The sequence below is a fragment of the Nocardiopsis tropica genome, assembly GCF_042660575.1.
In the GTDB taxonomy this organism is placed as follows: domain Bacteria; phylum Actinomycetota; class Actinomycetes; order Streptosporangiales; family Streptosporangiaceae; genus Nocardiopsis; species Nocardiopsis tropica.
The window spans coordinates 1-56854 of record NZ_JBHSUF010000011.1 but is presented as its reverse complement, the minus strand read 5'-3'; the positions used below and the strand labels follow the sequence as shown (position 1 = coordinate 56854).

Annotated in this window: 50 protein-coding genes (1 of these 50 cut by a window edge); 32 read left to right on the top strand and 18 right to left on the bottom strand. The window is 73.6% G+C overall.

What is annotated here, in order from left to right; all coding sequences use genetic code 11:
* On the bottom strand, positions 1-815 hold the 5' portion of the coding sequence (locus ACFQBR_RS18685) for a hypothetical protein (protein ID WP_344182224.1). Its footprint begins 67 nt before the window's first position; 815 of the gene's 882 nt are visible here — the first part of the coding sequence; its start codon is at positions 813-815; its stop codon lies off the left edge, out of view.
* A 199-nt stretch (positions 816-1014) separates the two neighbouring features.
* Here ACFQBR_RS18685 and ACFQBR_RS18680 point away from each other — a divergent pair, with 199 nt between their 5' ends.
* The 7 genes from ACFQBR_RS18680 (at position 1015) to ACFQBR_RS18650 (ending at position 7985) form a co-directional block, all read left to right on the top strand.
* Positions 1015-1851, top strand: a complete 837-nt coding sequence (locus ACFQBR_RS18680; protein WP_267948185.1) for a 2,3,4,5-tetrahydropyridine-2,6-dicarboxylate N-succinyltransferase — start codon at positions 1015-1017, stop codon at positions 1849-1851.
* A 452-nt stretch (positions 1852-2303) separates the two neighbouring features.
* Positions 2304-3368, top strand: coding sequence for a succinyl-diaminopimelate desuccinylase (gene dapE / locus ACFQBR_RS18675; RefSeq protein ID WP_344182222.1), 1065 nt, complete (start codon positions 2304-2306; stop codon positions 3366-3368).
* Positions 3369-3509: 141 nt separating this feature from the next.
* A complete protein-coding gene (locus ACFQBR_RS18670) occupies positions 3510-4295 on the top strand; it encodes an LOG family protein (protein ID WP_267948187.1) in 786 nt (261 codons plus the stop codon).
* A gap of 145 nt (positions 4296-4440) precedes the next feature.
* Positions 4441-5016 (top strand): hypothetical protein, encoded by a 576-nt coding sequence (locus tag ACFQBR_RS18665; RefSeq protein ID WP_344182220.1) that lies wholly within the window; start codon positions 4441-4443, stop codon positions 5014-5016.
* Between the two features lie 243 nt (positions 5017-5259).
* Positions 5260-5859: a hypothetical protein gene (locus ACFQBR_RS18660; RefSeq protein WP_344182218.1), complete on the top strand. Its 600-nt coding sequence runs from the start codon at positions 5260-5262 to the stop codon at positions 5857-5859.
* Positions 5860-6226: 367 nt separating this feature from the next.
* Positions 6227-6394: a DUF3117 domain-containing protein gene (locus ACFQBR_RS18655; RefSeq protein ID WP_267948190.1), complete on the top strand. Its 168-nt coding sequence runs from the start codon at positions 6227-6229 to the stop codon at positions 6392-6394.
* Positions 6395-6485: 91 nt separating this feature from the next.
* Positions 6486-7985: a leucyl aminopeptidase gene (locus ACFQBR_RS18650; RefSeq protein ID WP_267948191.1), complete on the top strand. Its 1500-nt coding sequence runs from the start codon at positions 6486-6488 to the stop codon at positions 7983-7985.
* Between the two features lie 69 nt (positions 7986-8054).
* Here ACFQBR_RS18650 and ACFQBR_RS18645 read toward each other — a convergent pair whose 3' ends face one another.
* Positions 8055-8642: an O-methyltransferase gene (locus ACFQBR_RS18645; protein WP_267950251.1), complete on the bottom strand. Its 588-nt coding sequence runs from the start codon at positions 8640-8642 to the stop codon at positions 8055-8057.
* A 316-nt stretch (positions 8643-8958) separates the two neighbouring features.
* On the opposite strand from ACFQBR_RS18645, the gene sigE reads away from it, so the two are divergent.
* From sigE to ACFQBR_RS18625, 4 genes are all read left to right on the top strand, one after another.
* On the top strand, positions 8959-9576 hold the full coding sequence (gene sigE / locus ACFQBR_RS18640; protein ID WP_344182216.1) for an RNA polymerase sigma factor SigE: 618 nt from the start codon (positions 8959-8961) through the stop codon (positions 9574-9576).
* Positions 9573-10265: an anti-sigma factor family protein gene (locus ACFQBR_RS18635; protein WP_344182214.1), complete on the top strand. Its 693-nt coding sequence runs from the start codon at positions 9573-9575 to the stop codon at positions 10263-10265. The genes sigE and ACFQBR_RS18635 overlap by 4 nt, the downstream gene beginning before the upstream one ends.
* Entirely contained in the window at positions 10262-11323 is a 1062-nt protein-coding gene (locus ACFQBR_RS18630) for a transcriptional regulator (protein ID WP_344182212.1), read from the top strand. The genes ACFQBR_RS18635 and ACFQBR_RS18630 overlap by 4 nt, the downstream gene beginning before the upstream one ends.
* Positions 11324-11705: 382 nt before the next feature.
* A complete protein-coding gene (locus ACFQBR_RS18625; RefSeq protein WP_344182210.1) occupies positions 11706-13220 on the top strand; it encodes a trypsin-like peptidase domain-containing protein in 1515 nt (504 codons plus the stop codon).
* Between the two features lie 118 nt (positions 13221-13338).
* On the opposite strand, the gene ACFQBR_RS18620 is transcribed toward ACFQBR_RS18625, so the two are convergent.
* Positions 13339-14478: an Mrp/NBP35 family ATP-binding protein gene (locus tag ACFQBR_RS18620; RefSeq protein WP_344182208.1), complete on the bottom strand. Its 1140-nt coding sequence runs from the start codon at positions 14476-14478 to the stop codon at positions 13339-13341.
* A 394-nt stretch (positions 14479-14872) separates the two neighbouring features.
* On the opposite strand from ACFQBR_RS18620, the gene ACFQBR_RS18615 reads away from it, so the two are divergent.
* On the top strand, positions 14873-15886 hold the full coding sequence (locus tag ACFQBR_RS18615; RefSeq protein ID WP_344182234.1) for a CPBP family intramembrane glutamic endopeptidase: 1014 nt from the start codon (positions 14873-14875) through the stop codon (positions 15884-15886).
* A gap of 18 nt (positions 15887-15904) precedes the next feature.
* Here the strand turns inward: ACFQBR_RS18615 and ACFQBR_RS18610 are convergent, their stop codons facing one another.
* Positions 15905-16378 carry a GtrA family protein gene (locus tag ACFQBR_RS18610; RefSeq protein ID WP_344182206.1) on the bottom strand — a complete coding sequence of 158 codons (474 nt, stop codon included), beginning with the start codon at positions 16376-16378 and terminating at the stop codon, positions 15905-15907.
* Positions 16379-16596: 218 nt separating this feature from the next.
* Between ACFQBR_RS18610 and ACFQBR_RS18605 the strand changes: the two genes are divergently transcribed.
* Together ACFQBR_RS18605 and purE are read left to right on the top strand one after the other, a co-directional pair.
* Positions 16597-17763, top strand: coding sequence for a 5-(carboxyamino)imidazole ribonucleotide synthase (locus tag ACFQBR_RS18605; protein WP_344182204.1), 1167 nt, complete (start codon positions 16597-16599; stop codon positions 17761-17763).
* A 29-nt stretch (positions 17764-17792) separates the two neighbouring features.
* A complete protein-coding gene (gene purE, locus ACFQBR_RS18600; RefSeq protein WP_378554036.1) occupies positions 17793-18293 on the top strand; it encodes a 5-(carboxyamino)imidazole ribonucleotide mutase in 501 nt (166 codons plus the stop codon).
* Positions 18294-18377: 84 nt separating this feature from the next.
* Here purE and ACFQBR_RS18595 read toward each other — a convergent pair whose 3' ends face one another.
* Positions 18378-18950: a TetR/AcrR family transcriptional regulator gene (locus ACFQBR_RS18595; protein ID WP_267948200.1), complete on the bottom strand. Its 573-nt coding sequence runs from the start codon at positions 18948-18950 to the stop codon at positions 18378-18380.
* A 71-nt stretch (positions 18951-19021) separates the two neighbouring features.
* Here ACFQBR_RS18595 and ACFQBR_RS18590 point away from each other — a divergent pair, with 71 nt between their 5' ends.
* Positions 19022-20623, top strand: a complete 1602-nt coding sequence (locus tag ACFQBR_RS18590) for an MFS transporter (RefSeq protein WP_378553944.1) — start codon at positions 19022-19024, stop codon at positions 20621-20623.
* Here the strand turns inward: ACFQBR_RS18590 and ACFQBR_RS18585 are convergent.
* The 4 genes from ACFQBR_RS18585 to ACFQBR_RS18570 form a co-directional block, all read right to left on the bottom strand.
* Positions 20605-21327 carry a TNT domain-containing protein gene (locus ACFQBR_RS18585; RefSeq protein WP_344182200.1) on the bottom strand — a complete coding sequence of 241 codons (723 nt, stop codon included), beginning with the start codon at positions 21325-21327 and terminating at the stop codon, positions 20605-20607. The genes ACFQBR_RS18590 and ACFQBR_RS18585 overlap by 19 nt on opposite strands.
* A 231-nt stretch (positions 21328-21558) precedes the next feature.
* Positions 21559-22890, bottom strand: coding sequence for a UDP-glucose dehydrogenase family protein (locus ACFQBR_RS18580; RefSeq protein WP_267948203.1), 1332 nt, complete (start codon positions 22888-22890; stop codon positions 21559-21561).
* A 235-nt stretch (positions 22891-23125) separates the two neighbouring features.
* Positions 23126-23815 carry a YIP1 family protein gene (locus ACFQBR_RS18575; protein WP_344182197.1) on the bottom strand — a complete coding sequence of 230 codons (690 nt, stop codon included), beginning with the start codon at positions 23813-23815 and terminating at the stop codon, positions 23126-23128.
* A gap of 22 nt (positions 23816-23837) precedes the next feature.
* Complete coding sequence (locus ACFQBR_RS18570) at positions 23838-25343, bottom strand: LCP family protein (protein ID WP_344182195.1); 1506 nt, start codon at positions 25341-25343, stop codon at positions 23838-23840.
* 333 nt (positions 25344-25676) lie between these two features.
* Here ACFQBR_RS18570 and ACFQBR_RS18565 point away from each other — a divergent pair, with 333 nt between their 5' ends.
* From ACFQBR_RS18565 to ACFQBR_RS18555, 3 genes are all read left to right on the top strand, one after another.
* Positions 25677-25916 (top strand): TM2 domain-containing protein, encoded by a 240-nt coding sequence (locus ACFQBR_RS18565; RefSeq protein WP_267948206.1) that lies wholly within the window; start codon positions 25677-25679, stop codon positions 25914-25916.
* Positions 25917-26043: 127 nt separating this feature from the next.
* On the top strand, positions 26044-27039 hold the full coding sequence (locus ACFQBR_RS18560; RefSeq protein WP_344182193.1) for a glycosyltransferase family 2 protein: 996 nt from the start codon (positions 26044-26046) through the stop codon (positions 27037-27039).
* A 109-nt stretch (positions 27040-27148) separates the two neighbouring features.
* Complete coding sequence (locus ACFQBR_RS18555) at positions 27149-28231, top strand: DUF4429 domain-containing protein (RefSeq protein WP_378553939.1); 1083 nt, start codon at positions 27149-27151, stop codon at positions 28229-28231.
* Between the two features lie 33 nt (positions 28232-28264).
* Here the strand turns inward: ACFQBR_RS18555 and ACFQBR_RS18550 are convergent, their stop codons facing one another.
* Complete coding sequence (locus ACFQBR_RS18550) at positions 28265-29047, bottom strand: glycerophosphodiester phosphodiesterase (protein WP_344182189.1); 783 nt, start codon at positions 29045-29047, stop codon at positions 28265-28267.
* Entirely contained in the window at positions 29044-29793 is a 750-nt protein-coding gene (locus tag ACFQBR_RS18545) for an IspD/TarI family cytidylyltransferase (RefSeq protein ID WP_267948210.1), read from the bottom strand. Before ACFQBR_RS18545 ends, ACFQBR_RS18550 begins: the two co-directional genes overlap by 4 nt.
* Before the next feature lie 552 nt (positions 29794-30345).
* On the opposite strand from ACFQBR_RS18545, the gene ACFQBR_RS18540 reads away from it, so the two are divergent.
* The 8 genes from ACFQBR_RS18540 (at position 30346) to ACFQBR_RS18505 (ending at position 37717) form a co-directional block, all read left to right on the top strand.
* Positions 30346-31191 (top strand): ABC transporter permease, encoded by an 846-nt coding sequence (locus tag ACFQBR_RS18540; RefSeq protein WP_267948211.1) that lies wholly within the window; start codon positions 30346-30348, stop codon positions 31189-31191.
* Positions 31191-32087: an ABC transporter ATP-binding protein gene (locus ACFQBR_RS18535; protein ID WP_344182187.1), complete on the top strand. Its 897-nt coding sequence runs from the start codon at positions 31191-31193 to the stop codon at positions 32085-32087. Before ACFQBR_RS18540 ends, ACFQBR_RS18535 begins: the two co-directional genes overlap by 1 nt.
* 227 nt (positions 32088-32314) lie before the next feature.
* Positions 32315-33268 carry a hypothetical protein gene (locus tag ACFQBR_RS18530; RefSeq protein WP_378553936.1) on the top strand — a complete coding sequence of 318 codons (954 nt, stop codon included), beginning with the start codon at positions 32315-32317 and terminating at the stop codon, positions 33266-33268.
* Positions 33269-33360: 92 nt separating this feature from the next.
* A complete protein-coding gene (locus ACFQBR_RS18525; RefSeq protein ID WP_378553934.1) occupies positions 33361-34014 on the top strand; it encodes a DUF5941 domain-containing protein in 654 nt (217 codons plus the stop codon).
* A gap of 33 nt (positions 34015-34047) precedes the next feature.
* Complete coding sequence (locus ACFQBR_RS18520; protein WP_267948214.1) at positions 34048-34779, top strand: phosphocholine cytidylyltransferase family protein; 732 nt, start codon at positions 34048-34050, stop codon at positions 34777-34779.
* Between the two features lie 5 nt (positions 34780-34784).
* Positions 34785-35834, top strand: a complete 1050-nt coding sequence (locus ACFQBR_RS18515; RefSeq protein WP_267948215.1) for an iron-containing alcohol dehydrogenase family protein — start codon at positions 34785-34787, stop codon at positions 35832-35834.
* Positions 35812-36582: a CDP-alcohol phosphatidyltransferase family protein gene (locus tag ACFQBR_RS18510; RefSeq protein WP_267948216.1), complete on the top strand. Its 771-nt coding sequence runs from the start codon at positions 35812-35814 to the stop codon at positions 36580-36582. The genes ACFQBR_RS18515 and ACFQBR_RS18510 overlap by 23 nt, the downstream gene beginning before the upstream one ends.
* A gap of 304 nt (positions 36583-36886) precedes the next feature.
* Complete coding sequence (locus ACFQBR_RS18505; protein WP_267950254.1) at positions 36887-37717, top strand: glycosyltransferase family 2 protein; 831 nt, start codon at positions 36887-36889, stop codon at positions 37715-37717.
* Positions 37718-37835: 118 nt separating this feature from the next.
* On the opposite strand, the gene ACFQBR_RS18500 is transcribed toward ACFQBR_RS18505, so the two are convergent.
* The 4 genes from ACFQBR_RS18500 to ACFQBR_RS18485 form a co-directional block, all read right to left on the bottom strand.
* Complete coding sequence (locus ACFQBR_RS18500; RefSeq protein ID WP_267948217.1) at positions 37836-38441, bottom strand: malonic semialdehyde reductase; 606 nt, start codon at positions 38439-38441, stop codon at positions 37836-37838.
* 91 nt (positions 38442-38532) lie between these two features.
* Positions 38533-39705, bottom strand: a complete 1173-nt coding sequence (locus tag ACFQBR_RS18495; protein WP_267948218.1) for a glycosyltransferase family 4 protein — start codon at positions 39703-39705, stop codon at positions 38533-38535.
* Positions 39706-39978: 273 nt separating this feature from the next.
* The gene (locus ACFQBR_RS18490; protein WP_267948219.1) at positions 39979-41346 is read right to left on the bottom strand and encodes a nucleotide sugar dehydrogenase; all 1368 of its coding nucleotides are present in this window, start codon (positions 41344-41346) and stop codon (positions 39979-39981) included.
* Positions 41347-41449: 103 nt separating this feature from the next.
* The gene (locus tag ACFQBR_RS18485) at positions 41450-43201 is read right to left on the bottom strand and encodes a glycosyltransferase family 4 protein (RefSeq protein ID WP_352984319.1); all 1752 of its coding nucleotides are present in this window, start codon (positions 43199-43201) and stop codon (positions 41450-41452) included.
* A gap of 230 nt (positions 43202-43431) precedes the next feature.
* On the opposite strand from ACFQBR_RS18485, the gene wecB reads away from it, so the two are divergent.
* From wecB to ACFQBR_RS18470, 3 genes are all read left to right on the top strand, one after another.
* Positions 43432-44544 carry a non-hydrolyzing UDP-N-acetylglucosamine 2-epimerase gene (wecB, locus tag ACFQBR_RS18480; RefSeq protein ID WP_267948221.1) on the top strand — a complete coding sequence of 371 codons (1113 nt, stop codon included), beginning with the start codon at positions 43432-43434 and terminating at the stop codon, positions 44542-44544.
* Between the two features lie 333 nt (positions 44545-44877).
* Entirely contained in the window at positions 44878-46671 is a 1794-nt protein-coding gene (locus ACFQBR_RS18475; RefSeq protein ID WP_267948222.1) for a hypothetical protein, read from the top strand.
* A 94-nt stretch (positions 46672-46765) separates the two neighbouring features.
* Positions 46766-48952 carry a glycosyltransferase gene (locus ACFQBR_RS18470; protein ID WP_378554033.1) on the top strand — a complete coding sequence of 729 codons (2187 nt, stop codon included), beginning with the start codon at positions 46766-46768 and terminating at the stop codon, positions 48950-48952.
* A 191-nt stretch (positions 48953-49143) separates the two neighbouring features.
* Here the strand turns inward: ACFQBR_RS18470 and ACFQBR_RS18465 are convergent, their stop codons facing one another.
* Positions 49144-50430 (bottom strand): sensor histidine kinase, encoded by a 1287-nt coding sequence (locus ACFQBR_RS18465; RefSeq protein ID WP_267948224.1) that lies wholly within the window; start codon positions 50428-50430, stop codon positions 49144-49146.
* 68 nt (positions 50431-50498) lie between these two features.
* A complete protein-coding gene (locus ACFQBR_RS18460; protein WP_017570862.1) occupies positions 50499-51167 on the bottom strand; it encodes a response regulator transcription factor in 669 nt (222 codons plus the stop codon).
* Positions 51168-51976: 809 nt separating this feature from the next.
* On the opposite strand from ACFQBR_RS18460, the gene ACFQBR_RS18455 reads away from it, so the two are divergent.
* Both ACFQBR_RS18455 and ACFQBR_RS18450 read left to right on the top strand, forming a co-directional pair.
* Positions 51977-52843: a hypothetical protein gene (locus tag ACFQBR_RS18455; protein ID WP_378553929.1), complete on the top strand. Its 867-nt coding sequence runs from the start codon at positions 51977-51979 to the stop codon at positions 52841-52843.
* 372 nt (positions 52844-53215) lie between these two features.
* Positions 53216-53653, top strand: a complete 438-nt coding sequence (locus tag ACFQBR_RS18450; protein ID WP_344178842.1) for a hypothetical protein — start codon at positions 53216-53218, stop codon at positions 53651-53653.
* Positions 53654-53741: 88 nt separating this feature from the next.
* Here ACFQBR_RS18450 and ACFQBR_RS18445 read toward each other — a convergent pair whose 3' ends face one another.
* Complete coding sequence (locus tag ACFQBR_RS18445; protein WP_344178840.1) at positions 53742-55874, bottom strand: bifunctional metallophosphatase/5'-nucleotidase; 2133 nt, start codon at positions 55872-55874, stop codon at positions 53742-53744.
* Between the two features lie 323 nt (positions 55875-56197).
* Here ACFQBR_RS18445 and ACFQBR_RS18440 point away from each other — a divergent pair, with 323 nt between their 5' ends.
* A complete protein-coding gene (locus tag ACFQBR_RS18440) occupies positions 56198-56761 on the top strand; it encodes a hypothetical protein (protein WP_344178837.1) in 564 nt (187 codons plus the stop codon).
* The last annotated feature ends 93 nt before the right edge of the window (positions 56762-56854 follow it).

Here is a 56854-nt window from a genome sequence, read left to right as displayed (position 1 = left end):
CCGTCCGACGCACGCCACAGCCGGTCACCGTAGGCGACGGAGGTCAGCCCGTACTCCTCGGCGTGCGCGACCGCCCACAGGGCCATGGCCCAGCCGAGGTCGCCGGTCCTCATCGCCTCGTCCGCGTTCAGGGGGAGCTCCGCCGGGTCCACGCCGAAGACCCTCGCCATCTCCTCCTGGGCGCCCGCCGTGTCCGCGTCGCCCGCCCGGAGGGCGTCCAGGCCCTCGGCGTCGTACCAGCAGGTCAGGCTCGGACCGAGCTCTCCGGTGGTCACCTCGGCCATCCGTGCCGACAGGGCCTCGTGCTGGTCGTAGGCGTAGCCGTCCGCGCTGCGCTGGACCGCCTGGGCGGCCTCGAACACCGGGATCTCCGACCAGTTGTTCACCTCCACCAGCTCGTCGTAGAACGCGCGGGTGGCGAAGACCGGGTCGAGGATCTCCTCCGGCTCGCCCCACTCCTGGGACGGCCGCTGCTGGAACAGGCCGAGGGAGTCCCTGTCGCCGTACTCCAGGTTGTAGAACGCCGTCTCCTGCCACACGGTCGCGAACGCCACGGTCACGGCCTCGGGCGGCAGGTCGCGGCTGAACGCCACCCCGCCCACCGTGGTCGCGCTCACCGCCTGGGCGATCTCCATCTCGTACTTGCCGTCGGACAGCTGCAGACGGCAGCCCGGATCGGGGGCCTCGACGGTGGTCTCGACCGGCTCGAACGTGTTCAGCACGTAGTACGCGCCCGCGACGAGGAGGCCGCACACGAGGAAGAGGGACAACAGGATCTTGACGAAGGCGGAGAGCCTCCGGCGCTTACTGGGCACAGGCGAACCAAGGGTCGGGAGCAGGTGGGGTGCACCACACGGAGAGGAACGTCACCCGTGCCGCGCGGGGCCCGCAGCGAGCCCAGGCCGCATTGTAGTCCGCACCGGGAGGCGGGACGGGGCGGATCCCCGGAGGCGGCCGGCACACACGGGCGGGGGGTACCCCCGCACCTTTCGCGAACCACTAACGTGTGTGCACATGACCAGCTCGTACTCCAGCCCGCTGCCCGACCAGATCGACGAACTCTGGGAGAAGCGCTCCGAACTCACGCCCTCCCACGCCGAGGCGCGCGAGACCATCACCGGCGCCATCGACCTGATCGACGAGGGCAAGGCCCGTGTGGCCTTCGTCGACCCCGCGACCGACGAGGTCGTGGTCGACGAGCGCGCCAAGCGTTCCATCCTCCTCGGCTTCAAGGTCCTGGACATGAAGGAGTCGCAGGTCGGCGACTTCCGCCACCACGACCGCATGCCCCTGAAGACCCGCTTCGACGGCGTCCGCGTCGTCGCGGGGGCGATCGCCCGCTGGGGCTCCTACCTCGCCCCCGGCGTCGTCCTCATGCCGTCCTTCACCAACATCGGCGCCTACGTCGGCTCCGGCACCATGGTCGACACCTGGGCCACGGTCGGCTCCTGCGCCCAGGTGGGCCGGAACGTCCACCTGTCCGGCGGCGTCGGCGTCGGCGGCGTCCTGGAGCCGCCGCAGGCCTCCCCGGTCGTCATCGAGGACGACGCGTTCCTCGGCTCCCGCAGCATGGTCGTCGAGGGCGCCCGCGTGCGCACCGGCGCCAAGCTCGGCGCGGGCACCATCCTGACCTCCTCCACGCGCGTGTTCGACGCCGAGACCGGTGAGGAGCTCGAGCGCGGCGAGGCCCCGGCCTGGTCGGTGTGCGTGACCGCGAACCGGACCAAGAGCTTCCCGGGCGGCGACTTCGGCATGCCGGTCCTGCTGGTGCTCAAGCGCCTCCAGGAGGGCGAGGAGCACGACAAGCTCGCCCTGAACGACCTCCTGCGGGAGCACGGCGTCAACGCCTGACGCGCGTCCGTCGGACCGGCGGGGCGCACGCCCGGCGGCACGCCGTCCGCGTCCGGCAGGGGCGCCCTCCGAAGGCGGGGGGCGCCCCTCGCGCGTTCGGGGACCGACCCTCGGTCGGCGGCCCGCCCCCTCCGCCGTGGCCTCGTACCCGTGGCGGGGTCGGACGGGGCGGCCGCCGAGCTCCGCGGCCGCCCCCGTCGGGCCCATGGGCGGACCGCCCCGGCCGGGGCACCCGACGAGGGCCTCGTTGCCGCCGCCACGTGGCCCCGGGGCGTCGAGGCCGGCTGCAAGTACGAGATCATCCAGGTCAGAACCCCTCATATCCCACCGGCAACGGTTCCGTCCGGCCCACTAGGGTGGCCGTACGCGCGACCCGCCCGCGCACCCGCCGGGGTGGGCGGGCGGGTCGCGCGGCACGACGGCACAACACAGCTCGGAAACGGGGCGACACCATGCTGGACCTGACCTCTGACGTGGCGGACCTGACCGCCGCACTCGTGGACATCCGTTCCGAGAGCGGCGACGAGGGGAGCCTCGCCGACGCGGTCGAAGGGGCGCTGAAGGCCCTCCCGCACCTCGCGGTCACCCGCGACGGCGACGCCGTGGTCGCCCGCACCGGGCTGGGCCGCCCGCGCCGCGTGGTCGTCGCCGGGCACATCGACACCGTCCCGATCGTGGACAACGTCCCCTCCCGTGTCGAGGGCGGACGCCTCTACGGGTGCGGCACCACCGACATGAAGGCCGGGGTCGCCGTCCAGCTCAAGCTCGCCGCCCTGGTGGCCGAACCCGTGCACGACGTCACCTACGTCTTCTACGACAACGAGGAGGTCGACGCGTCCCGCAACGGCCTCCTCCGGCTCACCCGCAACCACCCGGAGTGGCTGGCCGGGGACTTCGCGATCCTGATGGAGCCCACGGACGGGGTGATCGAGGGCGGCTGCCAGGGGACCATGCGGGTGGAGGTCGTGTCCCGGGGCAGGCGCGCGCACAGCGCCCGCTCGTGGATGGGCGAGAACGCGATCCACGGCGCCGGGGCCGTCCTCGACGTGCTGCGCGCCTACACCCCCCGCGAGCCGGAGGTGGAGGGGCTGCGCTTCCACGAGGGCCTCAACGCCGTGTTCATCGAGGGCGGGGTCGCCGGCAACGTCATCCCCGACGAGTGCGTGGTGAAGGTCAACTACCGGTTCGCCCCGGACCTGTCCGTCGCGGACGCGGAGGCCCACCTGCGCGAGGTGTTCGCCGGCTTCGAGGTGCGCGTGGTGGACGCGGCGGCGCCCGCGCGCCCGGGGCTGGACGACCCCTCGGCGGCGGCGTTCGTCGCCTCGGTGGGGGAGGGGGAGGCCCGCGCCAAGCTCGGGTGGACCGACGTCTCGCGCTTCTCGGAACTGGGGGTGCCCGCCGTCAACTACGGCCCCGGCGACCCCGTGCTCGCGCACACGAGGGACGAGTACGCGGAGATCGCGAGGATCCGCGAGGCCGAGGAGCGCATGGTCGCCTGGCTGACCGGGGCCCGATGACCGCCGCGGGCCCGGCCCGGGCGTCCCGGAACGCCGTGACCGGCCGCGACGGCGGTCCCGGGACAAACCTGCCGCTCGTGGCCACCACCGGGTCACGTGTGGTTCAGGTGTGAGCCGTTCCCACGCGGATAGCTTTACGACATGACCGAAGACGAGAACGTAAGGCGGGCCGGCCCCCTCACCTACCGGGGCAGCTCGATTCCCAGCACCACCACCGACCAGCGACTCCTCGACCGGCGCGGCCCCTCGGACTGGGTGCACACCGACCCGTGGCGGGTCCTGCGCATCCAGTCGGAGTTCGTGGAGGGCTTCGGGCTCCTGTCCGAACTGCCCTCGGCGGTGAGCGTGTTCGGCTCGGCCAGGATCAAGCCCGGGACCCGTTACTACGACCTGGGCGTCGAGGTGGGCGCCAGGCTCGCGGAGGCGGGCTACGCCACGATCACCGGCGGCGGCCCCGGCATGATGGAGGCCGCGAACAAGGGCGCCCAGGAGGCGGGCGGGCTCTCGGTGGGGCTCGGCATCGAGCTGCCCTTCGAGCAGTCCCTCAACTCCCACATCGACATGGGGATGACCTTCCGGTACTTCTTCGTCCGCAAGACGATGTTCGTGAAGTACTCGCAGGCCTTCGTCGTGCTGCCCGGGGGCTTCGGCACCCTCGACGAGCTGTTCGAGGCGGCCACCCTCGTGCAGACCAAGAAGGTCACCCGGTTCCCGGTGATCCTGGTCGGCCGCGACTTCTGGGGCGGGCTGGAGGAGTGGGTCCGCACCAGCCTCCTGGAGAACGAGCTGATCAAGCCGCAGGACATGGAGCTGGTCCAGATCGTCGACGACCCCCTGGAGGTCGTCGACATCATCCGCAAGTCCCACCTGCACATCGCGCGGGAGCAGGAGGAGCTGGCGCGGTCCGAGGCGGGGCCCGAGCAGTAGGAACCGGGCACGCGCGCCCGGCGCCGCCCCGCCGTGGCGGGGACGGGCGGGGCCCCGGGGCGCGGACCGCTCCCACGCGGAGCCGCCCCCGGCCGCCCGTCCACCGGCCTCCCCACGGGGGCCGGTGTGTGGCACGATCGGGTCCGTGCCTGTTCTCATCATGATCCTGGTTGCCGCGGCCGCGCTGGCCGTGCTCGTCGGCGTGGTCTACGTCGTGCTCGGCAAGGGCGGTCAGCTCGCCCGGTTCGAGGCCGACTACCCCCCGCTCCCCCTGCCGGACGACCGCGCCGTCAGGGCGCGCGACCTCGGTCGCGTGATGCTCCCCCTCGCCCTGTGGGGCTACCACGTCCGCGCCGTGGACGAGCTGCTGCTGCGGCTCACCATCACCCTGCGCGAGAGGGAGGAGCGGATCGAGGACCTGGAGTGGCGCCTGTCGCGGCTCGACCCCTCCTACGTCCCGGAGGGGACCGGGCCGCTCCCCGGGGCGCACCTGCCCGGGGACGCCTACGCACCCGGCGCGGTGCCCGGGGACGCCTACGCACCCGGCGCGGTGCGGGGGGCCGGTTCCGACGGGCCGGACGCGCACGACGCGCACGACGCGCACGGCGGGGACACCGAGCGGGACCCCGCGGGGCCCGGGGACGCCGCCCGGGGCGAGGCCGCGGACGACGTGTCGGAGGACGCCTCGGACGACGCCGCGGTCGGCGGGAACCAGCGCTGACCGGACCCGGCGGCGGGGGCCGGGGAGCCCGGTGCGCCCGCTCCGGGGCGTGCGGCCGCCCGCGGAATCGCGGCGCGCGTCCACTCGGCCCGACCTGCCGATCCGTCGCCCGCTATGCCGTGCATCACAGCCTCGGCGCCGTTCTGTGGCGGATCCGGCGGGTTGGCGTGCTCTATTCTCGGTCGCTGTACTCGATACCCCCGTTCCGCCGGAGCGGGTGCAGCGTTGTTGAGGATGGCGAGGATGGACACAGCAGCCGAACTCGAGTCGGGAGCCGGGGACAGGCGCGACGCGCCCGCCTCCTCGGTGACCCCGGCCCACCCCGTGCAACAGCTGTCCCTGTGGCCGCCGCCCAGGTCGACCCGGCACAGCGGGAAGCGCCGCCGCCAGATCACCCTTCTGGCCGCGGCCGCCGCGGCCGTCCTGCTCGTCGGCGGCGGAGCCGCGGCGTGGGCCGTGCTCGCGGAGCCGGGCGAGGAGGAGAGCGGTCCGACCGTTCCCGCCGAGGCGTTCGTCGGTGCGTGGTCCGGTGAGATGAGCCAGGTCGACACCGACGGCGAGCACGTGGCCGACTGGCACGCGGAGGTCCGGATCGAGGAGGGCGCCGAGCGCGGCAGCACGGCCTGGACGACCTTCTCCTGCTCGGGGACCCTGGTCCTGTCGGCCGGCGACAACGACCGCCGCGTCTACGCCTACACCGAGACGGCCGACCCCGAGGACCGGTGCGTCGACGAGGCCGAGCTGACCGTGTGGTCGGCGGCCGACGGCGGCGGGCTGAGGGCGGAGTGGTCCTCCATCACCCGGGAGGGGACCCGGATGATCTCGACGGGCGACCTCGGCTGACCCGCGCGGGACCGGCCCCAGGTCGGGGGCGTCCCGAAGGGGCGCGTCCGCGCGGTGGGCCGGGGCGGCGGAGCTCTCCGCGCCCCGGATACTCCCCGAGTTTCGGTCAGGACCGATATAACCTTACTGACCGAAGATTCCTCGTGGGCGTGTGCTCGCGGCGGCGGCCCCGCTGTCGCCTGGCGCACACGGAGGGGTGAACCTCCGAGATAATGGTCGAAGAGTGATTCACGCCCCTTAAGCCACACGGGCATGAGTCACCCGGAACCGGCATGCGGCTCCGGAGCCGAGACCGGTCACGCGGATCGGCGCCGGTGCTGTGGGTCGGCCCCGGTCACCCGCGAGGAACACTAGAAAGGGGAATGGCATGGCGGCGATGAAGCCGAGGACCAGCGACGGGCCGATGGAGGTCACCAAGGAGGGTCGCGGCATCATCATGCGGGTCCCGCTGGAGGGCGGCGGACGCCTGGTTGTCGAGCTGACTCCAGACGAGGCGTCCGAGCTCCGGGACGCGCTCAAGGGTGTCGTCGGCTAGTTCGGCAGTGAACCGTCCCCCACCCCGGGCCGGAAAGCCCTGACGACCCCCGAGGTTGTACACCTCCCAAGTGAACGATTGTGAGCGGCCTGTGCCTTTCGCCACGGAGATCCACCCCGTACCGGGGAAGCTCGTCGATTCCACCGCGGACCTGCTGGTCCTCCCCCTGATTCCGGGAGACAGCGGACCCGAGGCGGTCGAGGGGGTCGCCGAGAGCGGCCTGACACAGGTCCTACCGGCATCGCTCACCGATCTGTTCGCGCACTACTCGCTCACCGGGAAACCCGGAGAGCTGGCCCACTTCCCGGTGCCCCGGGACCAGGGCCTGGTCCGCCTGGCGCTTCTGGGGGTCGGATCGGGTTCGCCCGACGACCTCCGGAAGGCCGGCGCGGCCCTGGCCCGGGCCGCCCGCGGGAACGAGCGCGTGGCCCTCGCCTGGCCCGGCTCCGGCGCGGAGGCCGCCACCGCCTTCGCCGAGGGCGTGCTCCTGGCCTCCTACACCTTCAGCCTCAAGACCTCGGAGGTCCCGGACGACCGGCGCCCGGCGGCCTCGGTCGAGGTCGCCTCCGGCGACGGTGACGACGGATCCCTGGCCGGCGCACTGGAGCGGGGCACGGCCCTGGCCGCGGCCACCGCCCTGGCCCGCGACCTCATCAACACCCCCTCCCTGACCAAGGACCCCGAGTGGATGGCGGCGCGCGCACGCGACGTGGCCGCGGACAAGGGCCTCCAGGTGCGGGTGTGGGACGAGAAGGACCTGGAGAACGACGGGTTCGGGGCGATCCTCGGCGTGGGACAGGGCTCCTCGCGCCCGCCGCGCCTGGTCCAGCTCTCCTACACGCCCGAGAACCCCGCCGCGCACGTCGTCCTGGTGGGCAAGGGCATCACGTTCGACACCGGCGGGCTCTCCCTCAAGCCCAACGACAACATGTCGCTGATGAAGACCGACATGAGCGGCTCCGCGATCGTCCTCGCCGTGCTGTCGGCCCTGGCGGCCGTGGGCGCCGCCGTCCGCGTGACGGGCCTGCTGGCCCTGGCGGAGAACGCCTTCTCCGGCGACTCCACCCGGATCGGCGACGTGCTCACCACCTACACCGGGACGACGGTCGAGGTGCTCAACTCCGACGCCGAGGGCCGCCTGGTCCTCGCCGACGCCATGGGCTACGCGGTCGGCGAGCTCGCCCCGGACGTCCTGGTGGACGTCGCGACGCTGACCGGCGCGGCCAAGGTGGCGCTCGGCACCGGCACGGGCGCGCTGTACAGCAACGACGAGGAGCTCGCCGCCCAGCTGGAGGAGGCGGGCCGCGACTCCGGCGAACCCCTGTGGCGGATGCCGCTCACGGAGGAGTACGTGCCGACCACGAAGTCGCGGGTGGCGGACCTGGCCAACATCGGCACCCGCGGACGCGACTTCGGTCCCGCGGGCGCCACCGACGCCGCCCTGTTCCTGCGCGAGTTCGCCGGGGACGTCCCGTGGGCGCACCTGGACATCGCGGGGCCCGGCAGGTCCATGAAGGAGAGCGGACTGCTCAGCAAGGGCGGCACGGCGTTCACGACCCGCACCCTGCTGCGCTGGCTCGCCGACCGCTGAGCGGCGCCGGACGGCGGCCGGGCCGCCGTGGGGGAGGGGGAGCCCCCTCCCCCTCCGGTCGCGCCGCGGCTACAGGATGGCGGCCAGGAGTCCCTCGCCCACGGGCATGAACAGCGGGATGGACGCCTCCTCCGCGCGCAGCCGGCCGATCACCTCCCGGACGGCGGTCTCCCGGGGGTCGGGCACGCGCAGCGGCCCGTCCGGCTCGGAGGAACCCGCCATGGCGCCGTTGAACACCACCATCCCGCCCGGACGCAGCAGGCGCCGCGCCTCCTCCAGGTACAGGGGGTAGGACACGGTGTCGGCGTCCACGAGGACCAGGTCGTACCCGCCGTCCGTCAGCCTCGGCAGCACGTCCAGGGCGGCTCCGCGGATCAGCCTCGCCCGTCCCGCGCCGAACCCCGCCCTCGCGAACGCCGACCGCGCGTACTCCTGGTACTCGGCGTTCGTGTCGACCGTGGTGAGGATGCCGTCCGGCGTCATGCCGCGCAGCAGCCAGATCCCCGAGGAGCCGCACCCCGTCCCGATCTCGACCACGGACCGGGCGCTGATGGAGGCGGCCAGGAAGCGCAGCGCGCCCCCCGTGGCGGCGTCCACGGGCGGGGCCGTCGACCGCAGGCCCGCGTCGTACGCGTCGGCGAGCGGCTCGTCCTCCATGGCGTCCCGCTCGAAGCGGGCCTGCTCGGTGCGGACCCAGGTGAGCCGGGCCGCTGTCTCCTCCGGACCGGTGATGACGGCCTCCCGCTGCTGTGGTCGCATACGTGTCGTGGGCCCGACCGGGAAGCCGTCACCCACCGTGGAATGATGGTCCGACCAGGTCCGGCGCCTGGCAGAAGACTAGCCTGATCCGGACCGAACTCCGAGCGTGGCGGCGGGAACTTAATCCACGCCTCCCGGCGTTGAATCGGGATGAACGTACGTTGATCGCCACGAAGCAAACTCCCCCCGACCAGCCAGTCGGCGAATCGACGGGATGAAGGGAGCAGCGGTGCCAGAGACCGGCCCTGCCGTGGAATTCGAGGCATGGGAACCCCCGAGCTGGGACGAGGTCGTCCGGACCCACTCGCCGCGCGTCTACCGGCTCGCCTACCGGCTGACCGGCAACAAGCACGACGCGGAGGACCTCACACAGGAGGTCTTCATCAGGGTGTTCCGCTCCCTGGCCAACTACACCCCCGGCACCTTCGAGGGGTGGCTGCACCGCATCACCACCAACCTCTTCCTGGACATGGCCCGCCGCAAGGCCCGTATCCGCTTCGAGGGCCTGGCCGACAACGCGGACGAGCGGCTGGAGGGGCGTGAGCCCTCCCCCGCCCAGCGCTACGACGACCGGCACTTCGACGCCGACATCCAGTCCGCGCTGGACGCGCTGCCCGCGGAGTTCCGCGCCCCCGTCGTCCTGTGCGACATCGAGGGGCTCTCCTACGAGGAGATCGCGGCGACGCTCGACGTCAAGCTCGGCACCGTCCGCAGCCGTATCCACCGGGGCCGCGCCCAGCTGCGGCGGGCCCTGGAGCACCGGAGGTCCCTGGCCGCGGAGCAGCACGGGGTGAGCAGCGGCGGCAACGTCGGCAACGGGGAGGCGGAGTGAGCAAGGACCACCTCGGAGAGCGGCTCTCCGCGCTCGTGGACGGCGAACTGGGCCCCGTCGAACACGAGAGCGCCCTCATCCACCTGGCCAAGTGCGAGTCGTGCCGGTTCGAGGCCGACATGATGCGCCGCCTGAAGCGCCGCCTCACCGGTCTGCGCGAGCCGGAGCCCGACCTGGACTTCATGGGGCGGCTCACGAGCCTGTCCCGCGACCCCGGACCGGGGGGCCGGGGCCCCTCCGAGCCGCCGCCCGGGGGCGCGGGCTTCGGGTTCCGCCCGCCGCTGGGGTCCTCGCGTCCCCTCGGCGGCTTCCCCGGAGGGGGCGCGGCGGACGTGGAGACCGCGGCGGAGACCGGGCCGGCCCGGACGGGGCCCGCCCGCCCCGAGCGGCCCGCCCGCCCCGTCAGGCGCCGCGGCGGGGACCGCTTCTCCCACCTGCTCCCGGACTTCCCGGGAGGGCGCTACGCGGTCGCCGGCTTCGCGGTCGCCACCGCGCTCCTGGGCACCGCGTTCGTCGCGGGCGGAGACGCGCAGGACACGCCCGTGGTGGAGCCCCGCCTGTCCGACTACGCCGTCGAGCACGCGGTGACCAGCCGTCAGATACCCGTCATGGACTCCCGCCCGACGGAGGTCCGTCCCGTGGGGACCGAGACCCCGCCCGGGTACGGCTCCACCGAAACGACGCGGTGAGCGCGGGGGGACCCTCCTCCGCCACCTCCGGTCCGGCCACGCTCGTCGCCGTGCTGGCGCTGTGCGTGGTCCTGCTGACCGGGGCCGCGTGCCCCGATGCGCACCAGGTCCCCGCCGAGGGGGCCGACGACGGCATGTCCGTGCTGCGCCGGGCCGCGGTGGCGGGGAAGGAGACGGCCTACTCGGCGGTGCGCGAGGTGACCGGGGCGGAGGGGGAGGCGCCGTCCCACGTGCACGTGGTGCACCGGCCGGGCGCCGGTCTCGCGCTCGCTCCCGTGGGGGAGGAGGAGGCCGCGTTCGTGGTGCGGGCGTCCTCGGCCCTGGAGTCGCTGGACGAGCGCCTGCTGCACATGCTGGAGGACACCTACGAGGTGACCGACGCGGGCACCGCCGACCTGGAGGGCCGGGAGGCCCGGGTGGTGGAGGCCGGACGTGCCGACGGTACCGTCGCCGGGCGGTTCTGGGTCGACACCGGGACCGGGCTGCTCGTCGGGAGCACGGTCTACGAGGTGTCGGGGGAGCCCGCGCTCAGCGTCCGCCTGACCGGCCTCGCGCCGGGGGAGGGCGACTGGCCCGAGGGGGCCGTCGGCGGAACCCCCTGGGGCGACGCCCTGACCGGTGAGGAGCGCGACGGTCTGCGGGAGGACGGGTGGACGCTCCCCGAGCACCTCCACTGGAACCTCAGGCTGGTCGACGCGCGCTCCACCGAGCACGCCGGCCGCCGCGTCGTGCACGCGATCTATTCGGACGGGTTGTCGCAGGTGTCGGTTTTCATCCAGCGTGGGAAGCTGGACACGAAACACACCGCTTCACTCCGTGACGGATACGCCGGAACCGATATGGGGGGAAGCGGCGTCACAACACAACACGACACGGTCTTCGGCGGAGACGTGGGCCAGTACCAGAGCATGTGGCAGGCGGGCGGCTTCGTCTACACGGTGCTGGCCGACGCCCCCGCCGGGATCGCCTCGTCCGCTGTGACCGCGCTGCCGGGACCCGAGAGTTCCGGCTTCTGGGCCAGAGTGCATCGGGGCATGTCCCGGTTGGGGTTCCTCTAGGGGTGCCCTCCGACCGAGGCGGACCCGCCGGGCGGCGGGAGGCCCGCCCCGGTCGGGGCCCACGCGGCGGGACCCGCCGGGTCGCGTGTCGACCGCGAGCCAAGCGACAGAGCGACCCACGGAGCAGGTCTTGACTGAGGAGAACGGCCGTTCGGACCACGGGGCAGAGCCCTCCCGGTCGACCCCGCCGGACGGCGCACCGCCCCCCGGGGACGGACCGCGGGATGCGGCGCCCACGCCTGGCCGGACCCCCGCGGCCCACCGGCGGCACCCCCGGTGGGCCGCCCCCGGCCCCCCGGCCCACGGGGGCCCGGCCCCCGTCACCGACCGGGGCGCCGCCCCCGGCCCGTCCTCATCCGCCTCTCCCCGCAGTGGAGACCCCATGAACCACACCCCTCCCGGGCAGGGCGGACAGCCCGGCGCCTCCTCGAACCCCGGAGACCGGACCGGTCACCACCCGGCCCCTGGCGGGCCCACAGGCCCCGCCGACCCCCAGAACCCCGTGGGGAGAGCCGGGCCTCCGAGCGCGTCCGGCCACGGGCCGGGCGCCCCCGGAGGCCCGGGCCGCGCGGCCCACCAGGGGCCGTCCGCGCCCCACGGCCCGGCGGGCCCCGACCACCCCACCGGCTACACGGCCCCCTTCCACCGGGCGGACCCCGCCGACGCCGCCGGGCAGGCGGGCCGACCCGGCCCGTACGTCCCCGCGGACGCGTCCGGCGCGCACATGCCGGGCCCTTCCGGGCCGCACGCGCCGCAGTCCGGGCAGGCGGCCTACGGGATCGCGCCGCCCGCCGCGCCCCGGCCGCGCGGACGCGGCGTCCCGGTGTGGATGGCCCTGTCCGGCATGCTCGTGGTCGCGCTCATCGCCGGCGGCGCGGGCGGTGTGGCGGGAGGGCTCCTCAACGGCTCCGCGGCCTCCGACGCCGCGCCGGAGGACGACGGCCCGGTCATGAACGAGCCCCCGCCCGAGGCGCCCCAGCGCGACCCCGACACCATCGCCGGGGTGGCGCAGCGGGTCAGCCCGAGCGTGGTCTCGCTCATCAGCGCCGACGCGCGCGTCCCGGGCGGCGGCTCCGGGTTCGTCATCGACGGCGACTACGTCGTCACCAACGACCACGTCTCCAGCGGGCTGGAGGCGGACGGCATCGTCATCGAGTACAGCGACGGCACCCTCTCCGAGGCCTCCGTGGTCGGCGCCGACCCCAGCTCGGACCTCGCGGTCCTGTCGATCGCGGACCCGCACGACGTCGAGCCGCTCCAGTTCGGGGACTCCGAGGAGGTCATCGTCGGGGACGAGGTGATCGCGATCGGCGCCCCCCTCGGCCTGAACGGCACCGTCACCCAGGGCATCATCAGCGCCGTCAACCGGCCGGTCAGCTCGGGCCAGGGCGAGAGCGGCGGGCGCTTCTACGCGCTCCAGACCGACGCCGCCATCAACCCGGGCAACTCCGGGGGGCCGCTGGTGGACACGCGGGGCCGCGTCATCGGGGTCAACTCGATGATCGCGACCATGGGCGCCATGGGGGAGACCAGCGGCAACATCGGCCTCGGGTTCGCGATCCCCTCGGTGGAGGCGGAGCGCGTGGTGAACCGCCTCATGGAGGACGGCGAGACCGCGTACGCGGACATCGGCGCCGACATCGACGAGGACAGCCCCCTCGCGGGCGCGGTCATCGCCGAGGGGGCGGACGCGGTCGAGCCGGGCGGTCCGGCCGACGAGGCGGGGCTGGAGCCCGGTGACGTGATCGTCTCCCTCGACTCCCGTCAGGTCGGCTCGGGCGAGGACCTGCTCGCGATGCTGCGCAGCCGCGCCCCCGGTGACGAGGCCGCCGTCGACTACGAGCGCGACGGCGAGCGCGAGAGCACCACGATCGTCCTCGGCTCGACCGACGACTGAGGCCCCCGGGAGCGCCCCCGTCGCGCCCACCCTCACCGGACACGCGAAGGCCCCCGGTCGCCCGGGGGCCTTCGCCGTTCTCTCCTCCCGGGGCCGCGTGCGGCCCGGGAGAGGGGTGTCAGCGTCCGGCCGGGGAGATGCCCAGCTGCATCCCCGCCAGGCCGCGCGGCTTGCCGACCAGGGACTCGGCGATGCCGGAGATGACCTTGCTCGCGTCGGTGTCCGGGTCGCTCAGGACGAGGGGGGTGCCCTCGTCGCCGCCCTCGCGCAGACGGGTGTCCAGCGGGACCTGGCCCAGCAGCGGGATGGTGGTCCCCAGCGTCTTGGTCAGCGCGTCGGCGACCGTCTGGCCGCCGCCCTCGCCGAACAGGTGCAGGGGCTCCCCGCCGCCCGGCGGCACGAAGTACGACATGTTCTCGATGACGCCCGCGATGCGCTGGTGCGTCTGCGCGGTGATCGCGCCCGCGCGCTCCGCCACCTCGGCGGCGGCCATCTGCGGCGTGGTCACGATGAGCAGTTCGGCGGTCGGCAGCAGCTGCGCGGTCGAGATGGCGATGTCGCCCGTGCCCGGGGGCAGGTCCATCAGCAGGACGTCCAGGTCGCCCCAGAACACGTCCGCCAGGAACTGCTGGAGGGCGCGGTGCAGCATCGGGCCGCGCCACACCACGGGCTGGTTGCCCTGGGTGAACATGCCCACGGAGATGACCTTGATGCCGTGCGCGGTGGGCGGCAGGATCATGTCCTCGACCTTGGTCGGGAAGTCCGACGCGCCGAGCATGCGCGGCACCGAGTGGCCGTAGATGTCGGCGTCGACGACGCCGACCTTGTGGCCCTGGGCGGCGAGCGCCGCGGCGAGGTTGACGGTGACGGACGACTTGCCGACCCCGCCCTTGCCGGAGGCGACGGCGAAGACCTTGGTCAGGGAGTTGGGCTTGGCGAAGGGGATCTCCTTCTCCGCCTGGCCGCCGCGGAGCTTGGTCTGGAGTTCCTTGCGCTGCTCGTCGCTCATCACGTCGAGCTCGACGCGGACGGAGGTGACGCCGGCGACCTCGGTCACCGCCGCGGTCACGTCCTTCTCGATGCGGCCCTTCATGGGGCAGCCGGCCACCGTGAGGTAGATTCCGACGCTCACGGCACCGTCGTCGGCGATGTCGATGCTCTTGACCATGCCGAGGTCGGTGATGGGACGGTGGATCTCCGGGTCTTGCACCGTGGCGAGGGCTTTGTGCACCTGCTCGGTGGTTGCTGTGGAGGACATGTGCTCAATCGTAGGTCAGCGGGGCGGGATGGTTGGTCTGCGGTGTCACCCGCACGTACCACCGTTTCCAACGAGGAGGGGGCGTCCCCCATTCCTCGCGGCGGCGGCGTTCGCCATCCCCTGTTCATACTGTGACCAGGCGATAACGGCGTGGCCTTAACACTGGCAATACATGGCCGGATAGTAGTCTCGGCGCACGATGGGAAATGTGCCGCCACCGCCTGGTTCGTCCTGGCCCGCCGCGCCCGAAGGGCCGGAGGGGCGGGCTTCTGGGGCCTACGCGCAGGAGCAGACCTGGGCCGGACCCCCCGGCGGGGGGCGGCTGACACCGCCCGGCGGGCACCCGGCGGTCAACGCCGACCCGGGGGTGTGGGCCTGGCCGCCGCCCAGACCGGTGCGCACGAACGAGTTCGCCTGCGCGGAACTGCCCCCGGGTGAGTCCTATCACAGGCTGGGCCGGACCTCCCGCTTCCGCTGGTGGACGACGCCCCTGGCCCTGGCGGGGTTCGCCGTCCTGCTGTTCTTCCTGTGGATGGCCATCCTGCTCGCGGTCACGATCGTCGCGATCGTCGAGGGCAGCGGGCTCGCCCCCGATTCGGTGCGCATCAGCGAGATCGCCCAGCTGGCCTTCGGCCTGCTGTCGTCGGCGCTGCTGATCCCCATCGTCCTCTTCGTCGTGCGGGTGGTCCAGTGGCGCCGCGTCGGCTCCCTGATGTCGGTCGCGGGCCGCGTGCGCTGGGGCTGGCTGGCGGTCTGCACCGCCGCGGCGGTCCTGCCGGTGGCCCTGGGCGTGGCGGCCTTCCTGCCGCTGGCCCGCGTCGTCCAGCCCGGCCTGGTGCCCCACCAGGGCGCCGGGGGGACCGAGGTGTTCGCGGCGGCGATGGCCGTCGTCCTGGTCCTGGTCCCGTTCCAGTCCGCGGCCGAGGAGATCACCCTGCGCGGCCTGGTCATGCAGATGGTCGGCGCGCTCGGGGCGCGTCCCGGCGAGCGGGGCGGCGACTCCGCGGTGGCCCGGGTGCTGCGCTCCCCGGGGCCCTCGGTCCTGGCGGGCGGGACGCTGTTCGCCGCGCTCTACCTGGCCACGCACCCCGGCGACCTCTGGACCACGGCGGCCCTCGTCGTCATGGGCCTGGGAGCGGCCTGGCTGACCTGGCGGACCGGCGGCCTGGAGGCCGCGATCGCGCTGCACACGGTCAACAGCCTGGTGCAGTTCACGCTGTGCGTCTTCGAGGACCGCCTGTCGGAGATCGGCACGGGAGCCGTCGTCGGCGCGGGGCTCCCCCTGGGCGCCGGCTCGCCGCTCGTCCTGCTCCTCACGACGGCCCAGGTCGGCCTGTACACGCTGGGCGTGGTCTGGCTGGCCCGCCGCCGCGGGGTGCGCCGCACCAGCGCCGACACACCGCGCTGAGCCCGCCCGGCCCGCGGGTCAGGCGATCGGCTCCCGGGCGGCCCCCTCCGCGACCGCCTCCGAGCGCTCGGGGAACACCCACGTCCGGTACGCGAAGAACCGGAACAGCGTGCCGATCCCCACCCCCACCACGTTGCCCGCGACGTTCTGCGCGAGCACCCCGTCCAGGCCGAGCACGTGGACGGAGAACCCCTGGCAGGCCAGCTGGATGGCCAGGCCGACCCCGTTCATCACCAGGAACAGCAGCGTCTCGCGCCCGTAGCCCGTGCGGGCCCGGTCGCCGAACGTCCAGAACCGGTTGCCGACGAACGCGACCGCGATCGAGCACAGCGTCCCGACCACCTGTCCGGACAGCGGGCCCATGCCCGCCCCCCACAGCAGGTTGGTGGCGCCCAGCTGGACCACGTAGGCGACCGCGCCGACGGAACCGAACCTGCCCACCTCCGCGGCGAGCTTCGCGAGCTTGGGATGGCGGGCGGAGAAGTCGCGCACGGCCGTCGCCTCCAGTCGTGTGGTCGGGGGTGCGCCTTCGGACGGGCCGCCGACCTGGGGGCGAGAGGGGCTTCCGGCCGCCGTGCGCGCACGCTCTAGACTCTAGCCCGGGGACTTGAGCAGGGCCCCGGCCGCGGGTTCCGAGCCGAACCGGCCAGGCATCCCCGCAGGGGAGCCGTCCCGTCACCGCGGTTGACGAGCATGTGAGTTGAGGAACTGTGAGCGAGCGTAACCGCACCGTCCCCCGCGTGGGAATGGTCGGAGGTGGCCAACTCTCCCGGATGACCCACCAGGCGGTCATCGGGCTGGGCGTCCACTTCTCCGTCCTGGCCGCCTCCCCCACCGACAGCGCAGCCCTGGTCTGCGGCGACGTCACGCTGGGGGACGACCGCGGCCTGGACGACGTCATGGCCTTCGCCAAGGCCAACGACGTGGTGACCTTCGACCACGAACACGTCCCCGAGCCCGTCCTGCGCGCCGTCGAGGAGGCGGGCGGGCTGCTGCGCCCCGGCCGGGACGCCCTGCGCTTCGCCCAGGACAAGCTGCGCATGCGCACCCGCATGGCCGAGCTCGGCGCCCCGTCCCCGCGGTGGAGGGCCGTCACCGCGCTGGAGCACGTGACCGGGTTCGCCGACGGCGAGGCGGGCGCCGGCTGGCCGGTCGTCCTCAAGGCCGCGCGCGGCGGCTACGACGGCAAGGGCGTGTGGATCGCAGCCGACGCCGAGGAGGCCCGGGCGGTCGTGGACCGGGCCGCCGCCGAGGACGTCCCCCTCCTGGTGGAGGAGAAGGTCGCCTTCTCCCGCGAGCTCGCGGTGCAGGTGGCCCGCTCCCCGCACGGCCAGGTCGCGGTCTACCCGGTCGTGGAGACCGTGCAGCGCGGGGGCATCTGCCACGAGGTCGTCGCCCCCGCCCCCGGCCTCTCCGACGAGAAGGCCACGAGGGCCCAGGAACTCGCCATCGAGATCGCCCAGGCGCTCGACGTCACCGGCGTCCTGGCAGTGGAGCTGTTCGAGACCGCCGAGGGCGTCGTCGTGAACGAACTCGCCATGCGGCCCCACAACTCCGGCCACTGGAGCATCGAGGGCGCCCGCACGTCCCAGTTCGAGCAGCACCTGCGCGCGGTCCTCAACCTGCCCCTGGGGTCGCCGCGCACCAACGCCCCCTTCACCGTCATGGCCAACCTGCTGGGCGGCACGGACCCCGACGTCTACAGTCGCTACCTGCACGTGATGGCCAAGGACCCCGAGGTGAAGGTGCACTTCTACGGCAAGGACGTGCGTCCGGGCCGCAAGATCGGGCACGTCACAGTGATGGGCGACGACCACCAGGACCTCCTGGAGCGCGCCCGCGACGCTGCCGCCTACCTGCGAGGAGACGACCAGTGAGCAACCAGGCCCCCGTCGTGGGCATCGTGATGGGCTCGGACTCGGACTGGCCGGTGATGCGCGAGGCCGCCGAGGCGCTGCGCGAGTTCGACGTGCCGTTCGAGGCCGACGTGGTGTCCGCGCACCGCATGCCGCACGAGATGATCTCCTACGGGGAGGAGGCCGCCGGACGCGGCCTGAAGGCGGTCATCGCCGGGGCGGGCGGCGCCGCCCACCTGCCCGGCATGCTGGCCTCCGTGACCACCCTGCCCGTGATCGGCGTCCCGGTGCCGCTCAAGTACCTCGACGGCATGGACTCCCTGCTGTCCATCGTCCAGATGCCCGGGGGAGTCCCCGTGGCGACGGTGGCCGTGGGCGCGGCGCGCAACGCGGGCCTGCTGGCGGTGCGGATGCTCGCGGCGCACGACCCGGAGCTGTCCGGGCGGATGGAGAGGTTCCAGGAGGAGCTCAGGTCCCAGGCCCACGCCAAGGGCGAGCGCCTGCGGCGCGAGGTCGCCGAGGGCGGCAGGCCCACCGGCTTCGGCCTCTAGGCCGTCTTCCGCGCGGCCCCGGCGTCCCGAGCGGCGCCGGGGCCGCGCCGTGCCCGGGGGTGGGCGTGGTCGGGCGGGCGCGTGTCAGCCGGAGGCGGGCACGAGCGCGCGCAGACCGTCCATCGCCTGGTCGACGGTGGGCAGCGCCTCCGGGTCCACGACGAACTGGACGACGTAGCCGGCGATGAGGTTGTAGACCAGCGACCCCAGGCCCGCGACGGTGCCGGGGTCGACCTCGTCGGGCTCCACGCCCAGGATCATCGCGGCCAGCTCCCGGCGGCCCTCGGCGATGCCCCTGGCGAGGGCCTCGCGGACGCCCTCGTCGAACTCGGCCTGGGTGAAGGCCTGGATGCTGGCCACCAGCAGGTCGCGCTCCTCCGGCAGGGACGCGAAGACGGAGCCCAGCAGGGCGCGCATCCGCTGCTCGGGCTCCTGCGAGCGCGAGGCGTCGACGGCAGCCTGGAAGGAGTCGCCCCACTCGCTGGACGCCTCCAGCACCGCGGCGTTCATGAGGTTGTCCTTGGACCCGAAGTGGTAGCCGATGGACGCCAGGTGCGCCCCGGACGCGGCGGCGATGTCGCGGGCCGTGGTCTTGCCGTACCCCTTTTCGACCAGGCACTTCCTGGCGCCTGCCAGCAGGTCGTCTCGTTGGCTCATGCGGGGATCCTAGCATTTTTGTACGTACGTACATATTGACGGCTGATTTTGACGTACGTACGATCAAAACCATGCACACCCCACAGAACACGGCGAACCGCCGGGCCGCGCCCCGCACCTGGGCCGGTCTCGTCCTCCTCCTGATCCCGGCACTGCTGGTGTCCATGGACATCTCGATCCTCTTCGTCGCCGCACCCGCCATCGCCGAGGCGCTCGAACCGGGCGCCACCCAGTGGCTGTGGATGATGGACGTCTACGGCTTCGTCCTCGCCGGACTCCTCGTCACGATGGGCAGCCTCGGGGACCGCCTCGGCCGCCGCAGGCTGCTCCTCACCGGCGCCGTCCTCTTCGGCGCGGCCTCGGCGCTCCTGGCCTTCGCCCCCAGCGCCGAGCTCTTCATCGCGGGCCGGGCCCTCCTCGGCCTCGCCGGGGCGACCCTCGCCCCGTCCACGCTGTCCCTCATCCGCAGCATGTTCACCGACCCCCGGCAGCGCGGGGCGGCCGTCGGCGCCTGGACCATCGCCTTCACCGGCGGCGCCGTCGCCGGGCCGATCCTCGGCGGACTGCTCCTGGAGTTCTTCTGGTGGGGCTCGGCCTTCCTGGTCAACCTGCCGTTCATGGTCCTGCTGCTCGCCCTCGCGCCGTTCCTCGTCCCGGAGTCGCGCGACCCGGGCGCGGCGGGCTTCGACCTCCCCGGCGCGGGCGCCTCGCTCGTCGCCGTCCTCGGACTGGTCTACGCGGCCAAGCGCTTCGCCGAGCACGGCATCGAGCTCCAGGGCGTCCTCGCCCTGCTCGTCGGCACGGCGTTCCTGGTGCTGTTCGCGGTCCGCCAGCGCCGCGCCGAGCACCCGCTCGTCGACGTGGCGCTCTTCACCCGCCCCGCCTTCACCGCCGCGGTCGGCAGCAACACCGCCGTCGCCTTCGCCGCCGCGGGGCTCGGACTCCTGGTCTTCACGTTCCTCCAGACCGTGCACGGCCTCAGCCCGCTCCAGTCCGCGCTGTGGTCCCTGCCCGTCTTCGCCGGCACCGTCCTCGGAGCCGTCCTGGCGGGCGCCGCGTCGCCGAGGGTCCGCCCCGGCCCCCTGATGGCCGCGGGCCTGCTGGCGGGCTCCGCCGGGTTCGCCGTGGTGGGGACCGTGGAGACGGACTCCCCGCTGGCCGTCCTCATCGTCGGGTACACGGTGACGACCTTCGGCGTCGGCATCGTCGGCACCCTCGCGAACGGCCTCGTGCTGGCCACGGCGCCGCCCGAGCGCGCCGGAGCCGCAGCCGGGGTCTCCGAGACCAGCACCGAATTCGGCTCGGCCCTGGGCATCGCGGTCCTCGGCACCGCCGCCACGAGGATCTACAGCACGGCCATGGAGGAGGGCCCGTCCGGTGCGGAGGGGCCCGCTGGCGAGACCGTCGCCGGAGCCGTCGCCGCCGCGCCGCGGTCGGAGGACCCCGGGGCCCTGCTCGACGCGGCCTTCACCGCCTACACCGCCGGGGTCTCCACCGCCGCCCTCACCGGCGCGGCCGTGCTCGCGGTCGCGGCCCTCCTCGTCGCCGCGGCCCTGCGGGGACTGCCCCCGGGAGCCGGAGGGGAACCCGGCGGGGACGGCGCCGCGGGCCCGGACGCCCCGGCCGTGGGCGCCCGGGCGGCAGCGGACCGGGATCAGGCCCCGAGGGCGTAGCGCCAGGGGGCCGCGCACTCCTCGGCGGGCCTCTGCTCCAGGTAGCCCCACTCCAGGAGGTCGCTCACCGGCACGTACCCGTCGCCCTGCGCCTCGGGGAGCTCCCCGGCCGGTGCGAGGACCTGCTCACCGCCGCCCGGCTGCTCGAAGTGCGGCGCGATCGGGCCCACCAGGGCGGTGAACCCCGTCGCCACCTCGTAGCAGTTGTAGTTGTGCTCGGGCCCGCCGGGCCAGGTGTTGAGGGAGTCCGGCGGCAGCGCCCGGCGCTCGTACGGCGCGCCCGCCGGGGCCAGGAAGGTGCCCCGCGGCGATCCGAACCGGTCCAGCATCCGTCCCTCGCGGAGGCGTCGGAGCCCGTTCACCGGCTCGCCGTCCACCACCACGAACCCCATGTGATCGGGGTAGTCCCAGCCCTGGGGGGTGGCCCACCTGTCCAGGAACTCCGTCGGGGTGAGGTCGCCGAACCTGTCGTAGGAGCGGACGAGCGACCCCACGGGGCCCTCCGAGGGGAGCTCGGCGGGCCCGAGGCGGCGGTCGCCGCACAGGTACGCCGCCAGGTCCTCCTCGGTGGGCGGGGGATCGAGCACCGGACAGTCGGCCTGCGGCGCGGACGGAGTCCCGGGAGGGGACAGCACGTCGGCGTGGGCGGGCGGTGCCACCAGGAGCAGGGCCAGTGCGGCGCCTGCCACCGCGGAGAGCTTCACGAATCGGACTCCGTTCGTTTCCTCGGACGCCGACCCGGTGCCGGCCGCCCGCGTTCGACCACGGAGTGAAGTGAAGCACGGACGGACGGTCACCGTCCGGGGTTCGCCGGAACTGCCGACCGGAGGAGGGGAGGGATGCCCCGCCCCACGCGGCCGCCAGGGGGCGGCGCCCGCGCCGGGAACGCCGACGGCCGGCCCCCTCGGGGGCCGGCCGTCGGAACGGGTCGGGGCCTACTGGCGGCCGAGGGCCCGGTAGGTCCACCCCGAGGCGCGCCAGAACGTGGGGTCGAGGGCGTTGCGCCCGTCCACGATCCTCTTCTGGGCCACCACGGTGGCCAGCTCCTCCGGGTTGGCCTCGCGGAACTCGGTCCACTCGGTGAGCAGGAGCACCACGTCCGCCCCCCGCGCCGCCTCCAGCATGGAGTCGGCGTAGTTCAGCTGCGGGTGCTCCGCGCGGGCGCGCTCCAGCGCTACCGGGTCGTACACCGTCACCTGGGCGCCGAGCGACGCGATGGTCGAGGCGACGTCCAGCGCGGGCGAGTCGCGGATGTCGTCGGAGTTCGGCTTGAACGCCGCTCCCAGGACGGTGACCGTGCGCCCGGCGAAGCTGCCGCCGATCAGCTGGCGGGCGAGGTCGATGGTGCGGGCGCGGCGGCGCTGGTTGATCGCGTCCACCTCGCGCAGGAACGACAGGGCGGGCTCCACGCCCAGCTCGTCGGCGCGCGCCATGAACGCGCGGATGTCCTTGGGCAGGCAGCCGCCGCCGAAGCCCAGGCCGGGGCCCAGGAACTTGCCGCCGATCCGGTCGTCGTACGACAGGGCCTCGGCCAGCTGGATCACGTCGGCGCCCGCGACCTCGGACACCTCCGCCATCGCGTTGATGAAGGAGATCTTCGTGGCCAGGAACGCGTTGGCCGACACCTTGACCAGCTCGGCGGTCTGGAGGTCGGTCACCAGGAAGGGGACGCCCTCGTCGACCTGCCGCTGCCACAGGGCGCGCACGGCCTTCTCGACCCGGGGGGAGTCGGTGCCGATCACGATCCGGTTGGGGCGCAGGGTGTCCTCGACGCCGAAGCCCTCGCGCAGGAACTCGGGGCTCCACCCCAGTTCGGCCTCCCCGCCCACGGGGGCGAGCGCGGCCAGCCGCGCGGCCAGGGTCGCGGCGGTGCCCACCGGGACGGTGGAGCGGCCGACGACCACGGTGGGGCGGTGCAGGTGCGGGGCGAGCTGGTCGACCGCGGCGTTGACGTAGCGCAGGTCGGCCGCGCCGGACTCGTCGCGCTGCGGGGTGCCCACGCAGATCAGGTGCAGGTCCGCGAACTCGGCGACCTCCCTGAAGGAGGTGGTGAAGCCGAGGCGCCCGGACTCCAGGCTCTTGCCGAGCAGCTCGGCGAGGCCCGGCTCGAAGAAGGGCACCCTGCCGGAGCGGAGCATCTCGATCTTGGCCTCGTCGACGTCGAGCCCCAGTACCTCGAACCCCATCTCGGCCAGGCAGGCCGCGGTGGTGGCGCCCAGGTAACCGGTACCGATGACGGAGACGCGCATACGGTCCGCTTCGACCACTGGTTGAGTCCTTCCTCGCTTTCGCCCGTTGCCTGTGCCGGTGGTTGTTCCCGCAGAAGGCGGTCAACACCCCGGTTGAGGGCAGGAAACGGACATGGTTCGGCCGACGGGGGTGCCCCGGGGGCGCGATGCATCACCTTACGCGCCGAGGTGTGGCGCATGACCGAACACCGCGTGAACAGTCAGGCGCTCAGGTTACCGGTGGGTGCGGCCCCCCGGCCACGGGGGGCGCGGCTCAGCGGGGACCGCCCCGGAGGGGGCCCGCCCCGCCGCTCTCGTCGTCCAGGGGCGTCCAGGTCGCGCCGGACCCGTTCCGCCGGAAGGGGGTCGTGGTCCGGTCCGGGTCGCCGGCGAAGGGGTCGTCCGGGTCGAGGACGGGGGGCGGTGCGGGCACGGCGTCCGGAACGGTGTCGCCCACGGGACCGCGGTCGCCCCGGGGACCGCCGTCCGCCCCGCCGGGAACGGCGCCGCGGTACCGGACCCGGCCGGGACCGCCCTCGATCAGAGGGGCGGGGAGCCCGGCGCCGGCGGCCGTCCGCCAGCGGACCGGCATGGCCGCCGAGACCAGCAGCAGCGTTCCGAGGGGCAGCCCCACCGCGAGGCCCGCGCCGGCCGGGTAGAGGAAGCTCTCGTCGTTCAGCCACGCCAGGGCGGGGCCCATCGACGCGGGATGCACGGCCGGCCACAGGCACAGTGCCGTGAGCAGGGCCCCCGACGCCCCTGCCGTCAGCGGGGACACCCGGGACGCGACCAGGTAGGCGCACACGCCCCCGGTGAGGCACGACACGACCGCCGACAGCACCGTCGCGACGCCCACGTCACCGGCGGCGAGCCGCGGAAGGGCCTCGGCCGACCAGGCGACGGCGACCCACAGCACGGGGGCGAGGGCGATACCGGCGAGCAGGCCGACCAGGTGTCGGAGCACAGGAGTCCTTCCTTCGCGGGGGTCACCCGCAGACGTTGTCCCGGGCGGTCGAGGTGGAGAGGCCCTCGGCGGCGGAGGGCTCCGCCTCCGGCCCGGGGGACTCCGCGCCGTCCGGGGCGTGGAACCCGGTGTAGTCGGATCCGATCACGATCTGGAGCTCGCCGTCCAGGGCGGTGTCCTCGACGGCCTCCGCGCCGGGGATCATCCCGGCCACGTAGGCGGCGTCGGCCCCGTCGCCCGGCCCGTGCCTCACCTCGGTCGTCGGCACGTCGCTGCTGCTCCAGTTCTCGGCGGGCGCGGACAGCGCGAAGCCCGCCCCGGTCAGACCCTCGTCCACCTGCGCGCCGAGGCCGGGGGTCCCGATCCCGTTGAACACCCTCACCCGGATGTCACCGGGGTCCGGGTCGCCGCTCCCCCCGTCACGGGGCTCCTCCCCGGGTTCGGCGACCGGCCGGTCGGCGCGGACCGCGGCGAACAGCTCCCGGGAGGCCGGCTCGTCCCACAGCAGGGCGACGTCGCCGCGCGGCGTCCAGTGGTTCATGTCGGCGATGGGGACCTGGGTGAAGGTGACGGCCCCCATGTCCAGGTCGCGCATCTGGTAGGCGAGCTCGTTGATCGTGCTGGTGTCCAGGCCGGAGTCCACCGTCACCGAGGAGAGGGCGCTGTCCAGGAACGCGGTCAGCTTGGCGGGGTCGGACAGGGTCTCGCTGCTCAGCGCCCGGTCGAGCATCGCGGACAGCACCTGCTGCTGGCGGTCGATCCGGTCCAGGTCGCCGCGCGACGTGGCGCGGGTGCGGGCGAACGCCAGGGCCTCGGTCCCGTCCACCTCGTGCGTGCCCGCGGCCATGTCCAGCTGCGCCTTGGGGTCGTCGACGGGCTCGGGCAGGCACACCTGGATGCCGCCCAGGGCGTCGACCACGTCGACGAAGCCGTGGAAGTCCACCTCGACGTAGTGGTCGATCCGCACGTCGGTCACCGACTCGACGGTCCGGACGGCCAGCTGCGGCCCGCCGTAGGCGTAGGCGGCGTTGATCTTGTCCTCGCCCTCGCCGGGGATGTCCACCCACAGGTCGCGGGGGATGCCGACGACGGTCACGCGGTCGCGCTCGTGGTTGAGCCGCACCAGCATCATGCTGTCGGAGCGCTGCCCCGGGGTCGAGCCGACGCTCAGGTCGTTCCGGTCCTCCTGGTTGACCTCCTCGCGGCTGTCGGAGCCGATCACCAGGAAGGTCAGGCCGCCGGTCGCCTCCGGGCGGTCGCCGTCGGACAGGCCGGAGAACACGTCGAACCTGTTCAGGGAGCCGGACATCCATCCGGTGAAGGCCCACGAGGTGCCCGAGGCCAGCAGGACCAGGACGGAGAAGGCGCCCATCAGGAGCAGGCCCGTGCGGCGCCGCCGCGCGGCCCTGCTGGGAACGGTCACCCGGCCGGACCTGGGGGACCGGCGGTCCTCCGGCGGCAGCGGCTGGGAACGCTCTCGCCGGAAGCCGTCCCCCGGCCCCTGCGTTCCCGAGCTGTCGTCGCTCATCGGCGTCCCCGTCCCAACCGACCCACGGTGTCCTTATCCCTAGGTTGTCACCCGATCCGCCGAAGAGCGCGGGATGTCAACCCTCGGCGTGTTGTCCTCCGCTTTGGGTAGGACGCCGCCGGAGCCGCCGGGGTTCCGCTGCCACCGGGAGCCGTCCTGAGGCGTATCCGGTACCAGTGTGTGACCGAAATCCGTGGCCACGGGCTGACTTACGCGCAAAAATGATCGCTTCCGGTACGCGCACGGCGGCCCCCCGTTCCGGGGAGCGCCGTACGGCCTGCCCGCCGCGGACCGGTCCACACCCCTTTCCCCGCCCCCTCCCGGAGTACAACCATGTACCAGCAGCCCCAGTACGAAGCCGTGTCCCCGAAGAACTGGCTCACCACGCTCCTGCTCAGCCTCTTCCTCGGCGGCCTCGGGGTCCACCGCTTCTACGTCGGCAAGACCGGCACCGGCGTCCTCATGCTGATCACCTGCGGAGGCGCCGGCGTCTGGGCCCTCATCGACCTGGTCATGGTCATCATGGGCAACTTCAAGGACGCCCAGGGCCTGCCCGTCAAGAACCAGGGCTGACCCGTCGGCGGCGCGGCCCGGCGGCGATCCCGCCGGGCGCTCCGGGCCGTACGGGTGCAGTACCGTTGACGCGCGCGAGGGAAGCCCCTCGCGAGTCCCCGACACGTCTTGACCTTGGGAAGTGCCCGTGTCCTGGCCGCCTGTCTCCGTCGTCATGCCCGTACTCAACGAAGAACGCCACCTCGCCTCGGCGGTGGAGCACGTCCTCGCCCAGGAGTACCCGGGCGAACTGGAGGTCGTGCTCGGGGTGGGTCCCTCCTCGGACCGCACCCGCGAGGTCGCCGACGGGCTCGCCGCCGCCGACCCCCGCGTCAAGGTGGTGGACAACCCCACCGGCAGGACCCCGGCCGGCCTCAACGCCGCCATCGGCGCCTCCTCGCACGACATCGTCGCCCGCATCGACGGGCACGCCATGATGCCCTCCGACTACCTCCGTGTGGCCGTGGAGACCCTGCGCGAGACCGGCGCCGACAACGTCGGCGGCATCATGGCCGCCGAGGGCACCACCCCGTGGGAGAAGGCCGTCGCCGCCGCCATGACCTCCAAGGTGGGCGTCGGCAACGCGCGCTTCCACACCGGGGGCGAGGGCGGCCCCGCCGACACCGTCTACCTGGGCGTCTTCCGGCGCTCGGCACTGGAGCGCGTCGGCGGCTACGACGAGGCCTTCCTCCGCGCCCAGGACTGGGAGATGAACCACCGCATCCGCACCACGGGCGGCACCGTGTGGTTCCAGCCGCGGATGACGGTCTCCTACCGGCCGCGTCGCAACGTGCGGCTGCTCGCCAAGCAGTACTTCCACTACGGCCGCTGGCGGAGGGTGGTCGCCCGCCAGCACAAGGGCACCATCAACCTGCGCTACCTGGCGCCCCCCGTCGCCCTGGCCGGGGTGGTCGCGGGCCTGGCCGGCGGGTTCGCGTTCTGGCCCCTGTTCCTGGTCCCCGCCGCCTACCTGGCGCTGGTCACCGCCGCGTCCGTCCCCCTCGGCCGGGGGCTGCCGGCCTCCAGCCTGCCGCTGATCCCGCTGGCCCTGGCCACCATGCACATGTCGTGGGGCGCCGGCTTCATCACCAGCCCTCCCGGGCTCGGCTCGGACTCGCGCACCGCGCAGGGCGCCAGCGCCTGACGCGCCCGCCGCCGCGGGTCCCGGACGTGCGGCCGTATCCGGCCAGGGGCCGCCCTCGCACGGGGGCGGCCCCTCTGCTACCCAGGGAGCAGGACACGGAGAGGAACCCATGGACGAGTTGCGGGGCGACCAGGCCGCGTGGCGGTTCGACGGCGAGTCGATCGCGATCGCGTACGAGACGAAGGGCTGGTTCAAGAGCCCCCTCCTGAAACTCCTCGGCGGCCTGAGCGTGCCGCTCGCGGCGGTGGAGGAGGTGGACTTCCGGCCCGGGGCGGTGCGCAAGGGCGGCTGGGCCATGAACCTGCGGCTGCGGGAGCGGATGGACCCCTACGCCGCGGTCGGGGCGATGCTCGACGACCGGGCCCAGCCCTTCAGGCTGACGGGGCCCGCGTCGACGGAACTGGTCGCCGAGTACCTCGCGGACCAGGTGAGGTTCGCCGCCGGACAGGCCGGAGCGCCCGACGGCGCGACCCCGACGGCTCTCGTGCCGCCGCTGCCGCTGCACGTCAGAACCTCCGAGGGCACCGCCCACCTCGACCGCGGACGCCTGACCCTGGTGTGGGGCGGGGGCCACGCGAGCGGTTTCAAGAAGAAGCAGCAGCGCCGCGAGTTCGACCTGGCCGACATCGCCGCCGTCGAGTGGTCCCCCCTCGACGACTGGGGCTGGGGCTTCGTCCGGGTGATCACCGCCGGCGGGACGGAGCAGACCGCGGCCAAGCCCAGGAACGACCTCAACGTGCTGCGCGCGGGGGAGGAGGGCAACGAGATCCACCAGGTGTTCCTCCTCGCCGCCACCGTCACCGCGCACCTGTGGGCCCGGGACGCGCGGGCGCGGCTCGCGCCCGGCCCGGGCGGCGCACCGGGCGACGGCCGGACCGGACGGGACGACGACGCCTGGTGGAGGGACACCGCCAGGAGCGCGCTGGACGCCGTGCGCCGCTCCGCGCTCGCCCTGAACGGTTCCGGCAACGGGGGCGCCCCCGCGGAGGGCGGCGGGGCGGGCGCCGCCGGAGGTGACGCGGCCCCGGCCGCGGCGGGGGAGCGGCGGTCCTCCGGGGACGGTCGCGGAGGGGGCGCCGACACCGCATGGATCTTCGAGCAGATCGAACGCCTCGGGGAACTGCACGCGAAGGGTCTGCTCACCGACGAGGAGTTCTCCGCGAAGAAGGCCGAGCTCCTCGGCCGGATCTGACCCTCCCGGACCCGGCACGCCGGGCCCGGGGCCTCAGTACCCCGCGCGCTCCCCGCCCTCCCGGGCCTTGAGGGCGGAGACCGCCCCGGGCACGTCGTCCACCACGACCGCGTCCATGCCCGCCTCCGCGAAACGGGCCGCGTCGACCGGGTCCGGGCACCAGGAGACCACTTCCAGCCCCGCCCGGTGTGCCAGGTCCACGGTGTACGGCACCGAACGGCGGCCCGGCCGGGGGGCGTCGCCGGTCAGCCCGAACGACCGCGCGTCCACCGCGACGATCGCGCACCCCAGGCCGGCGGCTCCCGCCACGGCCTGGTCCAGCGGGTTGCGCACGAACGGCATCCACGCCGTCGGCACCTCCGGGGCGCCCCCGCGGACGGCCACGAGGACGCCGGGGTCGAACGAGCAGACGAACACCCGGCGACGTCTGGCCTCACGGCGCAGGTACGGGAGGAGAAGGGAGGCCGTCCGCCGTGACGGAGCGTCGACCGCGTCCTCCATGACCGACTTGACGTCCACGTCCAGCCCGACCCCCGCCGGGATCGCCGCGAGCCCCTCGTCCAGTCCGGTCAGCCCCGCCGCGGCGCACTCCCCCGCGGTCAGGTCCACGATCGCCCGGCCGTCGGCCAGGGCGGCGTCGTGGTGGAGCACCAGCGCGTCGTCGGCCGTGCGCCGCACGTCGACCTCCACCCAGTCCGCCCCGGCCGCGGCCGCCGCCGCGTACGACTCCGGCGAGTTCTCGCGGGCGCCGTCCACCACGCCGCGCCCCGCGCCGCGGTGCCCGATGACCTCGGTGGCCGCGAAGACCCGGCTCACGAGTCCGCCTCCGCCAGGACGGCGCGGGCGCGGGCCCGGCGCAGCAGCGTCTCGGCGACCTCCACGTCCCCCGGGTTCGTCACCTTGATGTTGTCCTCCTCACCCGGCACGATCCGCACCTCCTCCCCGGGCAGGTACCGCAGCACCACCCCGCAGTCGTCCGTGGCGACCAGCCCCGGGTCGGCCGTGGCCAGGGCGTAGGCGCGGCGCGCCACGCCCAGCCGGAACCCCTGCGGGGTCTGCATGCGGCGCAGCTCCGAGCGCGGCGGCACCTGGGCGACGGCCTCGCCGCCGGTCCGGCCGGGGGCCACCCTGACGACCGTGTCGGCGCTGGGCACCGCCACCCCGACGGCGCCCGCCTCTCCCAGCGCCGCGACGCACGCGGAGATCGTGGCGGGGCGCACGAGCGGCCGGGCCGCGTCGTGCAGCAGGGCCAGGTCGGTGTCGGCCGCGCCCCCCATCGCGGAGAGGGCGGCGTACGAGGTGTCGGTGCGTGTCCCCCCGCCGGGGAGCACGGCGGTGACCTTGGCGAACCCCGCGGAGGCGACGATGTCCTCCACCCTCCCCACGTACTCCCGCACCATGAGGACCAGGATCTCGTCCACCTCCGGGCACGCCTCGAACGCGGCGACGGAGTGCTCGATGATGGGCCGCCCCTCCAGGGGCAGCAGCTGCTTGGGGGAGGGGGCGCCCATACGGGAGCCGACCCCTCCGGCCAGAACCGCCGCGATCACACGCGGGCGCATGGCCCCACCTCTTCCGTCCACGGCTGGTGTCGCCGTTCCCTTGGCCGCACTCGCCGCGGCGCTCGTCACAGGGCCCGCCCGGGGGCGCGTCCGGGGCCCGGCCGCCGCCGGCGGACCGCGCGGCAGGACGCGTCGGACCCTGCCGGCGTCCGCGTGCGCGGGGCCTTCGGCCTTCGCGGCCCCGGTCGGCCGGGGCGCGTGCCCGGTTGTTCCCCGTAAAGGACATGATCTCCGCCCTCGGGCCGAGGCTAGCGGACCGCCCCGGCGACACGGGGCGTGACCGCGCGCACAGCCCGGAGGGGGAGGGCTGGTTGGCGCGGCCCGTCGTCCGCAGCGGTAACCTATGGACGCCTGTATGGCGTGCCCGGTCCAGACCTCCTCCGATGCGGTGGGAACCGGGCGCGGTCCGTGACATCCCCCGGTCGCCCGGACACGCTCCCCCGTTTCCGGCACACCCGGCGCGGGGTGGACCGCGCGTGTCGACCGGTGCGCACAGGCGAGACACGAACACGCCTGTCCGGCCACCTCGCTGACCGGACGAGAAAACAACCCTTGGAGGTGGCGGTGGCGTCAAGGGCGCTGGCCGTCTGGGAGCACCGGAAGGTCGTCGGCCTCCTGGTCCGGCGCGACCTGAAGGTCAAGTACCAGCAGTCCGTACTGGGTTACGCGTGGACGATGTTGGAGCCCCTGGCTCTGACGATGGTCTACTACTTCGTCTTCGGGGTCATCCTCAGCGCTGATCGCGGCATGCCCCCGGAGGCTCAGGCCTACGGCGGCTTCGTGCTCTTCCTCGTGGCCGGGATCCTGCCGTGGACCACCTTCGGCGCGATCCTCAACGAGGCGCCGCGGGCGATGCTCACGCATTCCAAGCTGATCACCACGATGAAGGTGCCCCGGGAGATCTTCCCGATGGCCACGGTGGGCACGAAGTTCGTCGAGTACATCCTCACCTGGCCGGTGTTGCTGGTCTTCGTCTTCGCGCTGGGCGGCCACTTCACCCTCATGGGCCTGCTGGTCTGGCTGCCGCTCGCGGTGGTGCTGACGTTCGCGTTCGGGCTCGGCGTGACCCTGTTCCTGTCGGCGGTCAACGTGCTGCTGCGCGACGTGGAGCGCCTCGTGCGGATCCTCAGCCGCCTGCTGTTCTACGGATCGGCGATCCTGTTCCCGGCCTCCATGGTCCTCAGCTCCGGCATCCCCGAGTGGCTGAAGACCCTCTACCAGCTCAACCCGCTGATGGGCATCTTCCAGATGCACCGCGCGGTGTGGTTCCCTGAGTTCGCGGAACTAACCCCGAGCACCCTCGCGTTGACCTCTTCGGTGGTCGGTTCGATCCTGATGCTCATCATCGGATACTGGACGTTCCGCCGCCTGGAGATGTCCGTCCTGAAGGAGTTGTGATGGCGCAGACCGACTACGGCGCCGGGCTGACCAGTGGGCCGGTCATCGAGGCCAAGGGACTCGGCGTCAAGTTCGCCGTGAACCGCCGCCGCAAGCGCAGCCTGCGCGAGATGTTCATCCACGGCACCAAGCGCGACCCCAACGCCGAGGGCGACGAGTTCTGGCCGCTGCGGGACGTGGCGTTCGAGATCAACCGGGGCGAGTGCGTCGGCATCGTCGGCAAGAACGGCACGGGCAAGTCCACGCTGCTCAAGCTCATCGCCGGGGTCCTGATGCCCGACGAGGGCGAGGTGCACGTCCACGGCAAGGTCGCGCCGCTCCTGGAGCTGCGGGCCGGGTTCAACGACAACCTGACCGGCCGCGAGAACGTGTACCTGGTCGGGTCCCTGCACGGGATGACCGAGAAGCAGATCGACGAGCGCTTCGACGAGATCGTCGACTTCGCCGAGATCAAGTCGAAGTTCATCGACACCCCGGTGCGGCACTACTCCAGCGGCATGAAGGTGCGCCTCGGGTTCGCGCTGATCTCGCAGCTGGAGCACCCGATCATGCTGGTCGACGAAGTCCTCGCGGTCGGCGACAAGGCCTTCAAGCGCAAGTGCTACGAGGCCATCGACCGGATGCTGGCCAACCAGCGGACGATGGTGCTCGTCTCGCACAGCGAGAGGGACCTGCGCCGGTTCTGCAACCGCGGCCTGTACGTCAAGGGCGGCGGGCTCGCCCTGGACACCGACATCGACGCCGCCCTGGCCGCGTACGAGGAGGACACCAAGGCCGAGATCGCCGAGCGCAAGAAGCGCGACGCCGCGAAGAAGAAGCGCGCGGAGGAGGCCGAGAAGCAGATCGACGACCAGGAGTCCGGCGAGGACGGGGCCGACGGCGGCAGGACCGCCTGAGCGCGGGTCCGCCCCGCCGACAGGCCCGTCCCGGAAGGCCGTGGTGCGCATCGCCGGTGTGTTCCGGCGGTGCGCACGTTCCTTTCCGGGCCCGGCCTTTCCGGGGCCCGGCCGAAAGGCCCCTGCGGGGCCGGACCCCGGCTTAGCGGACACAAGGTGCGTGTCAGTGTTTGATTGACTACGCACCGTAGGCGACGGTGTCACTCACCAAGTGTGGGAGGGCACCCATGGTCTACGGCACGCTGGCGCGGTCGGCCGCGCGGATGTTGGAACGCAGACACGTCACCCGGGCCGGGGTGACCAGGATCGGCGTCGTCGGGGCGGTCGGCGCCGCGGTCTGGTTCTCCCGGGCCGACACGGTCGGCGGCCTGGCCGGGTCGGCCTTCCTGGCGGCGGTCCTGTTCTGCGACGCCGTCCGCGCGCGCATGCGGGCCGACCGCGGGGACGCCCTCACCCTGTGGCTGGCGGCGATGCTGTCGCAGCTGCGGGAGTGCGTGGTCTACCTGGGCCTGGCCGCCGGAGCCGTCCTGGCGGGCCTCGGGGACGCGTGGGGCTGGGCGGCGGGCGCGCTCGTCGCACTGGCCCTGCGGGACTCGCTCCTGACGGCCCACGAGGCCCCGGTCGCGGCCTCCCCGGGGCGGAACGTGAAACCCGCCCCGCTGCCCTCCCAGGGGCGCGCTGGCGGCCTCCTGGGTGGATTCGCGCCCTGCTGTCCCACCCGTCCCCCGCGCGACAGCGACCCCGGGCTGACGAGCCGGCTGCTCGGCGCCGCGGCCCCGGGGCCCCGTTCGCCCGGGTCCCGCGGCCGGGTCCCGGGGGCGGGCCCCGACGGCGCGGCCGCCGCGGGGGTCCGGCTCGACGGGGTCCCGCCCCGGCCGCGTGAGGCCGAACCCGCCGGGTACCGCACGGCCGGGGCCGGCCCCAGCCGCGCCCCCGGCGCGGGGGAGGGCGCGGGCCGCGGAGCGCCGGACGCCCGGACCGGGGCCCTCCGGCCGGACCCGGCGCCGACCGCCCCGGCCCGGCGGCTCACCGCCTTCTCCCAGCCGACGCGCTTCCTGGTGATCGCGGTGACCGCCACGGTCTGGGACGCGCGGGTCGCCTTCGTCACCCTCATCGTGGGCTGCGCGATCGCCGTCACCGGGGAACTCGTCGACCCCACCGCGCGCGGAGTGCGCCGGTGAGCCGGGTCGGGCCGGGCGCGACCGGGGCGCACACCGGGGGAGGCCGTGTCCCCACCGCTCCGGACCTGCGATTTCTCCGTGATGACGGTCACATGTCGTACCTGCTGGGCCGGATCGCGCCGGGTGCCGTACCTCCCCTGCTGCCCGCGCTCGCCGGGGCGCTGGTCGTCGGAACACTCCTCGTGGCAGACCGAGGACACTTGGCAGGCATTACCCTGTTCGCACCGGTCGCTGCCCTGCTACTGTCCGGACTGACCTCCGGCCACCCCCACGACGGACGGTCCGACTGGCTCGTACCACCCGTCCTCCGTGCCACCGAGTACACCTTTCTGGCGGTGCTGGGACTGGCGTCCGGCGTACCAGGTCCCCTGGTGTTCGTACTCTTGGTGGCAGTCGTCTGCCACCATCGCGACGACGTGGCACGCCCCATGGCCGGCACGGCCAGACCGGCGTGGGTGCGCGGCGCGGCACTCGGGTGGGACGGCCGCATGCTCGCCGTCGCCGCCGGGGGCGCGCTCCACGCGCTCACCCCCGCCTACGGCATACTCGCCGGATACCTGGCGGTGCTGCTCGTGCGGGAGTCCGTGCGCACCTGGAGTGCGACACCGGTGACCGACGTGCTCACCAGGACCACCGCTCCCCCCGGCGGTGGCGACACGGGCCCTGGAGATCCCCGGATCTCCCGACCCGGCAGCGGAGACGGAGACGGGGGCCAACCGGCCGCCGGAACGAACGGGGAGGCGTGACAGCCTCCCCGACACAAGGAGGAACACGCCCTCATGCTCGGAATGGTTCTCGCCGCAGGCGCGGGGCGCCGGCTGCGTCCTTACACCGACACCCTGCCCAAGGCCCTGGTGCCAGTCGACGGCGAGACGACCATCATGGACATCTCGCTGCGCAACCTGGCGGCGGCCGGGCTCACCGACGTCGTCGTCGTGGTCGGCTACCGCGCGGAGGCCGTCGAGGCGCGCAAGGAGGCCCTGGAGGAGCGCCACGGCGTCAAGCTCACCCTCAGCTACAACGACAAGGCCGAGGAGTGGAACAACGCCTACTCCCTGTGGACCGCGCGCGAGTTCTTCTCCGAGGGCGTCCTCCTGGTCAACGGCGACACCGTCCACCCGGTGAGCGTCGAGGAAACGCTACTCGCCGCCCGGGGACCTGAGCTCCTCCTCGCGGTGGACAACGTGAAAAGCCTCGCCGACGAGGAGATGAAGGTGACCCTCGACGAGGACGGCCACCTCAGGAACATCACCAAGCTCATGGACCCGGCCACCGCCGCCGGCGAGTACATCGGCGCCACCCTCATCGAGGGGTCCCTGGCCCCCCGTCTCGCCGACGCCCTCAAGGCCACCTGGGAGCGCGACCCGCAGCTCTACTACGAGGACGGCTACCAGGAGCTGGTCGACCGGGGCGAGAAGGTCGCCGTGGCGCCCATCGGCGAGGTGGACTGGGTCGAGGTCGACAACCACGACGACCTCGCCAAGGCCAGGGAGATCGCGTGCCGCTACTAGCCCGAATGCTCCCCTCCCCGCTGGCGATCGACGTGCGGCGGGGGGCGGTCTCCTCCCTCGGGACGCTGCTCGCCGACCGGCGGATCGCCACCGAGGGCCGCATCGCCGTGGCCGTCGGCCCGGGGCAGGGCGCGCAGATCGCCGCCGACCTGGACCTGCCCAACTGCGAGGTCTTCCACGTCGAGGAGGGCACCGTCGACGCCGCCAACGAGCTGGGCAAGAAGCTCCGCTCCGGCGCGTACGAGGCGGTCGCGGGCATCGGCGGCGGCAAGACCATCGACGTCACCAAGTTCGCCGCGACCATGGCGGGCATCCCCATGGTGGCCGTGGCCACCAACCTCGCCCACGACGGCATCGCCTCCCCCGTCAGCTCCCTGGAGCACGAGGGCGGCAAGCCGTCCATCGGCGTCACCATGCCCATCGCCGTCGTCATCGACGTCGACTACGTCCGCGCGGCCCCCCCGCACCTGGTGCGCTCGGGCATCGGCGACGTGGTCAGCAACATCTCGGCCATCGAGGACTGGGAGCTGGCCGGCCGCGTCAACGGCGAACCCGTGGACGGCATGGCCGTCACCTTCGCCCGGGTCGCGGCCGAGGCGGTCCTGCACCGCCCCGACTCGGTGGAGTCCGACGCGTTCCTCACCGTGCTCGCCGAGGGCCTCGTGCTCTCCGGGATGGCCATGTCGGTCGCCGGGTCCAGCAGGCCCGCCAGCGGCGCGTGCCACGAGATCCTGCACGCGGTCACCCAGCTCCACCCGGGTGTCAGCAACCACGGCGAGCTCGCCGGACTGGGCGCGCTCTACGCGTCCTTCCTGCGGGTGCGGCACCTGGGCTGGTCGGAGTCGCGGATGAACGAGATCCGCGACTGCCTGATCCGCCACGAACTGCCCGTCGTCCCCTCCGACGTCGGCCTCGACGAGGCGGCGTTCGCGCGGGCGGTGGCCCACGCGCCGGACACCCGGCCGGGCCGGTTCACCATCCTGGAACACCTGAACCTCTCCGAGGACGAGATCGGACGGAGCGTCAAGGACTATGTCGAAGCCGTCGGTCGCTGAGGTCCGAGCAGGGGGCCAGCCCGCCGGCATCAAGGAGCGGACCAACGAGGAGCACTGGGCCGGCCGCCTCTACATGCGGGACATCTCCCCGTACCTGACGACGTTCTTCGTCCGGCTGCGCGTCCCGCCCAACCCCATCACCTACCTGATGATGGCGTTCGGGGTCCTGTCCGGGGTGGTCGTCGCGTTCGGCGGACTGTGGTCGGCCGTCCTCGCGGCGGTGTTCATCCAGGTCTACCTCCTGCTGGACTGCTCCGACGGCGAGGTGGCCAGGTACACCGGGCGCACCAGCGTCGCGGGGATCTACCTGGACCGGATCGGGCACTACGTGTCCGAGATCGCGCTCCTCATCGGCCTGGGCATCCGCGCCCAGGGCGAGTGGGAGGCGGGCGGCTGGGTGATCCTGGGCATGGCCGCGGCGATCGGCGTCGCCCTGATCAAGGCCGAGACCGACAACGTCGTGGTGGCCCGCGCCAAGGCCGGGCTGCCCGAGAAGGTCTCGGACGAGGCGATGCGGCCGCGCTCCTCCGGGCTGGGCCTGGCGCGCCGCCTGGCCTCCGCCCTCAAGGTCCACCGGCTCATCCAGGCGGTGGAGCTGTCCCTGATCATCGTGGCGGCCGCCGTGGTGGACGCCTTCCTCGGCGACCTGGCCGCCACCCGCTTCCTGGTGGCGGCGTGCGCGTTCGTGGCCGTGGTGATGAGCTTCGCCCACTTCGTGAGCGTCCTCGCCTCCCGGCGCCTGGAGTGAACCGCCGGCCGCCGCGCCGGTGAGCCGCCCCTCCCACGGGGCCGCGGTCGGGTACCCCGTCCACGGCCCCGTACACCTCCCTTTTATTCTTTCGTTAGTCTGTTTCTGCGAATGTTGGCGGGTGTCCACCTGCCAGCAGCATGTCGTCCACTGAACGGTCGCAAACATGGCCACACCCGTGATCCCACCCGCGTCTGACACCGCGACGTCCGCGGCTGAGGTCTCCCGAGCGCCAAGAGCCGAACGGAGCCGCGCCCAGGTGTCCGGTAGCAGCAAGCCCACACTTTCCTGCGTCCTGCTGACGATGGGCACCCGCCCCGCCGAGCTGCGCCGCGCGATCACCAGCGTGTTCGAGCAGGAGGACGCGGACGTCGAGGTCGTGGTGGTCAGCAACGGGGCTCAGCTGCCGGAGATGCCCGAGGGTGTGACCACGGTGCTCCTCCCGGAGAACGTCGGCATCCCCGAGGGGCGCAACCACGGGGTCAAGGCCACCGACGGCGACATCATCCTCTTCCTGGACGACGACGGCTGGTACCGCTCGACCGACCTGGCCCGCCACGTGCGGGAGCGGTTCGCCGCCGACACGTCGCTGGGCGCGCTGTCCTTCCGGATCGCCGACCCCGACGGCGGCCCCGACCAGCGCCGCCACGTGCCGCGCCTGCGCGTGGGGGACTCCCGTGAGTCGAGCGTGGTCACCACGTTCCTCGGCGGGGCCTGCGCCATCCGCCGCACGGCCTTCGAGGCCGGCGGGGGGCTGCCCGGCGACTTCTTCTACGCCCACGAGGAGACCGACCTCGCCTGGCGCATCATGGACGCCGGTTACACGATCGAGTACGACGCCGACGCGGTCATGTACCACCCCGCGGTGGCGCCGACGCGGCACGAGAACTTCTACCGGCTCAACGCCCGCAACCGGGTGTGGCTGGCCCGCCGCAACCTCCCGTGGCCCCTCGCCTTCGCCTACCTCGGCACCTGGGTGGGGCTGACGGTGCTGCGCGAGCGCGACCGCGCCGCGCTGCGCTCGTGGTTCGCCGGGTTCCGCGAGGGCTGGCGCGAGGACGCCGGCCCGCGCACCCCGATCCGCTGGTCGACCGCGTGGCGGATGACCCGGGCCGGGCGCCCGCCGGTCATCTGACCCCGGACGGCGACCGGCCGCCCCGCCGTGCGGAGGGCGGTCGCGACGGGCCGGGCCGGACACGGCCGAGGGGCCGGACACCGTTCGCGGGTGTCCGGCCCCTCGGCCGTGGTGCGGGTCAGACCTCGGTGAAGGCCTCCTCGAAGTCCAGGCGGGGGAGGCGGTCGAACCAGGCGTCCGGGCCGGGGTTGCCGATGTTCATGACGACCAGCGGCCGGAGCGGGGAGTCCTCGCCGAAGAACTCCCGGCGCACCCCCTCGGCGTCGAAGCCGGTCATGGGGCCGGCGGCCAGGCCCGCGGCGCGGACCCCGACGATCAGGTACGCGATCTGGAGGAGGGTGTTCTGGGCGGCCATGGTCTCGCGGGCCTCGACGGGCATCCCGGCGAAGTTGTCGCGGGCGTCCGGGGCCACGGGGAACGTCTTCGGGAAGTGCTCGTGGAAGTCGCTGTCCGCGGACAGGATCAGCGTGAGCGGGGCCGTCGAGGTCTTCGGCGCGTTGTTGCCCGCCATGTGCGGGACGAGGCGCTCGCGGGCCTCCGGCGAGCGCACGACGGTGACCCGCAGCGGCTGGTTGTTCATGGCGGTCGGCCCGTACTTGACGAGGTCGTGGATCGCGCGCACCTGCTCGTCGGTCACCGGCTCGTCGGTGAAGGAGTTGGCGGTGCGGGCGTCGCGGAACAGGAGGTCCTGCGCGGCCTTGTCGAGAACCAGCGTCTCACTCATGTGTCATACCTCGGTCGTGCTCGTGATCAGGGAGAATGCCGAAAAAGCGCTCCGGCACGAGCAACAACCTAGTTGACTAGGAAGATATTTCTCAGGGCTGGTAGGTGTGGCTTCCTTCACGGACCCCTGTGCCCTGCGCCCCCCTCGGGAGGGGGACGACGGGGACCGGGCCGGCCGCCTCGTCCACCCATGCCTCCAGGCGCTTCACGAACACCCTGGCCTGGACCGGCCAGTGGTAGGACGCCTGCGCGATCTCGTGCCCCGTCCGGGCCAGCCGCTCGCGCAGCTCCCCGTCGCGCTTCAGCCGCAGTACCGCCTCCGCGGCGGCCGGCACGTCCCCGAACGGGACGACCAGACCGGCGGGGCCCTCCGGGCGCCCCGTCACCAGGCCCTCCGCCATCGGGTTCGCCGTCGTCACGACGGGCAGGCCGTGCGCCATGTACTCCACGACCTTGGTCGGCATCGAGTGCCGGTAGTTCGGGGTGTCGTGCAGCAGGCTGACCCCGGCCAGGGCGCCCGCGCACATGCGCAGCGCCCGGTCGTTGGGCACGAACCCGTACCAGTCCAGGGCGTCCTCCTGCTGGGCCTCGCGGAGCATCGGCCGCACGCCGACGTCGGCCCCGCCGATGACCTCCAGCCGCACCCCGTGGGGACGGAGCGTCCGGCCGAGCTCGACCAGCTCGCGTGCGCCCCGTGCCATCGAGACGTGCCCGAGGTAGACCACCCGGTCGTCCCCGGGGGCGCGGAGGGGGATCTCCGGCACCTCGGTGGTGTTGGGCACCACAGGGTGGTCGCACCGGAAGCGGGAGCGGTACCCCTCCTCCGCCAGCAGCAGCCGCATGCGGCGCTCCGCACGCCGCTCGAAGGCCCGGACCACGCCGCCCAGGGGCCGCCGCAGCGGCTTGGGCACCCACGGCTTCGTGAGCAGGGCGGCGGCCGTGTCCTCGTGCACGTCCCACACCGTCACCGGCCGCTTCGCCGGCAGGGCCAGCAGCAGCTCGGGGTCGTGGAAGAGGAGGAGGTCGGCGTGGGGCGCGTGCTCGGCGAGCACCGCGCGGGCGGCGCGCAGCGAGGTCAGCCGTTCGCGGCCCGAGGCGCGCGGCACGTCCACCGAGCGCACCTCGGCCCACGGGGTCACGCCGCACTCCCGGAACGGGGCCACATAGGTCACCGTGTGTCCCGCGTCCAACAGGGCGCGGATCTGCCTGTGCAGGATCCGAGCGTCCTCCGGGTGGTGCACAACCGTGGCCACAAGCGCGTGCATCGAGTTCACCTACCTGTGTCACCGAATGGGGCCATCTACGAAGATGATCCGCTTTGTGATGGCGATACGTGCTGTTCGACACGGTATTCACCAGCGGAAACGGGTCGAGGAAAGCGCGGTGGCCAGGCGGGGTGAATCGGGTGAACCTTCCAGGAGCGCCGGGTGAACACGACAAGGCACGCCGATGGACACCGTGGGTGTCCGCGTCGGCGTGCCGGTCAGGGGCCCGCACGGGCCGGGAGCGGTTCGGGGCGCCCCGGCCCGTGCCTCAGTTCACAGGACCTGGATCCCCTCGCGCCTCGGACGGCGTCGCGCCTGGGCGGGCACGGCCGCGGTCCCGGCCTCGGGGTCGGGACGGCGCAGGACGCCGCGGGTGTCCAGGAGCAGTCGCGCGTACTCCTCCAGCCGCTTGGGCCGGTACTCGGCGTGGTCGGTGAGCAGGATCGTCAGGTCGGCCTCGGCGATGGCCTGGTCCAGGTCGGTGGACCGGGGCACGTCCACCCCGTCCACCTGCCACGACTCGACGTGCGGGTCGTGGTAGGAGAGGGTGGCGCCCTTGGCGGCCAGCTTGCGCGCCACCGGCCGGGCCGGCGACTCGCGCTGGTCGGCGATGTCGGCCTTGTAGGTGACGCCGAGCAGCAGCACCTTGGACCGCGACAGCGCCATCCCCGACTCGTTGAGGAGCTCCTGGGCCCGCTGGATGACGTAGGACGGCATCCGGCTGTTGATCTCCTGGGCCAGCTCGACGAAGCGGAACGGGTAGCCGAGGGTCTTGACCTTGTACGACAGGTAGTTCGGGTCGATCGGGATGCAGTGCCCGCCGACGCCCGGACCCGGGTAGAAAGCCTGGAAGCCGAACGGCTTGGTGGCCGCCGCCGCGATGGAGTCCCACAGGTCGACGCCCAGCTCCTGGCAGAAGATGGCCATCTCGTTCACCAGGGCGATGTTGACGTGCCGGTAGGTGTTCTCCAGCAGCTTGGCCATCTCGGCCTCGCGGGTCCCGCGGGTGCGCACCACCGTGTCCACGAAGTTGCCGTAGAAGACGGCGGCGGCCTCGCCGCACTCCTCCGTGAGCCCGCCGACGACCTTGGGCGTGTTGGCCACGCCGAAGGTCGCGTTGCCCGGGTCGATGCGCTCGGGCGAGAACGCCAGGTGGAAGTCGGCCCCGGCGACCAGCCCGGACTCCTCCAGCAGCGGCCGCACCACCTCGTCGGTGGTGCCCGGGTAGGTGGTGGATTCCAGGATGACCAGGGTCCCCGGCTGGAGGTGCGCCGCGATCGACCGGGCCGCGGAGGTGACCGCGCCCAGGTCGGGGCCGCCCTCGGGCGACAGGGGCGTGGGAACGCAGATGACGATGGTGCGCGCCGCCGCCAGGCAGGCCGGGTCCGTGGTCGCGGTGAACCCGCGCTCCAGCATGCGGTCGACGTCTTCCGACGAGAGGTCGTCGACGTGGGAGACCGCGCTGTTGAGGCCGTCGACGACTCGGTCGCTCACGTCGAGGCCGGTGACCTTCAGCCCCGCGGACACGGCCTCGGCCGCCAGGGGCAGGCCGACGTAACCGAGTCCGAGGACGACGAGGTCGCTGACCGCCGCGGCGGGCTGCTCGGGGACAAGGGCTGGGTTGGAGGCTGCGGCATCCACTTCGTGGTCACACTCGCATTCATTTCGTGAACGGGCGCAAGTTTCGAGGACCGCCATTACTCAGTGCCCGGGGCGTCCGAGTGTAGGTAGGTGTTGCCTCTGCTCACGGGTTCTGGCCTGGTTCGGACAGTTTCTGAATAAGAACCCGATACGCCTGGTTGTAGCGGTATGCGGCCTCGGCCCACGTGCGGTCGGCACCGACGAGGCTGCGACCTGCGAGGCCGTAGGCGGCTCGCTTTTCATGACTGTAGGCGAGATTTGTCAGGACATCAGCTAGACGTGCCGATTCGCCCGCGGGAATTAACTCTCCAGTCACTCCCGGTTCCACAATCTCTCGCAACGCCGGAAGATCGCTTGCCACAACGGGAAGCCCGCCCGCCATGGCCTCCACGGGTTTCAGGGGCGTCACCACACGGCACACCCGGTCGTCCCGGCGCGGTACGGCGAACACGTCCAGCGCGGCGTGGTGCGACCGCACCTCCGAGGCGGCCACCCGGCCGGGGAAGTGGGCGGCCCCCTCCAGTCCCAGCGACGCCGCACGGGCGCGCAGGGCGGGGAGCTCCGGCCCGTCCCCGACGATCAGCGCGTGGGCCGGCTCCCCGCGCTCGCGCATCAGCGCCACGGCGTCCAGCAGCACGTCCAGGCCCTCGTAGCCGAAGCAGCTCGTGGTGGTCCCCACCACGAAGTCCGCCCCGCCGATCCCCAGGCCGGCCCGCACTCCGTCGCCCGGGGGCAGGGGCTCCAGGAACGACGCGTCCACCGCGTTGGGCACCACCAGGAGGCGCTCCCGGGCCACCCCGCGCGCCTCGATGTCCGCCCGCATCGCCTCGCCCAGGGTCACCACCAGGTCGGCGGCCAGCATGCACTCCGTCTCGGCGGCGCGCTCGGCCCGGTAGAAGGCGTCGTCCACGCTCCTGGAGGGGTCGCGGGACAGCCACGACTCCTCCAGGAACCCCCGCACCTCGTACACCACCGGCAGGTCGAACCTGCGGCCCAGCTCCAGGGCCAGGCGGGCGTTGTGGTGGTTGCTCGCCGCGTGCAGCACGTCCGGGCGCACGGCCTCCACCAGCTCCGACGCCATCCGCACCCCCACCGCCAGCTCCCCGGCCGCGTCGGCGGGGGCCGTCCACGGGATCAGCCGGTGGTAGGTCACACCGTCCACCCGCACCAGCGTGCGCGGGTCCCGGACCCCCTTGGTGAGCGGGTACCCCGCCCGGGTGACCACGTGCACGTCCATCCCGGCCTCGCGCTGGGCCACCGCGATCCGGTGGGTGCGCTGGGTGTACCCGGCGTTGGTGTGCGGCAGGGCGTTCGTCACCAGGTGCAGCACCCGGAGCCCGTCGCCGGGGGCCGACGCGCCGTCCGCCGGACGCCGGCGTTCACGGGCCGGGACCCCCGGTTCACCTGTTCGCACCTCCGGTCGCCGAGCGTTCACCGTGTCGTCGGGCCGCGTTCGGGCACCGCGGGTTAACGTGATTCCGTGATGGTCAGCCGACGGGGACGGAGACGCGGGAACAGCGCGTCCCGTCGCCAGCGCCGTCCGGTGCTCAGCGGCCTCGCGGGCCGCACCCCGGGGGAGGCGTTCGACCAGTTCACGGGCGGTATCGGCATCACCCGCAGCCAGGCAGGCCGCCACCAGGCGGCCCACCCGGCGGGGCGAGGCCCCGTCCGCGGCGTCGAGCACCGCCTCGCGGGCCTCCGCGCGCCGGCCCTGGTCCCACAGGGCGTAGGCGCGGGCCCGGCCGCCCAGGCGGGCGGCCAGGGAGCGTGCGGCCCGGCGCGGCGCACCGGGCGCCAGCCGCAGCGCGAGCAGCGGCAGGCGCGCCGGATCGGAGCGCAGGTGTCGCCAGGCCAACGACACGGTGAACGTCACCGCCCGCGGCCAGCGGGTGCGCGGACGGGGAACCTGGGTTTCGGGAGTCTGGGTGTCATGCACGGTCAGTCACATAACCATGCGGACGTGACCACGTGGTGACACCACGGCGACACGGACGGGACGGCTCGGGCAAGGAACACCGCCCGACCCGGCGCGCCGCGCCCCTCGGCAACGATAAGAACACCCCAACAGAAGGAAACGTGAGAGTCGTGGCAACGAGCGCCCCCCTTGGGAGCCAGGACACCGGGATCGTGCACGTCGTCGGCGCGCGCCCCAACTTCGTCAAGGCCGCGCCCGTCGTCTCCGCCCTTCGCGGGCGCGGAGCCCACCAGTCGGTCGTCCACACCGGACAGCACTACGACGACCGCATGTCGGCCGTGTTCTTCCGCGACCTCGGCCTGCCCACCCCCGACGTCGACCTGGGCGTCGGCTCCGGGTCGCACGCGGCGCAGACCGCCGCGCTCATGGTGGGCCTGGAGGAGGAGTTCAGCAGGCGCGAGCCCGGCATGGTGGTCGTGTACGGCGACGTCAACTCCACCGTGGCCGCCGCCCTGGTGGCCGCCAAGCTGCACATCCCGGTCGCGCACGTGGAGGCGGGCCTGCGCTCCTTCGACAACACGATGCCCGAGGAGATCAACCGCAGGGTCACCGACCAGCTCAGCGACCTGTGCTTCGCCACGAGCCCCGAGGCCATCGGGCACCTCGCCGCCGAGGGGATCTCGCCGGACCGGGTCCACCTGGTCGGCAACCCGATGATCGACACCCTCCTGGGCAACCTCGACCGCTTCGACGCCGACGCCCTGCGCGCCCGCCTCGGCCTGCCGGAGCGCTACGTCGCCGCGACCCTGCACCGGCCCGCGAACGTCGACGACCCCGACAACGTGGCCCGCCTCACCGCCCGCCTCCACGAGATCGCCGACCTCGCCGACGTGGTCATGCCCGTGCACCCGCGCGGCAAGGCCGCCTTCGACCGCGCCGGGCTCGGCGACCACCCGCGGGTGCGCCTCCTCGAACCCCTCGGCTACCTCGACTTCGTCGCCCTCACCCGCGGAGCCGCCGCAGTGGTCACCGACTCCGGCGGCGTGCAGGAGGAGACCACGATCCTCGGGGTCCCCTGCCTCACCCTGCGGCCCAACACCGAACGGCCGGTCACCATCACCCACGGCACCAACCAGCTCGTCACGGAGGCCGACCTCCTCCCCACCGTCACCAAGGTCCTGCACGGGCAGACCCCCGAGCGGATCGGCGACGACACCCCGCCCCTGTGGGACGGCCGGGCGGGGGAGCGCATCGCGTCCGTCCTCACCCAGTGGTCCAGGTGACGCCGATGCCGCACGCACGACGGCCCGGCCCGGTCCCCCCGCCGAGGGAGGGCCGGCAGCGCTCCGCCCCGATCCCGTCCCCGCGTCCCCGCCGCGACGGCCGCCGCGTCGTCCCGGTACCCGCGCAGCGGTCCCGGTGATCCCCCATGGCACACTCCCACCCGTCCTCCCCCGTCCCGTCCAGACGTCCCGCCCGGCCCTCGACGCGCCTCTCCATGGGCATCCGCACCCGGCCGGGGACACGCCGGGAGCAGCACCCGGCTCCGTCGGACACGACACACCCGACGGACGCGGTGGTTTCGCCGATCCGACCAGAACGCAAGGTGGCAGACCGTGAAACGGCGTGAACAGAGCCAGACCGAACAGCTCAAACAGGCCCTCGCCGAGCGCGACGCCCAGCTCCAGGAGGCGCGCACCCGGCTCGCCGCCGTGGAGGACTCCACCTCACTCCAGGTGGGGCGTGCGCTCACGGCCGCCGCCAAGCGGCCCGGCCGATCCCTCGTCAGACTTCCGCGAGACCTCTACCGGCTCTGGCGGCGCAGCGGCACCACCCAGCACGTCCAGCGCCGCCGCCCCGGCGCCGAGCCGGTCCGCTCCTTCGACGCCGACCGCCAGGAGGCCAGGCTCCTGAGCGGGATGGCCGGGAACAGCGAGGACCTGCTGGTCGTCGCCACCGTGGTCGGATCCGCCATCCAGGACGCCGTGTCCCCCTACCTGCACTCCGTGCCGCTGCGCCCCCACGACGCCCAGATCGTCATGGACGGGGTGGACGTCGACCTGGTCCTGGTCTCGGCGTCGGCCGCGGCCGCCGGATCGCCGTGGGCGCACGTCGGGGACCCGGCGGCCGCCGACCGCACCCGCGCCCTGCACTGGGTCCTGGAGTCCGCCGCCGCGCGCGGCATCCCCACGGTGCTCCTCGAGGACGCCCCGGCCCCGCCCGCCCTGCGCGAACTCGGCTTCGACCGGGTCCACCGCGGGGACGCCGGGGTCCCGCTGCACCTGTTCAACCCGGTCGCCGCCGACCTGACCCCCGGCCCGAAGGCCGTGTTCGTCCGGGAGACGCCCGACGCCCCCGTCCCCGAGGTGCTCACCGAGCTCGAAGCCGGGGTCGTGGACGCCGACTCGCCCGGCCTCGCCGACGCCCTGCGCGCCGCCAACGTCGCCGTCGTCCCGGCCTTCCCGGCCGACGACACCCGGCTCCGCCGCCGCGCCTGGGCATGCGGGGCCGGCGTCATCACCCACTCCCCGGTCCCGCACGCGGCCAACCCGCACGGGGAGGCCCTCGCGGTCTCCGTGCCGCGCATGCGCGCGGAGCGGGTCACCCCCTCCGCGATGCGCCTCCGGCTCCGCAAGGTCTTCCTCCAGGAGGCCACCCCGGTCCGCCTCGCCGAGATCCTGGGAGACCTGGACTTCCCGCCCGGCACACCCGGCTCGGAGCTCCCGCTCCGGGGCCGCTCCGTCGCCGTCCTCGCCGACCCCGCGGGGGAGGCCGAGGCCGACCTGCTCGCCTCCGACCTGACGGGGGCCGTCCTGCGGCCCACCGAGGTCGTCGTGCCCCACTCGGCGTCGCGCCTCCCCGGGATCCAGCGCCTGCGGGCCGAGGGCATCACCGTGCGCACCGTCCGCTTCAGCGCCCCGGACACGCCCGAGGAACTCACCCGGAACACGCCCGGCGCCCCCGTCCCGCGCGTCGGAGGGCTCGGCCCGGACCGCTGGGCGGCCCTCGCCGAACGCGCCACCGCTCCCTGGGCCCACCTGTGGAACGGACCTCTCAGCCCCACCCGGCTCGCCGACCTGGTGTGCGCCGTGGAGTGCTCCGACGCCGACGCCGTCGGCGCCAGCGCGGGGGACGGCCACGGGCCCGGGAGCCCGCTCGACGGGGCCGGGGACCTCGGCTTCTTCGACCGCCCGGACACGGGGGCGCCGCAGTACGTCTTCGTCAGCGAGGTCGTCCCGGAACTCGCCCGCACCCGCCTCCTGCGGCGCGGCTGGAACCCGGACGAGTGGAACCGGCGCGGCACGAGGCTCCTGGCCCTGGGCCCGGACAACGGCCCCGCCGGCCCCGACGCCGACGACGAGGACGCCGTGTACAACTCCACGGACGCCTCCACCGGTGCCGTCGGTTGAACCCCGACCCCACCGACAGCGCCGTCAGCCCCGCACGGGCCACCAGAAAGCATCCGAAGGGAAGAACGTGAGCACACCTCCTCCGCGCGCACTCTTGTACGGGGACGTGGACCTCAACATCATCGACGGCTCCGCTGTCTGGGCGCAGTCGATGGCGCAGGCCCTGGCCGCCGCCGGATGCGAGGTCACCCTGCTGCTGAAGGCACCCGTGCGCACCGACCGGCTGACCGAGCCCCTCACCAGGGTCCCCGGGGTCCGCCTGCTGCGTCCCTACGAGGACAAGCTGCTGCCGGACCTGGGCCCGCGCGGGCTCACACCGGAACAGGCCGTCACCCTGCTCACCCGGCAGCACGAGCGCAAGCCGTTCGACCTGGTGGTGGTGCGCGGCCGCCGCCTGGCCGGGCTCGCGGCGCAGGAGGAGGCGCTGGCGGGCAGGCTGTGGACCTACCTGACGGACTTCCCCCACAGCGTGGGCGAGCTGTCGGCGACCGCCACCGCCGAACTCACCCAGATCGCGGTGGCGTCCCGGTTCCTGCTCTGCCAGACGGAGGAGCTGCGGGCCTTCCTGGAGTCGTCGGTGTCGGCGGCCTGCGGCCGCTCGGTGCTTTTCCCGCCCGTGGTGGTGGTCCCCGAGGACGTGCGCGCCGACGGCGCCGTCCACGCCCGCGCACGCCTCGCCTACACCGGCAAGTTCGCGCCCGCGTGGAACACCCTGGAGATGACCGCGCTCCCCGCCGAACTGGCCGCGCGGGGCGTGGACGCCGAACTGGTGATGATCGGCGACAAGATCCACGCCGAGCCCGCGGACTGGGCCAAGCGCATGCGCAAGGCGCTGGAGGGCACCCCCGGGGTGGACTGGCGCGGCGGCATGCCGCGCGCGGAGGCGCTCCGCCAGGCCGCCGAGTGCGGGTTCGGGATCTCCTGGCGGGACCCCTCCATGGACGCCAGCCTGGAGCTGTCCACGAAGGTGCTGGAGCTGGGCGCGCTCGGCCTGCCGGTGGTGCTCAACCGCACCCCCATGCACGAGGCGATGCTCGGCGCCGACTACCCGCTGTTCGCGGGGGCCGGAGTCGAGTCCGTCGCCGAGGTGGTCGCCCGCGCCCACCACGACCGGGCCCTCTACGCCGACGCCGCCGCGCGCTGCCGCGCCGCCGCCGCCGACCACACGCTCGAACGGGCGGCCGAACGCCTGCGCGGCTACCTCACCGAGGCCCTGCCGCCGGCTCCGGCCGGGGTCGACACCGAACGGCCGCTCAAGGTGGTCGTCGCCGGCCACGACATGAAGTTCTTCACCCGTCTCGCCGAGTACCTGGACTCCCTGCCCGGGCTGGACGTGCGCATCGACGAGTGGGAGGGGCTGAACAGCCACGACCAGTACCGGTCCCGCGAGCTGGCGGCCTGGGCGGACGTGGTGATCTGCGAGTGGTGCGGGCCCAACGCCCTGTTCTACTCCAAGTGGAAGCGCCCCGACCAGCGACTGGTGGTGCGCCTGCACCGGTTCGAGCTGTACGCGGAGTGGCCGCGCAAGCTCGACATCGACAAGGTCGACGCCGTGGTGTGCGTGAGCCCCCACTACGCCGACCTCACCCGGGAGCTGACCGGCTGGCCCGCCGACAAGGTCGTCGTGGTGCCCAACTGGGTGGACGACGAGCAGCTGGACCGGCCCAAGCTCTCCGGCGCCGAGTACTCGCTGGGCATGGTCGGGATCGCGCCGTCGCGCAAGCGGCTGGACCGGGGCCTCGACGTGCTCGCGGAGCTGCGCCGCATGGACCCGCGGTACACGCTCTCGGTCAAGACCAAGCAGCCGTGGGACTACTGGTGGATCTGGAACCGGCCGGAGGAGCGCGCCTACTTCGAGCGGGTCTACCGGCGGATCCAGCGCGACGAGCGGCTCGCGGCCGGGGTGGTGTTCGACCCGTTCGGCCCGGACGTGGCGACCTGGCTGCGCCGGGTGGGGTTCATGCTCTCCACCAGCGACGACGAGTCGTTCCACCTGGCCCCAGCCGAGTGCGCCGCCTCGGGCGGCATCCCCGCGCTGCTGCCGTGGCCGGGCGCGGACACCATCTACGACCCGCACTGGATCCACGACGACGCCGTCGCCATGGCCGAGTCCATCCACGAGACGGTCAGCGGGGGCGGGTTCGCGGCCGAGGCCGAGCGGGCGCGCGCCGAGGTGACCGAGGCGTACGGGCTGGGCCGGGTGCGCTCGCTCTGGAGCGACCTGGTGGTGCGGGGCAAGGTGCCGGACACGGCGCAGGCGGCCGCGCCCGCGGACGCCTGAACCCGGGACGCGCACGGGGTCCGGTGCGCCCGGGACCGGTGGCGGCAGGCCGACCGGAACCGTGGCCGGTGGGACGTGGGGGACTCCGACGCCGATGGTCCTGTACTCGTGGACGGTTTCGGCTCCCGGAGCCGCCATGAGCACGGGACCACGGGGGAGGGGCGGGGCCGCGCCCCCTGTCGGCCACCGCCCTAGACCGGGCCGGTCATCTTCGACAGCCCGCCCGCACCCGCGGGCAGGAACAGCGCGAAGGTGGTCGGCCTCGTCTGCACCAGCTCGATCCGGGCCCCCTCGGACTCGGCTATGTGGCGGGCCAGGGCCAGCCCCAGGCCGGTGCCGCCGTCTCCGCTGACCTCGCGCTCGAAGATGCGCCCGGACAGGTGCTCGGGTACGCCCTCGCCCTCGTCGCTGACCTCGATGCGCACCGACTGCCCGGTGTCCAGGCGCCGGATGGTCACCGTCCCGGCGCCGTGCTTGTACGCGTTCTCCACCAGGGTGGCGATGATCTGCGTCAGGTCGGTGGGGACCGTCACCGCGGTCAGACCGGAGACTCCGGTGATGACCAGCTCGCGCCGCTCCTGCTGGAAGACCGGCTGCCACTCGGCCTGGAGGTGGTGGAGGACGGGGTCGAGCTCGACCGCCTCCACCTCGGGGTTCTGGCTCTTGCGCGCCCTGCCGAGGAGGCTCTCCACGGTCTCCACCAGGCGTTCGGTCTGGGCGAGGGCGGCCTCGCCCTCCTCGCGGACCACGTCCGGGTTGCCGGACTCCGCGATGATCTCCTCCAGCCGCATCGTCAGCGCCGTGAGCGGGGTGCGGAGCTGGTGCGAGGCGTCGGTGGCGAAGTGGCGCTCGGTGGCGATCAGCCCCGCGATGCGCTCGGCGCTGCGGTCCAGGACCTCCGCCACCCGGTCGGCCTCGGGGATGCCGTAGCGGTGCCCCCAGGGCGTGGTGACCCCCGAGCCGAGGCGTTCGGCGGTGGCGGCCAGGTCCGCCAGCGGCAGCGTGAGCCGCCGCGCCTGGAACATGGACAGCCCCACGGCGACGCCGATGGCCAGCAGTGACAGCGAGGCGATGCCCAGCCAGGCGCGCACGACGCTCTGCTGCACCGTCTCGGCGCTCGTCCACACCTCGACCAGCGTCCCCCTGCCGGTGGTCGCCGTGGCCTTCTGCAGACCGGGCGCGCCGGGGTTCTCCGGGTCGAGGGCGGGGTCCCCCGCCGTCGCCCCCGAGGGGGCGCCCGCCGGCGTGATCCGGATGAACCGGGCCGGGTGGTCGCGGTCGAACTCGTCGGGGTAGAGCTGCCCGTGGACCTCGAGCATGGTGTCGCTCTCGGCACCGATCAGCTCCGCCTCGCCCTGAAGCTGGCGGCTGCTCTCGTCGTGCACCAGTTTGTACGTGAGAGCCCCGAGGGGCAGCCCCAGCAGCATGACGGCGATGACGGTCACCACCAGGGTGGAGAAAACCATCCGCCTGCGCATGTCACCTCATGTCCGTCCGACCCCGACCGGGCCGACCGGCGCTGAGCGCGTCGGAAACCAAGGTCGTGTCAGTCCCGCTCGAACCGGAAGCCCACGCCCCGGACGGTGGTGATGTACGAGGGCTGGTTGGCGTCGTCGCCGAGTTTGCGGCGCAGCCAGGAGATGTGCATGTCGAGTGTCTTGGTGGAACCCCACCAGTTGGTGTCCCACACCTCGCGCATGATCTGCTCGCGGGTCACCACCTTGCCCGCGTCGCGCACGAGTACGCGCAGGAGGTCGAACTCCTTGGTGGTCAGCTGGAGTTCGCGTTCGCCCAGCCAGGCGCGGCGGGAGTCGTTGTCGATCCGCACGCCGTGCACGACGGGCACCTCCGCGCCGCCCCGGCGCAGCAGCGCGCGGACGCGGGCGAGGAGTTCGGCGAGCCGGAAGGGCTTGGTGACGTAGTCGTCGGCGCCCGCGTCGAGGCCGACGACGGTGTCCACCTCGTCGGCGCGGGCGGTCAGGATGAGGATCGGCGTTCCGTGGCCCTCGGCGCGGAGCCGACGTGCCACCTCTAGCCCGTCCATTTCGGGCAGCCCGAGATCCAGGACCATCAGGTCTATGTCTCCCGCACGGGCACGGTCGAGTGTCTCAATGCCGTTGACGGTCACGTCCACCGTGTAGCCCTCGCGACGGAGTGCGCGCGCGAGAGGCTCGGAGATCGAGACATCGTCTTCGGCCAGCAAAACGCAGGTCATGTTGTCGATCGTAGGTCCGGGGTCGCGCATTTCCCTATTATGCGCGCCGGATGTCCCAAGGTTGGCTGAAAATACTCTAATCCCATACCGGTCAAACGGTTCGATTTGCTCTCATGAGACTTTTCTTTGCACTTACTTGTTGAAAATGGGAGTCTTGGTCGTACATGCGCCCCGGGATCGGCCCTCGGGGCCGGGTGCACGCCCATGCCTCCCCCCTGAAGGTCACTCCGAATGGGAAAGTGGGAGGATTCATAACAAAAGGGGTAGTAAGGCGTCGTGAAGCGGGAGGGAAGCCCGCCGGCGCCCGCCCGCCCCGGCAGCCCCACCGACGAACCCGCCCGAGCCGGCGTCCCCCGACAGCGAGGAGTCTGTACGTGAACCCCCAGAACGAACACGGGTCGGACGGCGGGCCCGGTACTCCGCCGCGCGGAACCGAGGGGCCGGAGGGGCCGCCGGGCGCACCGGGCGCGCCGGACCCGCAGGGCCGCCAGGAAGCCCCGGGGGCGCACGGTCCCCCGGGGGACCAGGGCACTCCGGAGGGTTCCGGGCTCCCCGGGGCGGACCGCCGCGCCGCACCTCCCGGTGGGTCCGGCCCCGCCTGGGGCCCGCCCGACCCCGGCCCCGGGTCCGGCCGCCAGGAGCCGCGGTTCCAGCCGCAGCCGCTGCCGCCGACGCCGCCGCTCCAGGGGCAGCCGGCCGGCGGCCCGCCCCTCCCGGGGGCGGGGCAGGGGCAGGGGCCCGGGGGGCACCATGCGCCCCCGCACGGACAGGTTCCGCCGGGGGCCCGGGAGGTCCAGGGGCCTCAAGGGGTGCATGGGGTCCAGGGGGCACAGGGGTTTCAGGGGCCGCAGGGCTTCCAGGGGCCCCAGGGCTTCCAGGGGCCCCAGGGGGCTGAAGGAGCCCATGGGCAGCAGGGCTTCCAGGGTTTCGCGGGGGGCCGAGGGGCCCCGGGGTCTGCGAGCGGCCAGGGCTTCCAGGGGGGCCAGGGGTCCCCGCAGGCCCCACCCTCCCTCCAGGGGTCGCAGGGGCCGCAGGGGCCGTTCGGTCCGCCTCCCGCCCAGCCGTCCCGGCCCGGTCGCTACGGCACCGGTCTCCTGGCCGTCCTCTCCGTCATCGCGGTCCTGGCGGGCGCGTCCTTCCTCGGCGGCGGCATGGCCCTGGGCTGGAGGGTGACCGGGGGTGCGGCCGGGGTCGCCGCGGCCGCGCCCTCCGAGGAGCCCGGCGGGGAGGCGTCTGAGGAGGGGTCGCCCACGCCCGGGCCCTCCCCCTCGGAGGAGCCCCCGCCCACCGGCCGGCCCCTCCCCACGGACGAGCCGTCCGTCGAGGCGGAGGAGCTCATCACCGCGGAGGACCTGGTCGACGAATTGCGCCGCGACTTCCCCATCGACGCGCGGGTGGACGTCACCGACGACATCTGCACGGCGGAGAACGAGGAGGAGAACCTCTTCCAGTGCACCTCCGCCATGGACACCAACCTGATGCGGGCGATCGCCTTCGACGGCGCAGGGATCGCGCTGTTCGCCGCCATGGCCCTGGAGGAGAGCGAGGACAGCACCGCCGCCGACATCCAGGAGGCCTGCCACTTCGTGCTGATCTGGTTCGACGGCGACGCCATGGACCAGGGTGAGCGCGACGACATGGCCGAGGCGACCCGGGAGGCGGCGGGCTGCCCCTGACGGGAGCGCCGGTCCGCCGGCCCGGGGAGCGGGCCGGCGGACCGGGCCGTCCGGCACCCTGCGGGCCGCCCGGAGGTGTCGGTCCGGGGCCGGGGCGAGGGGAGCCGGTCCGGGGCGCCGGGCGGGACGCGTGGGAGTGCGGTCGGCGTCGGAGCGGCCCGGCCGGGGGCGAGGGGAATTCGTGTCGTTGAGCAACGCTGTGAATACTCTGCGTGACAATGGTGGCGTTGGAGGGGGTTGGCCTGGATTCAGGTCCCCCCGCATCCATTCCACCAGGACCACCCGGCCCGGTGCCAGGTTTCACCGTCTCCTGTGGACGACGGTTCCGTGACGCCGCGGCGGTGCCGGTCCCGGAAGACGCGAGGAACGGCGATGGCACACAGAGGCATCCTGAGAACGGCGACGGCGGTACTGGCGCTCGCCCTCCCCACGGCACTGGCGGCGCCGGCCGCCGCCGCGTCGGCGGACCCGCCCCCGCAGGAGACCGCCGCCGCGCCCGCGGACCACGGCGCGTCCGACGTCCACGTGGTCCCGGGCTCCTACTCGGTCCGCCACTACTACTCCACCTGGCGGGAGGCGCGCACCTACCGGCAGCGGGACACCGGGCACCCCACGGGGACCGTGCTGCCGACCGGGCGCCACTACTTCTTCTGCCAGACCGAGGGGCAGCCCCACTCCGACGGGGACGGCCGCTACTCCACGTGGTGGGTGCTCACCGACGACAGCGCCAACCGGGACGTCTTCGTCAGCGCGACGGCCCTCCGGCTCGCCGAGCCCTGGAAGCCGGTCGCCGGCCTCCCCGGCTGCTGACGCCCTCCGCGCGGCAGGGGCCCGCCCGGGGAACGCCCCGGACGGGCCCCTGCCGCGCGCCGGCCCCGGGGGACCGGCGCGCCTCCCGTCAGGACTCCGGTCCGGCGGACGCGGTGCCGGCGCCCGTGCGCCTGCGGCTCAGGTACAGCGCGGCACCGCCGGCGCAGACCGCGATCACGGCCGCGGCGACCAGGCCGAACAGCGCGCTTCCGGTCGTCGGCAGCGCACCGTTCGCCCCGTCCGGCCGGCCCGGCTTGTCGTCGCCCGGCCCGCCCCCTCCCGGTGCGGTCGGCCCGGCGCTCGGCGGATCGGTCGGCTCCGCGGGGTCCGTGGGGCCGGCCGTCGGCCCGACCGGGGGCTCGGTGGGCGTGCCGCCGCCGTCCGGCACCGTGGCCTCCTCGCCCACGACGATGCGGCCGGAGCCGCCCTCGGGATACGCCTGCGCCGTGACCCGGCCCTCCAGGGTGTCGGTGAGCAGGCGTTCCAGGGCCACCTGGTAGGTCGCCCCGACGACGGTGAAGGAGGCGTCCCGGAACGGGTACATGTCCCCGCCCCTGGCGGAGAAGTCGTTGGTGACCACCGTGACCGGATCGCCGTCGACGACCTCGCCGTCCCGCACGAGGACGGTGCCGTCGTGCAGGATCACGTTGCGCACCCGCTCGCCCGGGGTCGTCACGGTGCCCGCGTCGTCCACCGCCTGCGCGGTGCGCGCCGGGTCGTACGCGAAGTTGACCCCGGCGACCTGCATGAACGCCCCGCTGGCCGCGGGGGCGGCGGCCACGCCCTGCTCCAGCAGCTCCTTGACCTGGGAACGCGGGAGGTCCGGGACCACGGCCACCTGGTTGGCGAACGGCGCGACGGAGTAGGTGTCCAGCGCGCTCAGCGGCCCCGCGGGGAGCACCGACGCGTTGCGGATGCCGCCGCCGTTCTGGATGCCGATCTGCGGCTCGGGCACCCCGTACTCGCCGGCGTTGCGCCTCCCGGTGTCCAGCAGCCCGTCCGCGACCAGGTTGCCCAGGTTCGTCTCCCGGGTGCGCACACCCGGGTTCTGGACCCCGTCGAGGTCGACCTCGCTCAGGGCCACCTCGGTCTCGGCGAGCTGTGCGACGTGGTCGGCGACCGGCCCGGTCACCTCGGCCTCGACCCCGGGGTGGGGGGAGACGGCGTCGGCGCCCGCACCGGACACGCGCACCGGCCCGGAGCGCTCGGAGACCGACACCAGGTCGCCCCCGTCGAAGTTGACGACCAGGCGGCCCACGTACTTGTAGTTCGACCCGGCGGTCACGATCGGGACCTCCGTGCCGTCCGGGGCGGTGGCGACCAGCGGGTAGGCCAGCGGCTCGCCCGTCTCCGGGTGGGCGGTGACCTCGTCCCCGGGCACCAGGACGTCGTCGGGGCCGGCCATCACCTCGTGGCCGCCCCCGGCCACGATGGCGTCGACGCCGGTCAGCTCCCGGGCCACACGTTCCTCGTAGGCGATGTTCTGCAGGTGGGAGATCATGATGATCTTGTCGACGCCCTCGCCGGTCAGCCGGTCGACCTCGGCCTGGACCGGGACGACGAGGTCCTCGACCACCACCCCGCGCGGGCTGGTGACGGTGGCCAGCGGCGGGTAGAGGGCGCCGACGATGCCGACCCGCTCCCCCGAGACCTCGACCACGGTGCTGGGGGCGATCCGGCCCGCCGCCTCCTGGGCCGCCAGGGCCGGCTCGGCCGAGACGTCCACGTTCGCGGCGACCACCGTCGTGTCCCCGGTGAGCTGGTCCACGAAGTCGGCGTACACGTCCGGGCCGAAGTCGAACTCGTGGTTGCCCATGGAGATCGCGTCGTAGCGGGCGTGGTTGGCGGCGATGGCGTCGTAGGAGGGCGCACCGTCCTCCTGGGAGGCGGCGAACTCGGGCCCGGGAAGGTACATGTCACCGGAGTTGACGGTGACGACACCGCGCTCGCGGGCCTCGTCGGCCCCGGCCTCCGCGCCGTCGCCCTCGGTCTCCCGGAGCCGGTCGAGCAGCGTGGTGAAGCGGGCCGCGCCGCCGAAGTCGTCCTGGCCGGAAGCGGAGAGCAGCTGGGACTCGGGGTCGTTGGCGTGGAGGATCGTCAGTGTGAAGTCGGGGGGACCGTCGGGGGCCGCGGGCCGGACCGCGGCCGAGGCCGACGGCAGCGGGACCGCGAAGGCGCCCACCAGCATCAGCGCCGCTGAGGCGCGCACGAGTCTGGACATGTCTGCGGGACTCCTTCGGGGGATCGGCGGGGGATCCGCCTGCGGCGGGCGGGGGCCGGGGTGGACCGCCCTGGAGGGGTGAGAAGGATCGGGCACGTGCCGAGGGGTTACGATGTGCGGAATCTGCGGTGCGGACCGGAGATTTCGTCCCAGCCGTATCGCCTTGTACAGCTTCTCATGCCCCCCATCATCACCCCCGGTGACCGCCGTCGCCCCCCACACGGGGGAGTGTCGGGGAATTCGCCGCCCGATCCCGCGCCCGGCGGGCCGGCCGCCCCTACCATGGGGGAGGCAAGTTCGCTCGACACCCTCGGAGGACGTCAGTGTTTCCCTCTGGCCAGGACCCGTACGACCCCAACGGGGCACAGGGCGGAGGCGACGTCCCGCCGCAGCGGGGGCTCCCCGACTTCGGCGCCCGCTTCGACGCGCTCCGCCCCGACGCGCCGCTGCCGAGGAAGGTGGCGGTCGTGCGCACGCTGATGTACATCGGCGGCGCCTGCGGCCTCGGGCTGACGGCCCTGTTCCTGCTGGGGCTGAGCGTGCCCCAGGAGGTGATGGCCGACGCCCTGCGGCAGCAGGCGGACCTCGCCGCCGAGGAGGGGGTCGAGCTCGCGGTCAGCGTCGAGATGATGCGCTCCATGATGATCACCATGGCCGCCGTCACCGGTGTGTACGGACTGCTGTCCACGCTCCTGGCCGGCCGGATCCGGCAGCGCACCGTCGGCGTCTTCTGGGGCGTGGTGGCCTTCCAGACCGTCGCCGGGGGCCTCCTGCTGTGGAACCTCGTCCTCGGCGACCTGATCGCCGCCCTCCCGCTGGGCTTCGCGGTCACGATGATCGCCCACATGTTCTCCCGTGAGGGCCGCGCCCACTACGGGCTCCTCTAGCTTGGCGTTTAACGTGCTTGCTTGGCGCTGAGGCTGCCCACCGTGTCCGTTTTGTGCTTCTTCGCCACCCCGTAACGGGGAGCTGGACGTTGG

Excerpts from the sequence above, each read along its gene's own strand:
- ACFQBR_RS18570 (WP_344182195.1), bottom strand. The coding sequence starts at position 25,343 with ATGAGCGACGACAGCTCGGGAACGCAGGGGCCGGGGGACGGCTTCCGG.
- ACFQBR_RS18510 (WP_267948216.1), top strand. The coding sequence starts at position 35,812 with ATGTCGAAGCCGTCGGTCGCTGAGGTCCGAGCAGGGGGCCAGCCCGCC.
- ACFQBR_RS18465 (WP_267948224.1), bottom strand. The coding sequence starts at position 50,430 with ATGCGCAGGCGGATGGTTTTCTCCACCCTGGTGGTGACCGTCATCGCC.
- ACFQBR_RS18525 (WP_378553934.1), top strand. The coding sequence starts at position 33,361 with ATGTCGTACCTGCTGGGCCGGATCGCGCCGGGTGCCGTACCTCCCCTG.
- ACFQBR_RS18515 (WP_267948215.1), top strand. The coding sequence starts at position 34,785 with ATGCTCCCCTCCCCGCTGGCGATCGACGTGCGGCGGGGGGCGGTCTCC.
- ACFQBR_RS18460 (WP_017570862.1), bottom strand. The coding sequence starts at position 51,167 with ATGACCTGCGTTTTGCTGGCCGAAGACGATGTCTCGATCTCCGAGCCT.
- ACFQBR_RS18670 (WP_267948187.1), top strand. The coding sequence starts at position 3,510 with ATGACCGAAGACGAGAACGTAAGGCGGGCCGGCCCCCTCACCTACCGG.
- ACFQBR_RS18445 (WP_344178840.1), bottom strand. The coding sequence starts at position 55,874 with ATGTCCAGACTCGTGCGCGCCTCAGCGGCGCTGATGCTGGTGGGCGCC.
- ACFQBR_RS18500 (WP_267948217.1), bottom strand. The coding sequence starts at position 38,441 with ATGAGTGAGACGCTGGTTCTCGACAAGGCCGCGCAGGACCTCCTGTTC.
- ACFQBR_RS18495 (WP_267948218.1), bottom strand. The coding sequence starts at position 39,705 with ATGCACGCGCTTGTGGCCACGGTTGTGCACCACCCGGAGGACGCTCGG.
- ACFQBR_RS18555 (WP_378553939.1), top strand. The coding sequence starts at position 27,149 with ATGGACGAGTTGCGGGGCGACCAGGCCGCGTGGCGGTTCGACGGCGAG.
- ACFQBR_RS18590 (WP_378553944.1), top strand. The coding sequence starts at position 19,022 with ATGCACACCCCACAGAACACGGCGAACCGCCGGGCCGCGCCCCGCACC.
- ACFQBR_RS18565 (WP_267948206.1), top strand. The coding sequence starts at position 25,677 with ATGTACCAGCAGCCCCAGTACGAAGCCGTGTCCCCGAAGAACTGGCTC.
- dapE (WP_344182222.1), top strand. The coding sequence starts at position 2,304 with ATGCTGGACCTGACCTCTGACGTGGCGGACCTGACCGCCGCACTCGTG.
- ACFQBR_RS18530 (WP_378553936.1), top strand. The coding sequence starts at position 32,315 with ATGGTCTACGGCACGCTGGCGCGGTCGGCCGCGCGGATGTTGGAACGC.
- ACFQBR_RS18655 (WP_267948190.1), top strand. The coding sequence starts at position 6,227 with ATGGCGGCGATGAAGCCGAGGACCAGCGACGGGCCGATGGAGGTCACC.
- ACFQBR_RS18505 (WP_267950254.1), top strand. The coding sequence starts at position 36,887 with ATGGGCACCCGCCCCGCCGAGCTGCGCCGCGCGATCACCAGCGTGTTC.
- ACFQBR_RS18625 (WP_344182210.1), top strand. The coding sequence starts at position 11,706 with ATGAACCACACCCCTCCCGGGCAGGGCGGACAGCCCGGCGCCTCCTCG.
- ACFQBR_RS18660 (WP_344182218.1), top strand. The coding sequence starts at position 5,260 with ATGGACACAGCAGCCGAACTCGAGTCGGGAGCCGGGGACAGGCGCGAC.
- sigE (WP_344182216.1), top strand. The coding sequence starts at position 8,959 with ATGAAGGGAGCAGCGGTGCCAGAGACCGGCCCTGCCGTGGAATTCGAG.
- ACFQBR_RS18680 (WP_267948185.1), top strand. The coding sequence starts at position 1,015 with ATGACCAGCTCGTACTCCAGCCCGCTGCCCGACCAGATCGACGAACTC.
- ACFQBR_RS18595 (WP_267948200.1), bottom strand. The coding sequence starts at position 18,950 with ATGAGCCAACGAGACGACCTGCTGGCAGGCGCCAGGAAGTGCCTGGTC.
- ACFQBR_RS18620 (WP_344182208.1), bottom strand. The coding sequence starts at position 14,478 with ATGTCCTCCACAGCAACCACCGAGCAGGTGCACAAAGCCCTCGCCACG.
- purE (WP_378554036.1), top strand. The coding sequence starts at position 17,793 with ATGGGCTCGGACTCGGACTGGCCGGTGATGCGCGAGGCCGCCGAGGCG.
- ACFQBR_RS18535 (WP_344182187.1), top strand. The coding sequence starts at position 31,191 with ATGGCGCAGACCGACTACGGCGCCGGGCTGACCAGTGGGCCGGTCATC.
- ACFQBR_RS18450 (WP_344178842.1), top strand. The coding sequence starts at position 53,216 with ATGGCACACAGAGGCATCCTGAGAACGGCGACGGCGGTACTGGCGCTC.
- ACFQBR_RS18520 (WP_267948214.1), top strand. The coding sequence starts at position 34,048 with ATGCTCGGAATGGTTCTCGCCGCAGGCGCGGGGCGCCGGCTGCGTCCT.
- ACFQBR_RS18645 (WP_267950251.1), bottom strand. The coding sequence starts at position 8,642 with ATGGAGGACGAGCCGCTCGCCGACGCGTACGACGCGGGCCTGCGGTCG.
- ACFQBR_RS18545 (WP_267948210.1), bottom strand. The coding sequence starts at position 29,793 with ATGCGCCCGCGTGTGATCGCGGCGGTTCTGGCCGGAGGGGTCGGCTCC.